The organism is Pseudonocardia sp. TRM90224 (assembly GCF_021245725.1).
GTDB lineage: Bacteria > Actinomycetota > Actinomycetes > Mycobacteriales > Pseudonocardiaceae > Pseudonocardia.
In genome coordinates, this window is record NZ_JAJGSX010000031.1 from 1 (window position 1) to 57,076 (window position 57,076).

At 71.0% G+C, this 57,076-nt stretch carries 54 protein-coding genes and 3 pseudogenes (1 of these 57 cut by a window edge); 33 read left to right on the top strand and 24 right to left on the bottom strand.

Features of this window, described 5'->3' with window-relative positions; genetic code table 11:
- Positions 1-130: 130 nt before the first annotated feature.
- Positions 131-475: an oxidoreductase gene (locus LL648_RS31305; RefSeq protein ID WP_232666390.1), complete on the bottom strand. Its 345-nt coding sequence runs from the start codon at positions 473-475 to the stop codon at positions 131-133.
- A 156-nt stretch (positions 476-631) separates the two neighbouring features.
- Between LL648_RS31305 and lpdA the strand changes: the two genes are divergently transcribed.
- The 7 genes from lpdA (at position 632) to LL648_RS31340 (ending at position 9,360) form a co-directional block, all read left to right on the top strand.
- Positions 632-2,014 (top strand): dihydrolipoyl dehydrogenase, encoded by a 1,383-nt coding sequence (gene lpdA / locus LL648_RS31310; RefSeq protein WP_232666391.1) that lies wholly within the window; start codon positions 632-634, stop codon positions 2,012-2,014.
- Between the two features lie 51 nt (positions 2,015-2,065).
- Positions 2,066-3,907 (top strand): 2-oxoglutarate dehydrogenase, E2 component, dihydrolipoamide succinyltransferase, encoded by a 1,842-nt coding sequence (gene sucB, locus LL648_RS31315; RefSeq protein ID WP_232666392.1) that lies wholly within the window; start codon positions 2,066-2,068, stop codon positions 3,905-3,907.
- Positions 3,908-3,939: 32 nt separating this feature from the next.
- Complete coding sequence (locus tag LL648_RS31320; protein WP_232666393.1) at positions 3,940-5,421, top strand: hypothetical protein; 1,482 nt, start codon at positions 3,940-3,942, stop codon at positions 5,419-5,421.
- 82 nt (positions 5,422-5,503) lie between these two features.
- The gene (locus tag LL648_RS31325) at positions 5,504-6,394 is read left to right on the top strand and encodes a TIGR01777 family oxidoreductase (protein ID WP_232666394.1); all 891 of its coding nucleotides are present in this window, start codon (positions 5,504-5,506) and stop codon (positions 6,392-6,394) included.
- Between the two features lie 125 nt (positions 6,395-6,519).
- The gene (locus LL648_RS31330; protein ID WP_232666395.1) at positions 6,520-7,191 is read left to right on the top strand and encodes a phosphatase PAP2 family protein; all 672 of its coding nucleotides are present in this window, start codon (positions 6,520-6,522) and stop codon (positions 7,189-7,191) included.
- Positions 7,188-8,702: a sensor histidine kinase gene (locus tag LL648_RS31335; protein ID WP_232666396.1), complete on the top strand. Its 1,515-nt coding sequence runs from the start codon at positions 7,188-7,190 to the stop codon at positions 8,700-8,702. The genes LL648_RS31330 and LL648_RS31335 overlap by 4 nt, the downstream gene beginning before the upstream one ends.
- Before the next feature lie 7 nt (positions 8,703-8,709).
- Positions 8,710-9,360: a response regulator gene (locus LL648_RS31340; RefSeq protein WP_232666397.1), complete on the top strand. Its 651-nt coding sequence runs from the start codon at positions 8,710-8,712 to the stop codon at positions 9,358-9,360.
- A 7-nt stretch (positions 9,361-9,367) separates the two neighbouring features.
- On the opposite strand, the gene lipB is transcribed toward LL648_RS31340, so the two are convergent.
- Entirely contained in the window at positions 9,368-10,117 is a 750-nt protein-coding gene (gene lipB, locus LL648_RS31345; protein ID WP_232666398.1) for a lipoyl(octanoyl) transferase LipB, read from the bottom strand.
- 97 nt (positions 10,118-10,214) lie between these two features.
- On the bottom strand, positions 10,215-11,144 hold the full coding sequence (locus tag LL648_RS31350) for an LLM class F420-dependent oxidoreductase (RefSeq protein ID WP_232666399.1): 930 nt from the start codon (positions 11,142-11,144) through the stop codon (positions 10,215-10,217).
- Positions 11,145-11,214: 70 nt separating this feature from the next.
- On the opposite strand from LL648_RS31350, the gene lipA reads away from it, so the two are divergent.
- Together lipA and LL648_RS31360 are read left to right on the top strand one after the other, a co-directional pair.
- Positions 11,215-12,216: a lipoyl synthase gene (lipA, locus tag LL648_RS31355; protein WP_232666400.1), complete on the top strand. Its 1,002-nt coding sequence runs from the start codon at positions 11,215-11,217 to the stop codon at positions 12,214-12,216.
- 28 nt (positions 12,217-12,244) lie between these two features.
- Positions 12,245-12,982, top strand: a complete 738-nt coding sequence (locus LL648_RS31360) for a DUF4191 domain-containing protein (RefSeq protein ID WP_232666401.1) — start codon at positions 12,245-12,247, stop codon at positions 12,980-12,982.
- 677 nt (positions 12,983-13,659) lie between these two features.
- Here the strand turns inward: LL648_RS31360 and LL648_RS31365 are convergent.
- A complete protein-coding gene (locus tag LL648_RS31365; protein ID WP_232666402.1) occupies positions 13,660-14,124 on the bottom strand; it encodes an RDD family protein in 465 nt (154 codons plus the stop codon).
- A gap of 178 nt (positions 14,125-14,302) precedes the next feature.
- Here LL648_RS31365 and glnA point away from each other — a divergent pair, with 178 nt between their 5' ends.
- The gene (gene glnA, locus LL648_RS31370) at positions 14,303-15,727 is read left to right on the top strand and encodes a type I glutamate--ammonia ligase (RefSeq protein WP_232666490.1); all 1,425 of its coding nucleotides are present in this window, start codon (positions 14,303-14,305) and stop codon (positions 15,725-15,727) included.
- 719 nt (positions 15,728-16,446) lie between these two features.
- Here the strand turns inward: glnA and LL648_RS31375 are convergent.
- The 4 genes from LL648_RS31375 to LL648_RS31385 form a co-directional block, all read right to left on the bottom strand.
- Positions 16,447-17,586, bottom strand: a complete 1,140-nt coding sequence (locus tag LL648_RS31375; RefSeq protein WP_232666403.1) for a quinone-dependent dihydroorotate dehydrogenase — start codon at positions 17,584-17,586, stop codon at positions 16,447-16,449.
- Positions 17,587-18,002: 416 nt separating this feature from the next.
- The gene (locus LL648_RS45855) at positions 18,003-18,254 is read right to left on the bottom strand and encodes a GntR family transcriptional regulator (protein ID WP_374112137.1); all 252 of its coding nucleotides are present in this window, start codon (positions 18,252-18,254) and stop codon (positions 18,003-18,005) included.
- 37 nt (positions 18,255-18,291) lie between these two features.
- Entirely contained in the window at positions 18,292-18,660 is a 369-nt protein-coding gene (locus tag LL648_RS31380) for a DUF3611 family protein (protein ID WP_232666404.1), read from the bottom strand.
- A 158-nt stretch (positions 18,661-18,818) separates the two neighbouring features.
- Positions 18,819-19,940 (bottom strand): FAD-dependent monooxygenase, encoded by a 1,122-nt coding sequence (locus LL648_RS31385; RefSeq protein ID WP_232666405.1) that lies wholly within the window; start codon positions 19,938-19,940, stop codon positions 18,819-18,821.
- A gap of 278 nt (positions 19,941-20,218) precedes the next feature.
- Between LL648_RS31385 and LL648_RS31390 the strand changes: the two genes are divergently transcribed.
- Positions 20,219-20,722: a hypothetical protein gene (locus tag LL648_RS31390; RefSeq protein WP_232666406.1), complete on the top strand. Its 504-nt coding sequence runs from the start codon at positions 20,219-20,221 to the stop codon at positions 20,720-20,722.
- Between the two features lie 452 nt (positions 20,723-21,174).
- Here the strand turns inward: LL648_RS31390 and LL648_RS45860 are convergent, their stop codons facing one another.
- On the bottom strand, positions 21,175-21,489 hold the full coding sequence (locus LL648_RS45860) for a restriction endonuclease (protein ID WP_374112139.1): 315 nt from the start codon (positions 21,487-21,489) through the stop codon (positions 21,175-21,177).
- A gap of 1,148 nt (positions 21,490-22,637) precedes the next feature.
- Positions 22,638-23,318: pseudogene (locus LL648_RS45865) on the bottom strand (TerD family protein); the annotation flags it as partial.
- Positions 23,319-23,353: 35 nt separating this feature from the next.
- Between LL648_RS45865 and LL648_RS31400 the strand changes: the two are divergent.
- Positions 23,354-24,397 (top strand): M20/M25/M40 family metallo-hydrolase, encoded by a 1,044-nt coding sequence (locus LL648_RS31400; protein ID WP_232666408.1) that lies wholly within the window; start codon positions 23,354-23,356, stop codon positions 24,395-24,397.
- Positions 24,398-24,445: 48 nt separating this feature from the next.
- Here the strand turns inward: LL648_RS31400 and LL648_RS31405 are convergent, their stop codons facing one another.
- The 5 genes from LL648_RS31405 to LL648_RS31425 all read right to left on the bottom strand — a co-directional run bounded on the left by LL648_RS31405 (position 24,446) and on the right by LL648_RS31425 (position 27,888).
- A complete protein-coding gene (locus tag LL648_RS31405; RefSeq protein WP_232666409.1) occupies positions 24,446-24,883 on the bottom strand; it encodes a hypothetical protein in 438 nt (145 codons plus the stop codon).
- A 186-nt stretch (positions 24,884-25,069) separates the two neighbouring features.
- The gene (locus LL648_RS31410) at positions 25,070-26,221 is read right to left on the bottom strand and encodes an AI-2E family transporter (RefSeq protein WP_232666410.1); all 1,152 of its coding nucleotides are present in this window, start codon (positions 26,219-26,221) and stop codon (positions 25,070-25,072) included.
- 116 nt (positions 26,222-26,337) lie between these two features.
- Complete coding sequence (locus tag LL648_RS31415; RefSeq protein ID WP_232666411.1) at positions 26,338-26,691, bottom strand: hypothetical protein; 354 nt, start codon at positions 26,689-26,691, stop codon at positions 26,338-26,340.
- 61 nt (positions 26,692-26,752) lie between these two features.
- Positions 26,753-27,193: an Rrf2 family transcriptional regulator gene (locus tag LL648_RS31420; protein ID WP_232666412.1), complete on the bottom strand. Its 441-nt coding sequence runs from the start codon at positions 27,191-27,193 to the stop codon at positions 26,753-26,755.
- Between the two features lie 8 nt (positions 27,194-27,201).
- Positions 27,202-27,888 (bottom strand): putative quinol monooxygenase, encoded by a 687-nt coding sequence (locus tag LL648_RS31425; RefSeq protein WP_232666413.1) that lies wholly within the window; start codon positions 27,886-27,888, stop codon positions 27,202-27,204.
- A 52-nt stretch (positions 27,889-27,940) separates the two neighbouring features.
- Between LL648_RS31425 and LL648_RS31430 the strand changes: the two genes are divergently transcribed.
- Positions 27,941-28,489, top strand: coding sequence for a YciI family protein (locus LL648_RS31430; protein WP_232666414.1), 549 nt, complete (start codon positions 27,941-27,943; stop codon positions 28,487-28,489).
- A 122-nt stretch (positions 28,490-28,611) separates the two neighbouring features.
- Here LL648_RS31430 and msrA read toward each other — a convergent pair whose 3' ends face one another.
- On the bottom strand, positions 28,612-29,133 hold the full coding sequence (msrA, locus tag LL648_RS31435; protein WP_232666415.1) for a peptide-methionine (S)-S-oxide reductase MsrA: 522 nt from the start codon (positions 29,131-29,133) through the stop codon (positions 28,612-28,614).
- Between the two features lie 178 nt (positions 29,134-29,311).
- On the opposite strand from msrA, the gene LL648_RS31440 reads away from it, so the two are divergent.
- Positions 29,312-29,980, top strand: coding sequence for a DNA alkylation repair protein (locus LL648_RS31440; RefSeq protein WP_232666416.1), 669 nt, complete (start codon positions 29,312-29,314; stop codon positions 29,978-29,980).
- Between the two features lie 138 nt (positions 29,981-30,118).
- Here the strand turns inward: LL648_RS31440 and LL648_RS31445 are convergent, their stop codons facing one another.
- From LL648_RS31445 to LL648_RS31465, 5 genes are all read right to left on the bottom strand, one after another.
- Positions 30,119-30,703 carry an FMN reductase gene (locus LL648_RS31445; protein WP_232666417.1) on the bottom strand — a complete coding sequence of 195 codons (585 nt, stop codon included), beginning with the start codon at positions 30,701-30,703 and terminating at the stop codon, positions 30,119-30,121.
- Positions 30,700-31,791: an LLM class flavin-dependent oxidoreductase gene (locus LL648_RS31450; protein ID WP_232666418.1), complete on the bottom strand. Its 1,092-nt coding sequence runs from the start codon at positions 31,789-31,791 to the stop codon at positions 30,700-30,702. Before LL648_RS31450 ends, LL648_RS31445 begins: the two co-directional genes overlap by 4 nt.
- 77 nt (positions 31,792-31,868) lie before the next feature.
- Positions 31,869-32,864 carry a terpene synthase family protein gene (locus LL648_RS31455; RefSeq protein WP_232666419.1) on the bottom strand — a complete coding sequence of 332 codons (996 nt, stop codon included), beginning with the start codon at positions 32,862-32,864 and terminating at the stop codon, positions 31,869-31,871.
- Between the two features lie 76 nt (positions 32,865-32,940).
- Complete coding sequence (locus tag LL648_RS31460; RefSeq protein ID WP_232666420.1) at positions 32,941-33,744, bottom strand: class I SAM-dependent methyltransferase; 804 nt, start codon at positions 33,742-33,744, stop codon at positions 32,941-32,943.
- Positions 33,741-35,174, bottom strand: coding sequence for a cytochrome P450 (locus LL648_RS31465; protein ID WP_232666421.1), 1,434 nt, complete (start codon positions 35,172-35,174; stop codon positions 33,741-33,743). The genes LL648_RS31460 and LL648_RS31465 overlap by 4 nt, the downstream gene beginning before the upstream one ends.
- A gap of 289 nt (positions 35,175-35,463) precedes the next feature.
- Between LL648_RS31465 and LL648_RS31470 the strand changes: the two genes are divergently transcribed.
- Complete coding sequence (locus tag LL648_RS31470; protein ID WP_232666422.1) at positions 35,464-36,828, top strand: hypothetical protein; 1,365 nt, start codon at positions 35,464-35,466, stop codon at positions 36,826-36,828.
- Positions 36,829-36,831: 3 nt separating this feature from the next.
- Here LL648_RS31470 and LL648_RS31475 read toward each other — a convergent pair whose 3' ends face one another.
- Positions 36,832-37,938 carry a polyprenyl synthetase family protein gene (locus tag LL648_RS31475; protein ID WP_232666423.1) on the bottom strand — a complete coding sequence of 369 codons (1,107 nt, stop codon included), beginning with the start codon at positions 37,936-37,938 and terminating at the stop codon, positions 36,832-36,834.
- A 233-nt stretch (positions 37,939-38,171) separates the two neighbouring features.
- Between LL648_RS31475 and ispH the strand changes: the two genes are divergently transcribed.
- The 3 genes from ispH to ispG are packed head-to-tail and all read left to right on the top strand — an operon-like array spanning position 38,172 to position 42,426.
- Positions 38,172-39,416 carry a 4-hydroxy-3-methylbut-2-enyl diphosphate reductase gene (gene ispH / locus LL648_RS31480; protein WP_232666424.1) on the top strand — a complete coding sequence of 415 codons (1,245 nt, stop codon included), beginning with the start codon at positions 38,172-38,174 and terminating at the stop codon, positions 39,414-39,416.
- Positions 39,413-41,272: a 1-deoxy-D-xylulose-5-phosphate synthase gene (locus LL648_RS31485; protein ID WP_232666425.1), complete on the top strand. Its 1,860-nt coding sequence runs from the start codon at positions 39,413-39,415 to the stop codon at positions 41,270-41,272. Before ispH ends, LL648_RS31485 begins: the two co-directional genes overlap by 4 nt.
- Positions 41,269-42,426 (top strand): flavodoxin-dependent (E)-4-hydroxy-3-methylbut-2-enyl-diphosphate synthase, encoded by a 1,158-nt coding sequence (gene ispG, locus LL648_RS31490; protein WP_232666426.1) that lies wholly within the window; start codon positions 41,269-41,271, stop codon positions 42,424-42,426. The genes LL648_RS31485 and ispG overlap by 4 nt, the downstream gene beginning before the upstream one ends.
- A 6-nt stretch (positions 42,427-42,432) precedes the next feature.
- Here the strand turns inward: ispG and LL648_RS31495 are convergent, their stop codons facing one another.
- On the bottom strand, positions 42,433-43,596 hold the full coding sequence (locus LL648_RS31495) for a hypothetical protein (protein WP_232666427.1): 1,164 nt from the start codon (positions 43,594-43,596) through the stop codon (positions 42,433-42,435).
- A gap of 868 nt (positions 43,597-44,464) precedes the next feature.
- Here LL648_RS31495 and LL648_RS31500 point away from each other — a divergent pair.
- The 9 genes and pseudogenes from LL648_RS31500 to LL648_RS31535 all read left to right on the top strand — a co-directional run bounded on the left by LL648_RS31500 (position 44,465) and on the right by LL648_RS31535 (position 50,650).
- The gene (locus tag LL648_RS31500) at positions 44,465-45,268 is read left to right on the top strand and encodes a hypothetical protein (protein WP_232666428.1); all 804 of its coding nucleotides are present in this window, start codon (positions 44,465-44,467) and stop codon (positions 45,266-45,268) included.
- 150 nt (positions 45,269-45,418) lie between these two features.
- Positions 45,419-46,663 carry a sensor histidine kinase gene (locus tag LL648_RS31505; RefSeq protein WP_232666429.1) on the top strand — a complete coding sequence of 415 codons (1,245 nt, stop codon included), beginning with the start codon at positions 45,419-45,421 and terminating at the stop codon, positions 46,661-46,663.
- Positions 46,663-47,348 (top strand): annotated as a pseudogene (locus LL648_RS31510) (response regulator transcription factor). The gene LL648_RS31505 and the pseudogene LL648_RS31510 overlap by 1 nt, the downstream one beginning before the upstream one ends.
- 71 nt (positions 47,349-47,419) lie before the next feature.
- A complete protein-coding gene (locus LL648_RS31515) occupies positions 47,420-47,854 on the top strand; it encodes an SRPBCC domain-containing protein (RefSeq protein ID WP_232666430.1) in 435 nt (144 codons plus the stop codon).
- 14 nt (positions 47,855-47,868) lie between these two features.
- Positions 47,869-48,228, top strand: a complete 360-nt coding sequence (locus tag LL648_RS31520; RefSeq protein WP_232666431.1) for an ArsR/SmtB family transcription factor — start codon at positions 47,869-47,871, stop codon at positions 48,226-48,228.
- A gap of 61 nt (positions 48,229-48,289) precedes the next feature.
- Positions 48,290-48,418, top strand: a complete 129-nt coding sequence (locus tag LL648_RS44450; RefSeq protein WP_255686923.1) for a hypothetical protein — start codon at positions 48,290-48,292, stop codon at positions 48,416-48,418.
- Between the two features lie 110 nt (positions 48,419-48,528).
- Positions 48,529-48,726: a hypothetical protein gene (locus tag LL648_RS31525; RefSeq protein ID WP_232666432.1), complete on the top strand. Its 198-nt coding sequence runs from the start codon at positions 48,529-48,531 to the stop codon at positions 48,724-48,726.
- 290 nt (positions 48,727-49,016) lie between these two features.
- Positions 49,017-49,157 (top strand): annotated as a pseudogene (locus LL648_RS31530) (ArsR/SmtB family transcription factor); the annotation flags it as partial.
- A gap of 314 nt (positions 49,158-49,471) precedes the next feature.
- Positions 49,472-50,650, top strand: coding sequence for a Cmx/CmrA family chloramphenicol efflux MFS transporter (locus tag LL648_RS31535; RefSeq protein ID WP_232666433.1), 1,179 nt, complete (start codon positions 49,472-49,474; stop codon positions 50,648-50,650).
- On the opposite strand, the gene LL648_RS31540 is transcribed toward LL648_RS31535, so the two are convergent.
- Positions 50,586-51,563, bottom strand: a complete 978-nt coding sequence (locus LL648_RS31540) for an RNA polymerase subunit sigma-70 (protein ID WP_232666434.1) — start codon at positions 51,561-51,563, stop codon at positions 50,586-50,588. The two genes, LL648_RS31535 and LL648_RS31540, sit on opposite strands and share 65 nt — an antisense overlap.
- Positions 51,564-51,745: 182 nt before the next feature.
- On the opposite strand from LL648_RS31540, the gene LL648_RS31545 reads away from it, so the two are divergent.
- The 6 genes from LL648_RS31545 to manD form a co-directional block, all read left to right on the top strand.
- Positions 51,746-52,120 carry a nuclear transport factor 2 family protein gene (locus LL648_RS31545; protein ID WP_232666435.1) on the top strand — a complete coding sequence of 125 codons (375 nt, stop codon included), beginning with the start codon at positions 51,746-51,748 and terminating at the stop codon, positions 52,118-52,120.
- 94 nt (positions 52,121-52,214) lie between these two features.
- A complete protein-coding gene (locus tag LL648_RS31550) occupies positions 52,215-52,976 on the top strand; it encodes a FadR/GntR family transcriptional regulator (protein ID WP_232666436.1) in 762 nt (253 codons plus the stop codon).
- An 87-nt stretch (positions 52,977-53,063) separates the two neighbouring features.
- Positions 53,064-54,353, top strand: coding sequence for an ABC transporter substrate-binding protein (locus tag LL648_RS31555; protein ID WP_232666437.1), 1,290 nt, complete (start codon positions 53,064-53,066; stop codon positions 54,351-54,353).
- Positions 54,353-55,246: a carbohydrate ABC transporter permease gene (locus LL648_RS31560; RefSeq protein ID WP_232666438.1), complete on the top strand. Its 894-nt coding sequence runs from the start codon at positions 54,353-54,355 to the stop codon at positions 55,244-55,246. Before LL648_RS31555 ends, LL648_RS31560 begins: the two co-directional genes overlap by 1 nt.
- Entirely contained in the window at positions 55,243-56,100 is an 858-nt protein-coding gene (locus LL648_RS31565) for a carbohydrate ABC transporter permease (RefSeq protein ID WP_232666439.1), read from the top strand. Before LL648_RS31560 ends, LL648_RS31565 begins: the two co-directional genes overlap by 4 nt.
- A 16-nt stretch (positions 56,101-56,116) precedes the next feature.
- Positions 56,117-57,076, top strand: the 5' portion of a protein-coding gene (manD, locus tag LL648_RS31570) for a D-mannonate dehydratase ManD (protein ID WP_232666440.1). It continues 237 nt past the right edge of the window; the window shows 960 of its 1,197 coding nt (coding positions 1-960); the start codon lies at positions 56,117-56,119; its stop codon lies off the right edge, out of view.

Here is a 57,076-nt window from a genome sequence, read left to right on the forward strand (position 1 = left end):
TGGTCGTGCACAGGTTCACCTCCCCGTGCACAGGTTCGAACCTGTGCACGGCGGCACCAACCTGTGCACGAGCGCCCGCCGCGCCCTGTTCGGGCCTTCCACGCGCCCCAGCCCTTGTGGACGGTGACCCTTACCCCTCCTGCGCCCTCCGCGCCCGCTCGCGCAGCGCCTTCTGCCGGGCGTCGTGGTCGCGCATGCGTTGCGGGTAGCCGACGAGCTGCACGTCGTAGACCGGGATCTTGAGCGAGCGGGCGAGCTTGCGCGCGCCGTCGGGGCCGGAGATGCGGCGCCGGGTCCACTCGCCGTCGTTCGCCACCAGCAGCATCGTGGTCTCGGTGACGGCGGTGCGCGGCTCGACGAACGCCTCGACACCCTGGTGGGAGGCGGCCCATTCGCGCAGGTGCGACTCGTCCTCGCGACCGGACCCGCGCAGCCTCCCCGCCTTGGCCTTGCCCAGCTTGCCCAGCAGCCCCATGACTCCTCCGTCTCCGCCCCACCCCTCCGGGCAACGAGCGAGGCGCATGATTCTCTCCCGGGTGGACCAGCTCCCGCGCCCGGGTGGAGCGGATGACAAGATGGCTGCAGCGGCGTGACATGCCGCGACACGGCGATCTGTTAGAGGAGTTGCGACGTGCCCGAGCACAACGCGGACCTGGTCGTTCTCGGCGGCGGATCGGGCGGTTACGCCTGCGCGCTGAGGGCCGCCGAACTGGGCATGTCGGTCGTGCTCGTGGAGCGCGACAAGGTCGGTGGCACGTGCCTGCACTACGGGTGCATCCCCACCAAGGCGCTGCTGCACGCCGCCGAGGTGGCCGACTCCGCCCGCGAGGGCGCGAAGGTCGGGGTCAAGAGCTCGCTCGAGGGCATCGACATGGTCGGCGTCAACTCCTACAAGGACGGCGTGATCGCGCGGCTCTACAAGGGCCTGCAGGGCCTGGTGAAGTCCCGCAAGATCACCGTGGTGGAGGGCGACGGCCGCTTCGAGGGCCCCAACGCCGTCACCGTCGGCGACGACCGGTACGTCGGCAAGCACGTCGTGCTGGCCACCGGCAGCTACGCCCGCACGCTCCCCGGCCTCGACATCGGCGGCCGGATCATCACCAGCTACGAGGCGCTGCGGCTGGAGCACGTGCCCAGCAAGGTCGTGATCCTCGGCGGCGGCGTGATCGGCGTCGAGTTCGCGAGCGTCTACTCGAGCTTCGGCGCCGACGTCACGATCGTCGAGGCGCTGCCGCGGCTCGTCCCCAACGAGGACGAGTTCGCGTCGAAGCTGCTGGAGCGCGCGTTCCGCCGCCGCAAGATCGCCTTCAAGACCGGGGTCAAGTTCACCGGCGCCAAGCAGACCGACGAGTCGGTCACCGTCTCGCTGGAGACGGGCGAGGAGATCGAGGCCGACCTGCTGCTGGTCGCCGTCGGCCGCGGCCCCAACACCGCGAGCGCGGGCTTCGAGGAGGCCGGCGTGAAGATGGAGCGCGGGTTCGTCCTCACCGATGAGCGGTTGCGCACCAACCTCCCCAACGTCTACGCGGTCGGCGACATCGTGCCCGGCCTGCAGCTGGCGCACCGCGGCTTCGCGCAGGGCATCTTCCTCGCCGAGGACCTGGCCGGCGTCAAGCCGCCGGTCATCGACGAAGCCGGCATCCCGCGGGTCACGTACTGCGAGCCGGAGGTCGCGTCCGTCGGGCTCACCGAGGCGCAGGCCCGCGAGCGGCACGGCGAGATCCAGACGCTCACCTACGACCTCGGGGGCAACGGCAAGAGCCAGATCCTCCAGACCCAGGGTGCGATCAAGCTGGTCAAGGCCGGCGCGGAGGGCACACCGGGGCCGGTCGTCGGCATCCACATGGTCGGCGCGCGTGTCGGCGAGCTGATCGGCGAGGCACAGCTGGTCTACAACTGGGATGCTCAGGCGGAAGACGTCGCCGCGTTGATCCACGCCCACCCGACACAGAACGAAGCGTTCGGCGAAGCGCACCTCGCGCTCGCCGGCAAGCCGCTGCACAGCCACAGCTGAGACCGGTTCACCGGCCCGAACCCCGCGTAGCTAGAGGAGCTCCGACCCATCATGGCCTTCTCCGTCCAGATGCCCGCGCTCGGTGAGAGCGTCACTGAGGGAACCGTCACCCGCTGGCTCAAGCAGGAGGGTGATCGGGTCGAGGTCGACGAGCCGCTGCTCGAGGTCTCGACCGACAAGGTCGACACCGAGATCCCTTCGCCCGCCGCGGGGGTGCTGCAGCGGATCGTGGCCGGCGAGGACGAGACGGTCGAGGTCGGCGGCGAGCTCGCCGTGATCGGCGAGGCCGATTCCGACGACGCCGGCGACTCGGGCGACGCAGGCGATTCAGCCGATTCAGGCGACTCCGGGGAGGGCCAGCAGGAGGCCGCCCAGGAGGAAGCGCCCGCGCAGGAGGAGCCGAAGCAGCAGGAGCCGAAGCAGGAGGAGCCCGCCGAGGAGCCCGCGGCCGCTTCCGCGCCGAGCTCCGCCGACGAGCCCGCAGAGGCGCCGGCCGCGTCGACGAAGTCGACCGGGTCGGGCACCGCGATCACGATGCCCGAGCTGGGCGAGAGCGTCACCGAGGGCACGGTCACCCGCTGGTTGAAGGCCGTGGGTGACGAGGTCGCGGTCGACGAGCCGCTGCTGGAGGTGTCCACCGACAAGGTCGACACCGAGATCCCCTCCCCCGTGGCCGGCACCCTCCTGGAGATCACCGCGGAGGAGGACGCCACCGTCGAGGTCGGCGGCCAGCTCGCCGTGATCGGCGACGCGTCCGGCGCGCAGGCCGAGGCTCCCCAACAGGACGAGCCGCAGGACAAGCAGGAAGCGCCCGAGCAGCAGGAGAAGGCGCCGGAGCCCGCACCCCAGCAGGAGCGTCAGCCCGAGCCCGCCCAGCAGCAGAGCAACGGCAAGGCCGAGGCCGCGCCGGCCGCCGACGAGGGCTCGTCCGACGGCGGCGCCCCGTACGTCACGCCGCTGGTGCGCAAGCTCGCCGCCGAGCACGACGTCGACCTCTCGACGATCACCGGCTCCGGTGTCGGTGGCCGCATCCGCAAGCAGGACGTGCTCGCGGCCGCCGAGGCGAAGGCACCGGCCGCGGAGGAGCCCGCTCCCGCCGCTGCCCCGGCAGCGGCCTCGTCGGCCCCGTCGAAGCCCTCGGCGCCGGCCAGGCCCGCCGCCGACGGCCCGCAGCCGGGCACCACCGTCAAGCTCCCGCGCTTGCGCCAGGTGATCGCGCAGCGGATGGTCGAGTCGCTGGAGATCTCGGCGCAGCTGACCACGGTGCAGCAGGTCGACATGACCCGCGTCGCCAAGCTGCGGGCCCGCGCGAAGGCCGACTTCGAGCGGCGCGAGGGCGTCAAGCTGACCTACCTGCCGTTCATCGCCAAGGCCACCGTCGAGGCGCTGAAGCAGTTCCCGCAGGTCAACTCGTCGCTGAACATCGAGGAGAAGCAGGTCACCTACCACGGTGCCGTGCACCTCGCGGTGGCCGTCGACACCCCGCGCGGGCTGATCGTGCCGGTCATCCACGACGCCGACGAGCTCAACATCGCCGGCATCGCGAAGCGCATCGCCGACCTCGCCGCACGCACGCGCGACAACAAGGTCGCGCCGAACGAGCTGTCCGGTGGCACGTTCACGATCACCAACATCGGCAGCGCCGGTGCGCTCTTCGACACCCCGATCATCAACCAGCCGCAGGTCGCGATCCTCGGCACCGGGGTGATCACGAAGCAGCCGGTGGTCGTGACGGGTCCCGACGGCGACGACACGATCGCGATCCGCTCGATGTGCTACCTGCCGCTGACCTACGACCACCGCATCGTCGACGGCGCCGACGCCGGCCGGTTCCTGAGCGCGGTCAAGCAGCGCCTGGAAGAGGGCGCGTTCGAAGCCGACCTCGGTCTGTAACCATGGAAGCGGCGTCCAGGGCCATCCTGTGGATGACCGTCTGGGCACTGCTCGCCGTCGGGGCGGCCGCACTGTTCGTGTGGGTCGCCCCGTACTACAGCACCGCCCTGTGGTGGGAGCTGCGCAGGAGCCTGTTCTGGCTGCTGCCACTGTTGGGGCTGCTCGTCGTCATGATCGGGTGGGCGGTCGCCATCGAGGAGAGCGCCTGGCCGTCATGGCCGGCGTGGCTCTTCGGCATCGTCGGCGTCTCAGCGTTCCTGTTCTGGGCCGGCTGGGGGCACTCCTACCAGCAGGATCAGGTGTACGTGGCGTCGGTGGCGGTCACCGACGCCGCGGCGCCGATGATGGAGCAACGGGCGCCGTACGTCGTGGCGGAGGCGCAGGCGCGGCCCACCCTGGGCGACAGCCCCGGTGACATCGCGGCGACGAAGTACCTCCCGGCGACGAAGACGTTCGACACGCTCGTCGAGGCCCGCGGTTGGCTCGCCGGCTACCAGACGGTGCTGGAGCAGTCGATCCCGCTGACCGGGCGCGGCACCGGGAAGCGCTGCGAGTTCACGGAAGAGGCGGGCGCGCGGTCGGGCGGCTGGTTCGGGCACAACCTCGCGCGGATCGTCGCGGGCGAGCAACGGTGGGTCCAGTTCGACGGTGAGGACGTCTACGGCTTCTGCGACGGTGACGTCCCGAAGGTCGTGATGCCGCTCAAGGAGCTCGACGGCTGGATGGTCGTCACCGAGCGACCCGCCGGTGTCGCCGTCTACGACGGGCACACCGGTGAGGTGACCATCCGGCCCGACGGCGCGGGCCTGCTCGGCCCCACCTACCCGATCACGCTCGCCGCCACGCAGCGCGGCTCGACGCACGCGTTGAGCGACCTGTGGGACTACGTGTTCGGCCGGGCGGGCTGGGAGGAGACCGACGAGGAAGGCGACGTCAACGCCGCCAACAACAGCGAGTTCACGCTGCCCGTCGGCGAACGCGGCGGCGCGTACGTCACACCGCTGACCGGGCGCGGCTCTGCGACGTCGATCTCGGCCATCTCCACGATCGACGCGACGGTGACCGGTGATGCGCTCGCGACGCTGACGGTGCACCGGCTCGACCCGCCGTGGGTCTCGACCAGCGCCGTGGCGCAGCGCATCCAGGCCGACTACCAGGACATCCCGAACTGGCAGAACCTGAAGATCCTGGAGATCGCGCCCACCGACGGCACGCACTGGGTCGCGACGATCGGCAACGACCAGAACGTCCTGTACCGCGTGTCGGGCACCGGCACCCTGCAGGGCGACGACGCGACCTGCCTGCACCGCGGCGACGGCACCCGGATCCGCTGCGGCACCGCCGCCGACCAGCAGGGCGCCGGGATCGGGACGCAGTACGGGCCGGGTTCACCCGCCGGGCCGGCCCCCGCGCCGCCCGACGCCGACCTGGGCGCGCTCACCAACGAGCAGCTCGTCGACCTCATCCGGCGCGCCCAGGAGGAAGCGGCGCGGCGCCTCACCGGGCCGCGCTGACAGACAGAGCCGACGGGTAGGGCCGGAGCCGAGCGGCGGACCCGATTCGCGCCCGTCGTCCGCTTCGGCGAGGATCTCGGGCGTGCGCGTTGTCGTCGCCGGCTCGTCCGGCCTGCTCGGAACCGCCCTCGTCGCCCACCTGCGAGAGGCGGAACACGAGGTGCTGCGCCTGGTCAGGAGGCCACCCGCGGCACCGGACGAGCGTGGGTGGGACCCACCGGCCGGCCGGGTCGACGAAGGCACGTTCGATGGCGTCGATGCCGTCGTCGGGCTCGGCGGGGTCGGCATCGGCGACCGGCCGTGGAGCGGCGCACGCCGCCAGGCCATCCGGGACAGCCGCAACGGGCCGACCGAGGTGCTGGCCACCGCAGCCGCCGAGCACGGCGTCGCGACCCTGCTCTCGGCGTCGGCCGTCGGCTTCTACGGCAACACCGGCGGGGAGGCCGTGGACGAGTCGACACCGTCGGGCGGCGGCTTCCTCGCCGAGGTGTGCCGCGACTGGGAGGCCTCCACGGCGAAGGCCCGCGACGCCGGCGTGCGGGTCGTGACGTCCCGCACCGGGCTCGTGCTCTCCCCCGCCGGCGGGCTGCTCGGCCGGCTGCGGCCGCTGTTCAAGAGCTTCGCAGGGGCCCGGCTCGGCTCAGGGCAGCAGTACATGCCGTGGGTCTCGCTCGACGACGCCGTCGGCGCGATGCGGTTCCTCATCGAGCACCCGGAGATCTCCGGGCCGGTGAACGTCACCGGCCCGACGCCCGTCACGAACGCCGAGTTCACGAAGGCGCTGGCCGCCGCGGTGCGCCGGCCAGCCGTCCTCGCCGTGCCCGAGTTCGCGATCACGACGGCGCTCGGCGCGATGGGCGAGGAGATGCTGCTGTACGGGCAGCGGGCCGTCCCGGCGAAGCTGCTCGCCGCCGGCTACCAGTACCGGCACAACACCGTCGCCGAGGCGCTCTCTGCCGCGATCGACCGCTGACCCCTGCCACCCGCGACTTCCGGGGCGCCTCCGGCCTCCGGCCGGGGAGGGCCTGACTTTCGGCAGGCCCGGTTCTGGTCTCTCGACGGGTGGTCGGCCGCCGAGGCGGGCCTACCGTCGTCGTGGTGCCGAGAACGGATATCCCTGACGTCCCCGATGTTTCCGCTGGTTGGTACCTGGACGTAGTCGCGGCCGCCGCCCGGCTGCCCGGCTGGGTGCAGCTGGCGTTCGAGTTCGCGACCGACGGCGTGGTCGTCGGGTTCGCGCTGGCGCTCGTGTTGCTCGCCGTGCGGGCGCGCCACCGGCCTGGCATCGCGATGGCGACGGCGCTCGTCGGGCCCGTCTGCGTCCTGCTCGCGTACGTCATCAGCGAGGCGATCAAAGGCGTCTTCCGGGTCGACCGGCCCTGCCGCACCCTCGACGTCGCCACGATCGCGCCCACGATCGCGCACTGCCCCGAGCTGGGCGACTGGTCCTTCCCCAGCAACCACGCGACGATCGCCGGTGCGGCGGCCGTGGCGATCTGGTGGTCGAGCAGCCGGTGGGGATCGGTCGCGGCGGCGGCCGCGCTGCTCGCGGCGGCCTCCCGGGTGATCGTCGGGGTGCACTACCCGCATGATGTCCTCGTGGGTCTGACGATCGGGGCGGTGACGGCGAGCGCGCTGGTTCCGCTGCTCGCGCCGATGGCCTCCCCGCTCGTGCAGCGGCTGCGCGGCGCGCCGGGCGGCGGTGTGCTCGGTCGCGGGCCCGCCACCGGCGTCGACGCGCCCACGGTCCGGCTGCCGCGGCACCGATGACGGAGCCGCCCGCGTTGACCGTCCGATCCGCCGCGTGCGCGGTGGTGGCGCTGCCCGTCCTGTGGGCCGCTGTTGCCGCACGGCCCGGTCGCTTCGCGCCCTGGGAGGCGGTGGGCGCGCTGGCTGTGCTGGCGCTGGCGCTGTGGCTGGCGAGCCGGCTACCGATCGTTGCGCTCGTCGTCGCGATGGGCGCATGGTTGCTCGGCTACCTCCCGCGGGCGCAGGTGGACAGCACGATGGGCATCGGGGTGCTCGCCGCGGGCCTCGCCACGGTCGCGTTCCTCGCCGGCCGCCACGCCGTGGACAGCCGCCACGGTGCGGCGGCGATCGCTGCCGGCAGCACGGTGTCGGGCGCCGCGGCGGTCGCCGTCACCAGCGGTGCCGACGCCGCGCTGCTCGCAGGTGCGACGACGCTGCTGCTGACGGCCGTGCCGTGGTCGGTCGGCCGCTACCGCCGCCGGTTCGCCGAGCTCGTCGCAGCGGGCTGGGAGCGCGCCGAGCAGCTCGAGACCGCCGCCGAGCAGGCCCGGGCCCGGGAGCGTGCGCTGCTCGCCGGCGAGATGCACGACCTCATCGGGCACGAGCTGGCCACGGCGGCGCTGCAGGTGGGCGCGCTGGAGCTGGACCCGGCGCTGGCCGAGCGGCAGCGCGCCGCGGCCGCCGGTGCCCGCCGCTCGGTCACCGCGGCGGCCGAACGGCTCGCCGACGCCGTCCGCGTGTTGCGCAGCGCGCCCGCCGACCCGGCCGGGTCCCTCGCCGACCTGGTGGAACGCAGCCGCACGGCCGGTCTCGACGTCGAGCTGGACGGCGTCGAGACCGGCCTCGGTCCGCTGGTGGCCAGCACGGTCCGCAGGGTGGTCGCGGAGTCGCTCACCAACGCGATCAAGCACGCGCCCGGCGCCGCCGTCACCGTCTCGGTCGGGATCGCCGACTCCGTGCACGTCCGCGTCGAGAACTCACCGCCCGAACGACCCGTCACGACGGTGATGCGCGGCGGGCACGGGCTGGTGGGGCTGTCGGAACGCCTCCGACTCGTCGGCGGGACGTTCGGTGCCGGGCCGCGCCCGGACGGCGGGTTCGTCGTGGTCGCCGAACTGCCGAGCACGCCGGCCGTCCCGGAGGGGCCGCCGGCGGTGGCGCACCGCGAGCTGGCCGAGGCGCGTGTGCAGCGCAGCGCCCGCACGGCGGTGCTGGTCGCCGTTTGCGCAACCGCGGCGATCGGTGCGGGGGTGCTGGGGTGGATGGTGTTCGACGCCGCCACTTCGGTGCTGCACCCAGCCGACTTCGCGCGCGTCACCGTCGGGCAGAGCGAGGCGAGCCTCGCCGGCGTGCTGCCGTGGCGCACGCGGGTGGACGACCCGGCCGGGGTGCCGCCCGGTCCGCCCGGGTCGGTCTGCCGGCACTACAGCACCCACACGAACCCGTTCGACCCGCAGCGGCACGAGCTCTATCGGCTGTGCTTCCGCGGTGGCCGGGTGGTCTCGGCGGAGCTGCTGGAACGCGGTGGATGATGCTGCGGTGATCCGGGTGTTGATCGCCGACGACGAGCCGCTGGTCAGGGCGGGTGTGCGCGCGGTGCTGACCACAGCGCCCGACGTCGAGGTGGTCGCGGAGGCCGGCGACGGCCGGGCGGCCGTCGACCTCGTGCTCGCGCACCGGCCCGACGTCGCGGTGCTCGACGTCCGGATGCCGGTGCTCGACGGGCTCGACGCCGCCGCCGAGATCCACTCCGCGGTGCCGGGGACCGGCGTGCTGGTGCTCACGACGTTCGCCGACGATGACGCCATCAGCAGGGCGCTCGGCGAGGGCGCAGGCGGGTTCGTGCTGAAGACCGGCGACCCGCTGGAGATCGTCTTCGGGGTGCGTGCAGTGGCCGGTGGCGCGGCCTACCTCTCCCCCGTGGTGGCGCGGCGGGTGCTCGACCGGCTCGCGGCCACCGCCCCCCGCGCCGCCGGGCACGCCGGTCTCGGCCGCCTGACCGACCGCGAGCGGGAGGTGCTCGGGCTGATCGGCGCGGGCCTGTCGAACGCCGAGATCGCCCGCCGGCTGCACGTCGTCGAGGGCACGGTGAAGTTCTACGTCAGCGCGATCCTGCGCGGCCTGGACGTGCGCAACCGCGTGCAGGCGGCGATCGTGGCCCACGAGGCGGGCCTCATCCCGCGCCCGTAGGACCCTCCTAGCGCATCGCCGGATGCAGCTGCAGGTCCAGTCCCGCGGGCGCGGCCGGCCTGCGCACGTCGTGGCGGGCGACGGGCAGCGTGCCGTCGAGCGCGGCGAGGGTGGCGGTGGCCATCGCGTCGAGCACCTCGGCGACCGGGACGACGCGGCCCAGCTCCGCCGCCAGCGACGTGACGCCGACATCGGTGAGCCCGCATGGGACGATCCGGTCGAAGGAGCTCATGTCCGGGGTGCAGTTGATCGCGTAGCCGTGGAGCGTGACACCGCCCTGGACGCGCACGCCGATCGCGGCGATCTTGCGCTCGGCGCGGAACTCGTCGGCGGGCAGCCAGACGCCGCTGCGGCCCTCGACCCGGCCGGCCTCGGTGAGCCCGAACGCGTGCACGACGGAGATCAGCGCCTCCTCGAGCCGCCGCACGAAATCGACGACGTCGAGCGGCTCGGCCAGCCCGATGATCGGGTAGCCGACCAGCTGGCCGGGACCGTGCCAGGTGATCCGGCCGCCGCGGTCGACGTCGACGACGGGGGCGCCGTCGGTGGGCCGGTCCTCCGGCTGGGTGCGCTTGCCCGCGGTGTAGACCGACGGGTGCTCCAGCAGCATGAGGACGTCCGGGCCGGCGCCCTCGCGGCGGGCCGCGGCGTTGGCGCGCTGGACGTCCCACGCGTCGATGTAGTCGATGGTGCCGAGCGTGTCGACGCGGACCGGTTCGCCGCTGCGGCGGCACGACCGGATGTCACCCGTAGCCATGCCGGCCACGCTACGCCCCGGCGAACTTCCCCACCGTTTTGCCTACTTGCAGACCCTGGTGGGTGTGCAGGTCGGCAAAACGGTGGGGAACTTCCGCTCAGACGTGGGGAGCGACGTCGGAGGCGATCAGCTCGACGTGGTCGAGGTCGGCGAGGTCGAGCACCTGGAGGTAGATGCGGGTGATGCCGGTCAGGTCCTTCCAGGTGCCGAGCTTGTCGACGATCTCGGCGGTGGTGCCGGCGAGACCGTTGGTGCGCAGCTCGTCCACCTCCCGGCCGATCGCGGCGGCGCGGCGGGCCACCTCGGCGTCGTCGCGCCCGACCGCGACGCACTGCGCGACCGACCGCACCAGCGTCTTCGGGTCGCGGCCGATCTCGGCGCACGCGGCGTCGGTGCGCTCGAACTGCGCGGCGACGACGTCGGGCGGCGAGAACCCGACGTTCATCTCGGCGGCGAAGCGGGCGGCCAGCTGCGGGGTGCGCTTCTTCCCGTGCCCGCCGACGATCACCGGGAGGGGCTGCTGGACGGGCTTGGGCAGCGCCGGGGAGTCGGCGACGGTGTAGTGCTTGCCGTCGAAGGAATAGCGCTCGCCCTCCGGCGTGCCCCAGAGGCCGGTGACGATCTCCAGCTGCTCCTCGAGCCGGTCGAACCGCTCGCCCAGCCCAGGGAACGGGATGGCGTACGCGGCGTGCTCGGCCTCGAACCAGCCCGCGCCGAGCCCGAGCTCGACACGCCCGCCCGACATCTCGTCCACCTGCGCGACGGAGATCGCGAGCGGGCCGGGGAAGCGGAAGGTCGCGGAGTTGACGAGGGTGCCGAGGCGGATCCGGGACGTCTCGCGGGCCAGGCCGGCGAGCGTGATCCAGGAGTCGGTGGGCCCGGGCAGCCCGGGGCGGTCGCCCATGGCGAGGTAGTGGTCGGAGCGGAAGTAGGCGTCGTAGCCCGCGTCCTCTGATGCGCGCGCGAGCCGGAGCTGGTCGGCGTAGCTCGCACCCTGCTGGGGTTCGGTGAAGATCCGGAGGTCCACGTTCGTGACGGTAGTCTCGCCTGCTCCCGGGGTTGCGGTGGGACGCCGGGGCGCGGCGTAGCCTGAGGCCGTGACGATCGCACCCGAAGGTCGCAAGCTCCTGCGCCTCGAGGTCCGCAACAGCGAGACCCCGATCGAGCGCAAGCCGCCGTGGATCCGCACGAAGGCGCGCACCGGCCCGCAGTACACCGAGCTGAAGTCGCTGGTCCGCACCGGCGGGCTGCACACGGTGTGCGAGGAAGCCGGCTGCCCCAACATCTACGAGTGCTGGGAGGACCGCGAGGCCACCTTCCTCATCGGCGGCGAGCAGTGCACGCGGCGGTGCGACTTCTGCCAGATCGACACCGGCAAGCCCGCGGAGCTCGACCGTGACGAGCCGCGCCGGGTCGCGGAGTCGGTGCAGCAGATGGGCCTGCGCTACTCGACCGTCACGGGCGTCGCGCGCGACGACCTGCCCGACGGCGGCGCGTGGCTCTACGCCGAGACGGTGCGCCAGATCCACGCGCTCAACCCCGGCACCGGCGTCGAGCTGCTGATCCCCGACTTCAACTCGATCGACGAGCAGCTCGACGAGGTGTTCGGGGCGCGGCCGGAGGTGCTCGCGCACAACCTGGAGACGGTGCCGCGGATCTTCAAGCGCATCCGGCCCGCGTTCCGCTACGAGCGCTCGCTCGAGGTGATCACGAAGGCCCGCGCGGCCGGCCTCGTCACCAAGTCGAACCTGATCCTCGGCATGGGCGAGACCCCCGACGAGGTCACGGCAGCGCTGCGCGACCTGCACGACGCCGGCTGCGAGATCATCACGATCACCCAGTACCTGCGGCCCTCCGCGCGCCACCACCCCGTCGAGCGGTGGGTGAAGCCGGAGGAGTTCGTCGAGCACTCCGAGACGGCCGAGCGCATCGGGTTCGCCGGTGTGATGGCCGGGCCGCTGGTGCGTTCGTCGTACCGGGCCGGGCGGCTCTACGCGCAGACGGTGCGGTCGCGCGGCGAGCAGCTGCCGGCCGAGCTCGAGCACCTCGCGACCGAAGGCGCGGCCGCGCAGGAAGCCCGCTCCCTGCTGGCGCGCTGACCCGGCTCCGACCGGTATCCTCACTCGCATGGCCGGTGGTAAGCCCGACAAAGCTGCTCAGAAGGAAGCCAAGCGCCTCAAGCGTGCGGCCTCCAAGGAGCGGCGCTCACAGATCTGGAAGGCGTTCCAGCAGCAGCGCAAGGAGGACAAGGCGCTGCTGCCGCTGATGATCGGCGCGCTCCTGCTGTGCACTGCCGTGGTCTTCGGCATCGGGCTGATCTTCGACATGCACTGGATCATGCTGCCGGTCGGCGTCGCGATCGGGGTGCTGGCCGCGGTCAGCATCTTCGGCAGGCGCGTGCAGAGCTCCGTCTACTCGAAGGCCGAGGGCCAGCCCGGCGCGGCCGGGTGGGCGCTCGACACCATGCGCGGCCAGTGGCGCGTCACCCCCGGCGTCGCCGGCACCACCCACCTCGACGCCGTGCACCGGGTGATCGGCCGGCCCGGGATCATCCTGGTCGCCGAGGGGGTGCCGCACCGCGTGAAGAGCCTGCTCGCGCAGGAGAAGAAGCGCGTCGCGCGCGTCGCCGGCTCGATGCCGATCTACGACGTCATCGTCGGCAACGACGAGGGTCAGGTCCCGCTGAAGGGCCTGCAGCGCCACCTCACCAAGCTGCCCCGCAACATCACCCCGGCCCAGATGGACACCATCGAGGCGAAGCTCGCCGCGCTCGGCTCCCGCGCCGCCGCGCTGCCGAAGGGCCCGATGCCCGCCGGCGCCAAGATGCGCAGCGTGCAGCGCACCGCCCGCCGCAAGGGCGCTTGATCCTTCCCGCATGTAGCCGAGCGGCTGCGCCCGCCGTGGCAGGTGCCAGGTCCCGGTGGATGCACGAACAGCGCGCGCTGGGCGCTTGCCGGTGCGGCGTTGCCCGCCGAGGGTCAGGAAAGTCCGCCATGGCCCTCCGGGTCGCCACGAGGGATGAGAATCCGTGCCGGGGTGCGGCTCCGGGTACGGGTACACGACCGCAGACCGGGGTGGGTGCCCGAACCGGGCGTGCAGGGCACGACCAACCCCGCGGCCAGGGCCGGGGCTGTGGTGGCCGGCCGGGGTGTGTGCGTTGCGCACGCGAGGGCAGGAAAGCCACTTTCCTGCCCTGTGAGGGCCGGAAAGTGGCTTTCCTGCCCTCCCCACCCGGGGGGTGAGCTGCGCGAACGGCTGTTTCGAACGATAGGTTGGCCTGAAAGTGCCGTTCGCGCACATCCCGGCGGTCGCCGAGTGGGTGGGATCGTGAGTTTGAGTGTGCTCAGGGCTGCCGCGACAGCCCTCAGCGCACCCTCGATCAGCCAGTGCCTGGATCCCGGGGGGTGCCGGTCCACCGCGGTGGCTGCGGCGATCCACCTGACAGCCACTTTCCTGCAACCACGTTGCATGACAGTGGCTTTCCTGACCTTCCGCAGCTCCGTCTCGACGCGTGGACGAGTGGGCGAGCGCTCGCGCTCGAGTCAGCCGCGGGTCCTGACGACGATCGTGCGGGTCGCGCGGTCGTGCCAGCCGCGGCCGTCGGAGTCGCGGGCGAGTGGTGGCAGCACCAGCGCCGTCAGGGCCGTGCGCAGCAGCGCGCGCGGCACGCCGATGACAGCGGAGTTGTCGAGCGACGCCACCCGGATGCCGAGTGCCGTCATGCCGGCGCTCGCACCGAAGATCGCGACGGGAACCGCGGTGAGCAGGAACCAGATGCCCAGCACCGTCCACGAGAACGACGGGTTGGTGAGCGGGTCGGGGCCGGAGACCAGCGCGGCGATGAGGTAGCCGATGAGCCAGTCGAGCGCGAGCGCGACGAACCGGCGCCCGAGCCCCGCGACGCTCGACACCCCGTGTTCGGGCAGGCCGTACTTCTCCCCCGGATAGCCGGCCGAAGGCCCGGCCGGGACGGATCCTGGCAACCACGACTCGCTCCAACGGGCCACGTCACCAGCTTACGGACGGCGCGTCGAGCGGGCCCGGCCACTGCACCGGAGGTGTGACGGGGGTGGCATCGCGGCAGCACCCCGTTAACCTCTGTGAAACCACCGAGTGACCGACGGGCAACAACGCCGCCATAGCGTCGCCTCCGACCGACGTGCCGAGAAGAAGGAGCCCGTGAGCGTGTTCAGCAACTCCGAAGAGGTACTCAAGTACATCTCGGACGAGAAGGTCGAGTACGTCGACATCAGGTTCTGCGACCTGCCCGGCGTCATGCAGCACCTCACCGTCCCCGCCAGCACGTTCGACCAAGACCTGATCGACAACGGCGTCGCGTTCGACGGCTCGTCCGTCCGCGGCTTCCAGGCGATCAACGAGTCGGACATGGCGCTGTTCCCCGACCCGGCGACGGCGCGCGTCGACCCGTTCCGCAAGCACAAGACGATCAACCTGAACTTCTTCGTGCACGACCCGATCACGGGTGAGCCCTATAGCCGCGACCCGCGCAACGTCGCCCGCAAGGCCGAGGAGTACCTGTCGGCCTCGGGTGTCGCCGACACCGCGTACTTCGGCGCCGAGGCGGAATTCTACATCTTCGACTCCGTGCGCTTCGGGTCCGACCCGCACCAGCAGTACCACCACATCGACTCCGTCGAGGGCTGGTGGAACACCGGCCGCGAGGAGCAGGGCGGCAACCTCGGTTACAAGGTCAACTACAAGGGCGGGTACTTCCCCGTCCCACCGGTCGACCACTACGCCGACCTGCGCGACGACATCGTCAGCAACATGATCGACAGCGGTTTCGTCGTCGAGCGCGGCCACCACGAGGTGGGCACCGCCGGCCAGGCCGAGATCAACTACAAGTTCAACACGCTCCTGCACGCCGCCGACGACGTGATGCTGTTCAAGTACCTCGTCAAGAACACCGCGTGGCACGCCGGCAAGACCGCGACCTTCATGCCGAAGCCGCTCTTCGGCGACAACGGCTCGGGCATGCACGCCCACCAGTCGCTCTGGAAGGACGGGCAGCCGCTCTTCCACGACGAGACCGGCTACGGCGGCCTGTCCGACCTCGCCCGCTACTACATCGGCGGGCTGCTGCACCACGCGCCGAGCCTGCTGGCGTTCACCAACCCGACGGTGAATTCCTACCACCGGCTCGTCCCCGGCTTCGAGGCGCCGGTCAACCTGGTCTACTCCGCGCGCAACCGGTCGGCCTGCATCCGGATCCCGCTGACGGGCAACAACCCCAAGGCCAAGCGCCTGGAGTTCCGCTGCCCCGACTCGTCCGGCAACCCGTACCTGGCGTTCGCGGCCATGACGATGGCAGGGCTCGACGGCATCAAGAACAAGATCGAGCCGCCGGCCCCCATCGACAAGGACCTCTACGAGCTGCCCCCGGAGGAGGCCAAGGACATCCCGCAGGTCCCCGGCAGCCTCTCCGCGGTCATCGACCGCCTGGAGTCCGACCACGAGTACCTGCTCGAGGGCGGCGTCTTCACGTCCGACCTGATCGAGACGTGGATCTCCTACAAGCGGGAGAACGAGATCGACCCGCTGCGCCTGCGCCCGCACCCGTACGAGTTCGCGCTCTACTACGACGTCTGATCCGCAGGTCGTGATGACCTGCTAGAAGACCGCGAATACGGCGGTTGACCTGCAGAGATGCCTTCCAGTGTCTCTCGGCGTCAACCGCCGTTTTCGTGCTCATGTGCCCCAGTGTGCCCCGAGAGATCTACATTGGACGCCGAGCCCGTAGAACAACAGACCCGGATGATCTAGATGTTCGGCGACCGCCTCCCACGGCAGCTCGGCAGCGTGCGGTGTCGCGCTCTCTGCCGCGCCGCTCGCCAATCATCCCCCTTCGGAACGCACGTCACGACTGGCGCCCGGCGCGGGGAGGGCGGAGTGATGGCGCCACCATTCGTCGAGTTGCCCATGTTCTGTGACGCTAGCCTGGCGCCTTCACGGGCAGTTGATCCTTAGGCGGCATTGAGCGCTACAGATACTCCTGAGCAGGCGAGATCATGGCTTGCGACGGTCATATCTGCGCCCGAGAAGGGCGCACATTTCAGGTGGGTGAGCGTAGCGGCTTCTGTCCGTGCCCGAGCACCGACACGGCGGTCGGACAGGTGGTCTCCCAGGCCGGCAGTGCTGTTGACCGAGACGATCCGCACGGTCGATTGGATTAGACGTTGTCGGCCGTGCTCGCGGAAAGCCGGGCCATGCTCCAATAAATCGCCTTTTCCGGAATGAGCGTCTCCGCACCCGGCTGGCGACTTTGGGCCACAGAGTCGAACGGCGGACACCAAATCTCCGCTCAGGGGTTATCCGTCGACGATTCCATCGACAAACCCGCAAAGTTCTTTCCTGCCGCGGGCCTGCGAAATGCTGGATAGCCCGGCGACCTCCAGGCGCCGCAGCAGCCCCTTCTGGATACCTCTCGGCCACAACGGTCCGCCGTATATGAGTCCGGTGTAGGCCTGGACAAGGGTGGCTCCGCAGCAGATGCGCGCGAAGACGTCATCGGCGTTCTCGACGCCGCCCACCGATATCAAGGTCAGCCGGTCGCCCACTACAGCGCGAAGCCGTTGCAGCACTTCGAGCGAACGGTCTCGCAGCGGCGCACCAGAGAGGCCCCCGGCGCCTATGTCCGCCACCGCGTCGGCCGGGGTAGCCAAGCCAGCGCGGGCGATGGTGGTGTTGGTGGCGATGATTCCATCGAGGTCAAGTTCGAGGGCGAGCTCGGCTACCGCATCGATGTCCTCGTCCGCGAGATCGGGAGCTATCTTCACCAGCAACGGCACCCTAGGCGCGTCCCGCTGCGCGGCGATCTCGCTGTTCACTCCGTCGATCGCCGAGAGCAGCGGTCGAAGCACTGAGGTTGCCTGTAAGTTTCGCAGCCCCGGGGTGTTGGGCGAGCTCACGTTCACCACGAGGTAGTCGGCCAACGGCAGCAGTCGCCGGGCACTGGTGACGTAGTCGCTCACAGTCGCAGATTCCTCGACGACCTTGGTCTTGCCGATGTTCACGCCGAGGGTGGTCACCTCTGGGCGAGGATGGCGATGCAGCCGGTCAGCGACCGCCAAGGAGCCCGAATTATTGAAGCCCATCCGATTGACCAGTGCGCGATCCGCAGGTAGCCGAAATATCCGTGGACGTGGATTGCCGGTCTGAGGCTGCGCCGTGACCGTGCCGACCTCCACGAAGCCGAAGCCGAGCGCCGCTAGACCCGCGACGCCGTAAGCGTCCTTATCGAAACCAGCGGCCAGCCCCAGCGGGTTGCTGAACCTGCGTCCGAGTGCGTCTACGCCGAGGCGCTCGTCGCTCACGTGACAAAGCCTTCGCAGGAGTCGACCGGCCCCGGGGATCGCCATGGCCGTCCGCAGCGCAGCGAAACCGATACGGTGCGCCGTCTCGGCCGGGACCCGAACCAGGACGAGCCAGAACAAACCTCGATAGATCACTCGCGTACTCCCGCGCTTGGAGACCAGTCGGGAGTGGATCCTAAACCCGGATCTTTCGCCGGTCGGAGTTGATTGGTGATCTTCGCCGGGTCTGCTCCGGTCCTGAGGCGAGATTGTGCCGTGCGGCACGGCAGTTTGACCGGGGTCGCTCGGTACGCCGGATCCGCAGGCCGGCCGGCTGCAGGGATCGCCGGGACCGTCGAAGTGATCCCCGGCCCGGGTCGGCGAGCGAAGCCGAGCGCGCGTGTCAGGCATGTACTCCTGCAACGCCGCGGTCGGAACCCCGAGTCGCCGCGCAACACTCCGCATCTAGAGCGCCCCGACACCATCCCGGTCAGCGATCAAGACCGCCGTCGCGGCGATCCGCGCCCGCGCCCCGCCACCGGCAGCACACGGCAACCCCCGGCCGGACCGAACTAGGTGACGATCCTCCCGACCCGCGGCACAGCTCGAACCAGTCCGTCATCACTGAGAACGTCCAACGCCTTTGCCGCCGTCGCGAGCGTGACGCCGAACTCCCGGGTCACCGCCCGCGTCGAAGGGAGCCGATCACCCACCTGCAACTCGCCCGCGACGATGCGCCGGCGCACCTCACCGGCGATGCGCACGTAAGGCGGTCGAAGTTCGGCGCTCCGAGCTGTGCTGATCAAACCGTTCCCCGGGCGCACGGATCCTCCTGCTCACCGTCCAGGACAACCCGATCCGTCATGTTGTTCGCCGAACGCGGCAGCTTCCCCGGGTCCACGGTGCAGCCTCGAAGATGAGGTCCCAGCACTCGGTCCCCTCGGGCTGATCGTAGAACCGGACGGTCTGCCCGGTGCCGTTCGTGTACGACGAGATCCAGTTCAACCGGCCGTCGAGCCCGGTGTCGACCACATAGCCGGGCTCGCCCTGTTGGATCATGAGGCTCGCAGACCACGGGCCGCCGTCCCTGTCGAAGAGGCACAGGTAGTCGCCTTCGTCGAAACACTCGTAGTTGTTCGGATCCACCGCTGCCGCTCCAGGGGGCTCGGGCTCCGCAGCCGCCACTGCCGTGCTCAGCAGAGCCTGGGCCCCGACGATCGCCAGCAACACCAGCCATTTGCAACGTCCCACTGCGATTCCCCCGCCCCCGTGCGCCTGCGTTCCGACGACGAACTGAAACGGATGCCCCCAACAACCCGCTTGCCTCCCGCTTTCAGGAGCAGCCCGCCCTCCGCGGGCGTGACGGCGTTGACGGTGTCGCCGTCGGCTCAGGTACTGGGCTGCCAGGCGACGATTTCGTCGACCGACCGCGTCAGCAGGTCGCGACCCAGGCGCGTCACCCCGGCCAGCGCGGCGTTGCGCAGCCCGACCGCGAGTGGATTCGTCACCATGATCGCCTGGCAGAGGGTGCGGGCGCGGTGCTGGACCAGGCTGGTCCGCGGCAGCCGCGCCGCCGTGTATCCGGGGAGCCCGCCCCCGGCATCGCTCATGTGGAACGCCAGCTCCACAGCGTCCTCCAGGGCCTGGCACGCGCCTTGGCCGAGGTTCGGGGTCATGGCGTGTGCCGCGTCGCCGACCAGCGCGACCCGCCCGGAGTGGAACGCCGGCAACGGTGTGCCGAGCTCGAAGACGTCGTGCCGGTGCACCGTCGCCGGGTCGAGCGTCCGCACCAGCTCCGCAACCGGCTCGCACCACCGACCGAACCGGGTGACCAGCTCGGCGGCCTCGCCGTGCACGCCGCGACGTGCGGGCTCCTCGACAGCGAGTGCGTAGCAGTGCACGACACCGTCGACCCCGGGCGCCACCCCGAACGCGCACCCCGCACCCCAGAACTCCGTCGGCCCGGCGGGTGCGCCGGACTCGGGCACGTCGAAGTCCCAGCAGGTCACGCCGACGTAGGCGACACCAGCATGCTGCGGGAAGAGGGCGGAACGCACCCGCGACCAGATCCCGTCGGCAGCGACCACGAGGTCGGCTCGCAGACCACCGTCGCTGGTCACCACCCACCCGGTCGCCGGGTCGACGGACCGCACGGCGCACCCCAGCCGCACGGTCGCGCGAGCGAGCCGATCGGCAAGCTGTTCGATGAGCCGGGCTCGCGGGATCAGCACGATGCTGCGGCTGCGGGCCTGCGGCGGCTTCGCCAGCCACCGGCCGCTCCGGCTGCGGACCCCGACCTCGGCCGCCGCCGCAGGATGCTCCCGAACGGCCGCACCGATCCCCAGCCGGTCCAGCGCGGTCAACGCGTTGGCCGCCAGCACGAGCCGACCGCCCGGCCCGACGAGCTGGGGACTCCGCTCACACACCGTCGTCGTCCACCCGAGGTCTTCCAGTGCCACGGCAGCGGCAAGGCCACCGATGCCACCTCCGATGATCACAGCTGAAGACACGAAACACCTCCGGGAATGAGCGAGCACGTCCGGCCCAGGAGGGTGGTGGACAACGCTGGACGCCGACTTTCAGCCGGCTGACGGTTCGCTGCGCGGTTCGACCGCTACCGGCTGGGTCCTACCGCACGCTGCGGCAGGCCGTGTTGGCCGCGTGAAAGGCCGAAGTTGTCGGTGCCCGATCGGTAGCTCCCGACAGACGCACTCTTCAGCGACCTGGACGGCGCCAGCCGGACGACGTAGCCGTCACGCAGCGCGCGTTCTTCCTGTCCACGCCACTGATGAAGCTGCCCGACTGCAAGGATCATGCTGTCCGGGTGATCCACCCCAGGCCGGGTGGCGACCGCACGCCTTCCACGACGAGGCCGGAGTACGTGATTCACGACAGCACGCGTGAGTTCACCATCAAGCAGCAGAAGGCGGGCGTCGGCTATTTCGGCCAGGTCCGCGTCCGGCTGGTCGACGGACCGGGTCTCGTCACGTGGCAAGCGGATCCGCTCGACCACTCGTCGCTCCAACCAGGATCGTCCGACGATGACGAGTTCATCGCGGCCGCACTCGCCGGTGCAGCTGATGGGCAACGGCTCGCAGGCGAGGCGGGGGCCGACAACGCCGGATGGTCGATCGAGGTCGTGCACGTGCAGGTGAACCACACCGACATCGAGCAGTCCGCGGTTCGCGCGGCGGCAGCGCTGGCTGTCGCGAGTGCGTTCGGCGTGGGAGAGCGGACGGAGTTGAGCTTCGATGGCGGCTGGATCGCTCGCTGCAAGATCACAGAGCCGTAACGGACAGGCAACAGATCGATCTCGAGCAACTGATCTTGCCGCTCGGCGCCCTCCCGACGGCCGGTCGACGTTGTCGCACATCCGTTGCCGGCGATCCAGGATCCCGCACCGACCGTCGGGATGACCGTGCCCGCCGTCCCGATTCGACGAGCCATCGAGCCGGGCCGTGGTTGATACCCGGTCCACCATGCTGGCGAGATCCGCGGGTGTTCCGCGGCGGATCGGGGGGTTTGTCATGATTACATCTGTGCAGCGGCTAGCCGACCGGATGCTGGAGGCGGCTGCCCCGCGGAGTGCGGCGGCCGCGCAGTACTGCCTTCCCACAGGAGAGACCTGCGCGTTCTGCGGCTGCTACGGCAGCAGAGCGTCCTACAAGCAGAAGTGGCTCTGCGCCGACGGCAAGACCTTTTGCAGCAACGCGTGCGAGATCACCAGGGTTTGCTGACCGGGAATCAGCGGCCCGTGACTCCGAGGTACTGGTGCAACCACTGGCGTAGCTGCTGCCCGTCGACGAGGTCGAGCGGTTTGTCCCGGGCGATCCGGTACGACTCGGGCCCGAACCCGGAGGTCGTGACGAGGATTCCTTTGATTGCACCCTGATCGCCCACGACGCTGTCGAGAGCACGGACGTGGTCGGGACCGACGGTGCTGCGGTAGCGCTTGGCGGAAATGACGATCCGACCCCCGGCGAGGGTGTCGCGGGATTCGACGTAGACGTCCACGCCGTGGTCGTGACTTCGGGGTGTGCGGTAGGCGGTGTAGCCCATCGCTTGGGCGAGCTCGGTGATGAGTCCTTCGAACTCGTACGGGTCGATCGTAGCCAGATCGATCCCACGCCCGGCAGGTGTGGCGCCGGTGGACGTGGCGATGGGTGATACGCGGCCGGCCTCGTCGACAGTCCCGCGAAGCTGCGCAGGCACGCGGGCGGATCAACGGCGCGCAGGTCGACCTGGGCGAGGTGCTCGGCGCTGGTGACGAGCGTGGCCCGGCAGATCCGGTCGGGACGACCGGTGGCCGGGTCGATGACGGACTCCCATCCGTTGACGACCAGGGGAAGCGTCGGGGGGAGCCCCGCTGCCGAGGTTGCCGTGGCGGCGGCATGGGCGTGGGCCAGCAGTGCCGCGCTGAACAGGATGTTCGCCAGGCGAGACTGCTCCTTCGGCTTCGCGGGGTGGAAGCGGATGGTGTCGTCGCCGGGCGTGTAGACAGCGCGGGAGTGCGAGGGGACGACCGTCGTGCGGTTGGGGAACCGCACGTCGACGACGACATTGCCCGCATCCGGGGCGACGCTGATGTCCTCCGGGTGCCCGAAGCTCGGCTGCAGGTCCATGGCATGCAGGCCGAGCCACAGCCAGGCGTGCAGGGCGTCACGATCGGCGCGTGCGGATGCCGCGCGGTGCAGCTGCTGCAGCGCGCCGGCGAGATGACTGGACGGCGGCGCGGGCGGGCCGGCCGGCTGAGCGCGGCGGAAGAGCCGGACACGTGGCTGACGGAACGGCGCAGCGGATGCGTCGATCAGGTCGAGCAGCGCCGGGATGCTGAGATCGGGGTAGGGCAACACGTACAGGAGCTGCTCCACGCGCTGGGTCTGCATGGCGATGTCGACGGCGACCTGAGCCGCCTCGGCGCGTCGCCTGGCGCGGTAGGCGCTCAGCTGCTGCGGCGGAGGCGTCGCTCGACGTGCGTTGAGGTTGGCGAGCCAGGTCTGGAGCCGCGGCGGTGGTGTGGCGCCGGCCCGCCGGGCGGCTGCGCCCGCGCGCACACGATCGACGATCTCGCGGGTCTGCGGGGGCGCGCCGCTCGCCGCCGCTGCGCCGTCCGCGGGCCGGGCAGGCGGCGCAGGAGGGGGCGGCGCAGGAGGGGGCGGGGCCGGCGCGTCGTCCTCGGTCTCGACGCCGAAGACGGCGATGAGTCCCGCCAGGTCGTCGAAGCCTTGGGAGATCGCCCGGACCTTCCAGTTGCCGTTGCGGCGGTATATCTCGGCGGCGATCACGCATCTCTCGGTGGTCAGTCCGGTGAAGGTATGAGTGACGGCCGGATCGGCGGCGACCGTGATGTGCCCGGCGCCGTGATCGGCGACCGAGCCGGGAACGCCGTCGTCCAGCGAGGCCGCGATGACGATCGCGTCGACCGCCGCCGGAACCTCGTCGAGGTTGACCTCGATCTCGACGGCCGAGAGGCGGCGGGTGCTGCCGCAACGGGAACGTTCCTGGTTGAAGAAGACGAAGTCCTCGTCCGAGCGGGTTCTGCGTTGATCGTCGACGAGAAGAGCGCAGATGTCGATCTGGCCGGGCGCCAAGTGCGTGCGCAGGGTCGATCGGACGAGCGGGCCGACGATCGTTGCGTTCCCGCCCTTGGGTAGCTCGACCACGATGCCCCTTCGCCCGCTGCCGACCGTGCAACGGGTGTTTCGTCGAGACCCCGGCCGCCGTTTCACTTCTGGGCGTCGATCCCCGATGCACACCTTCACCGCCTGCACAATCCCTGCGTGGACACAACACACGGTGGGATGTCGCAGCCCTTCACAGCCGCGCGGATGGGACGAACAGTGCATCCTTGCCAGGAACCTTGGGAAGAGGACTGCTCGTGAAGACATCCATCGCCGGACCGGACAGGTCACGGATCAGGCCTGTGTCGCCGGTGGTCGCGGCATTGCTCGCCGTCGTGCTCACGACGGCCTGCGGCACCCCGCTACTGCCATCACCTGTCTCCACCGGCGGGACGCAGGCGCGGTCGGAGAATCTGGAAGGGCTGGCCGCCGACGTGACTCTCGACGGCGCGATGGCCCACCTGCAGGCCCTGCAGAAGATCGCCGACGCCAACGGCGGCAACCGCGCTGCCGGCACCCGCGGCTACGACGCCAGCGTCGAGTACGTCCTCGGCACCCTGCGCGGCGCCGGCTTCGATGCCGGCACCTCCACGTACGAGCCACGGGGCGGGCACGGCAACCGCAACGACGACGATGACGAGGCACCCGAGGTCGGCACGAACGTGATCGCCGAGACCCGCACCGGCGACGCGGGCAGCGTCATCATGATCGGCGCTCACCTGGACTCCGTCCCCGAAGGCCCTGGCATCGTCGACGACGGCTCCGGCGTGGCCGCCCTCCTGGAGATCGCGGCCCGCCTCGGCAACAGCCCGGACATCCGCAACAAGGTCCGCTTCGCCTTCTTCGGCCACGAGGAAGCCGGCGCGCGAGGCTCACGCGGCTACGTCGACGGCCTCCCCGGCGACGAGGTCAAGAAGATCAAGATGTACCTCAACGTCGACATGATCGCCTCCCCCAACGGCGGCTACATCGTCCAAGGCGGAAAAGGCGGCGACGAAGAGGAAACCGGTCCACCCGGATCCGCCACCATTGCGCAGGTCCTCGTCAACCAGCTCATCGCAACCGGAGTGAGCAACCCCGAGATCACCGAATTCGTCGGCGACGACGAAACCGCGTTCATCGAAGCCGGCATCCCCGTCGGCGGTGCCGAGAACGGCGACGCCAAGAAGAAGACCGCACAACAAGCCGCCGCTTGGGGCGGCCAGGCCGGGGAGGTCTACGACCCCTGCTACCACCAGGCCTGCGACAACATCACCAACGTCAACCAGGAAGTGCTCAACCACTACCTGCCCGCACTCGCCGGCACCTTGCACCACTTCGCCACAACCACCGACGCACTGCGCTGATCACCGGCGCGCTGGGCTGATCACCGGCGCGCTGGGCTGATCACCAGCTCACTGCGCTCCGTCGAGATCAGGGTCGAATTCGGGGTCGACGACCACGATCCCGACCGGGTTCGTCGGCGGATCCATCTCGCTGAGATCGTCGAGGTCGACGATGTCCGCGTGGAAGCGGCGGTGGATGTAGATCTTCTGATCCTCGACGATCGAGCGCCCCCACCTGCCCGACAGCGGCCCGAACCGGACCGATCGCGGCAACGTACCGGCAATTCCGAGCGCCGTCGGCGGCCGCGACCGCGACGCGAAGAGCAATACGTGCGCGTGGGCCGTGGATACGACGATGTACTGCCGAACCCCCGCCCAACCGATCCACCGGACAATCGGGTACAGAAATGGCGGAAGTCCGGCCCGCGCAATGAAGACACCTTGGATGTCGTGGCCGCCCGGGACGAAGTCCCCCGCCTCCGTGCGAAGCCGGTCCCGAAGATCCACAGCGTCTCCCTTCCCGATCCGGACGCACGGTAAGGCAGACTGTCGATCTCCCGTGACGGCGCACGCACAGTACATCTGCGACGCCGCGATATGAAGGTCCCGAGTGGCAGGTCAGCGCCACGTCGAACCGCATTCACCACGAACCGGACATAACTCCTCGATCAAAGGATCATGAATCGGTACCGGTCATGTCGAATCGAGTCTCGGCACGACGACCTCTTTGACGACCAGCAGGATCGCCGCGGCGACGGGCACGGCGACGATGGCGCCGATGATGCCGAGCAGCACACCGCCCAGCAGGAGCGCGACGATCGTGAGCAGCGCCGGCACCTTGACGGCCCGGCCCACGATCCGCGGGACGAGCACGTAGTCCTCGATGATCCGGTAGACCACGAAGAAGACCGCCGTCGCCAGCCCCGCCGCGGTCGACTCGGCCAGCGCGACGAAGGTGACGACGATCCCCGCGAGCGAGGTGCCGACCACCGGGACGACGTCGAGCAACGTGACCATGATCGCCAGCAGCAGTGAGTACGGAATCCCCCACGCCAGCATCCAGACCAGCGACGACGCACCGGCGATCAACGCACAAACCATTATGCCCAGCACATAGGCGCCGACCTTCGCGAACACCTCGTCGGAGATCAGGATGAAGCGGGGCCGCCGGGAGTTCGGGACGGCCCGGTGCAGCCCGCGGCGGATGCGCGGGAAGTCGCCGAGGAAGTAGGCGAACAGCACGATCACGATCAGCATGCTGGAGAGCACGTCGAGCACGATCGCGCCGGCGCCGAGGAGCCCGTTGAACACCTCCAGCGCCCCGCCCCCGGCGAGCTGGGTGAGGCTCTCGGTGATGTGGAAGCGGGCGTCGAGGTCGGTGTAGACCGTGTTGGACGCCTGGAGGTCCTGCAGGTAGGCCGGCACCTGCGTGACGAACGTCGTCGCCTGGGTCACCAGCTGCGGGATGGCGACGGCGAGGAACCCGCCGAACGCCCCCAGCAGCGCCAGCACCACGACCGAAACCGCGGCCCAGCGCGGCAGCCGTCGTCGCACGAGCCACTCGACGGCGGGTTCGAGCCCGATCGCGATGAACAGGGCCAGCCCGATCAGGACCAGGACGTCGCGCGCGACGATGATCAACTCGACCATCAGCGCGGTGACGGCGACGCCCGCGGCGCCCGCCATCCCGATGACGAACGGGGAGCGCCGGTTGAGCGGCCGACCCGGCGTGCCCAGCGGTGCGGAGTCCGAGCGCAGCGCGGCGGCCCGCTCCTCGGCGTCGTCGACGTCTTCGACACGGTCGGGCCGGGTGAGCGGGGCCGGCTCTTCGGACGGAACAGGCAATGCGGACCTCGTAGCTGCGAAAAGCGGGAGTGGACGTTGCCGTCCATGCTCGTCCATGTGTTGCGCCGGACGCGATCCGGCGCCGGGTCCGCTCCTCTCCGCTGCGCCGCCCGCGCTCAGGTGGCGAGCTCGCCTGCCCTGAGTTCACCTGCGCTGAGTTCACCTGCGCCGAGTTCACCTGCGCCGAGTTCACCTGCGCCGAGTTCGCCCAGATCGAGTCCGCCCAGGTCGTCCGTAGCGAGCTCGGCGATGTCCTGGCCGGTGACCCACTGCTCGTGCTCCACGGAATCGCACTGCGGTCCGAGGTAGGCGGGGCAGGGGCTGGTCGGGGGGAGCTGGTCGACGACGGCGACGCCGTCGATCTCCGGTGGGTCGACCTCGGGTGAAAGTGCGTCCGAGCCGGCCGCGCCTGCCGGTGCCGAGACGAGCAGCGCGGCGAGGACCACCGGTGGGGTCAGGGGGAGCTGCATGATTCGGCGTACCCGGTGCACCGATCCGTACACGCGGTCGGCCGGATTTCGTCCGTCCGGGCTACCCGACCGGATAGGTGCGCAGCAGGTGGTCGAGCAACCCGGCGATGGTGTGCCGCGCGAGCTCGCGGGCCATCACGGCCTCCAGGTCGGCGAAGACCTCGGTCAGCGCCGGCCGGATGCCGTGGCCGACCGGGCAGTCCGGCTTCGGATCGTGGGCGTGGAGGGCGAAGGGCCCACCTGGCGCAAGCGCGGTGTACACCTCGCGCAGGGTGATCCGCTCGGCCGACCGCCCCAGCCGCCAGCCCGAACCCGGGCCGCGGCCGACTGCGACCAGCCCGGCCTCACGCAGCGGGGCGAGCACCCGCCGGACGAGCACGGGGTGGCTGGCGAGGCTCTCGGCGATCCGCTCGGACGTGATCGGCGACTCCCCCTGGCGGGCGGCCAGCTCGATCCAGCAGAGCGCGTGGACGGCCGTCGTGAACTGGCTGTTCGCGGACATGGCGGAGCTCAGTCCCCCGACGTCACCGGACGCAGCCGCATGAGCTCGACATGGCCGGCGTGCGTGCGGAGGCGGCTCGTCCAGTCGGGATCGGCGCTCAACCGGTCCACAGCGGCGTCCAGCTGGGCGTGGCTGTCGAAGCCCGCGGTCCAGACGAACACCGTGCCCGCACGCACCGGCAGCCGTGGGAAGGTGTTGACGGACGGTTCGGTGCGCCAGGTCGAAACCGGCACCTCCAGGAGTTGTTCGAGGAGTCCAGGCAGCACGCCGTCGTGCCACTCCTCGACGAACGACCGGCCGGCATCCTCGATGATCATCGTTGCGGTCGCGGCGGCCGAGGCGACGGCGCGCGTGCGCGGCGGGTCGGTGTGGCGCAGCAGCCGCACGTCGTCGCTGTCGATCATCGCGCTGTTGGCCTCGGTGCGGTGTGCCGCCCAGACCGGGCCACCGTAGAACGCCTCCAGCGCGCGCTGCCGGTCCGGCATGTCGGTGAAGGCCCGCCACCACACGAACCGATCGGGATCGGCGAGGTCTTCGTAGACAGTGCCGATGAGCATCCCCGCATCGTGCTGGCCGGCGATCAGGTGGTCGTCGAACAGCCGCGTGAGCTTCTCGAACCCGCCGGGATGCACGGTGTAGCGGCGCAGCTCGACGACATCCGCCGCGGCGAAGGAGACCGGCCGATCGTTGCCCATATCCACCCCTCGAATGTGTAACTCTTTCAGTTGCACACCATAGTGGCAGATCATGGAGTTCTTCTGCTACCACCGCGACCGCCCGCAGTCGCTGCCGCTGCGTGCGGAGATGTGGGAGGAGCACCGGTCGTACATGGACCGGTTCGCGGCCGGGATGATCGCCCGCGGCCCGACGATGGACGGCGAGGTACCCACCGGCAGCGTGCACGTCCTCGCCCTGCCCGACCCGGCGGCCGCCCGGGCGTTCGTCTTCGACGAACCCACCTACCAGGCCGGGGTCTACCGCGACGTGATGCTGCGGCGGTGGCGGAACACCCTGGGCCGCACCATGTGGGACTTCCCCGGCGGACCGGAGGACGGCGCCCGGTTCCTGGTGCTCGGCCTCGGTTCGGGGCCGGCGGCGGACATCGCGCTGCCGCCCGACACCGACGAGCTGATCGCGTACGGGCCGCTGCTCTCCGACGACGGCGAGCACTGGCTGGGGACGGCGGCGCTGCTCAGGGCGTCCGACCCGGGGGCGGCACGGGCCGTGCTGGCGTCGCCGGAGCGGTACGCCGACATCGAGGTGCACCGCTGGCGGTTCGGCGGGCGCCCGACGTAAGAGGCACACGGACATCCGCCCGGCTGGCGGCCGTGAGGGCAGGAAAGCCACTTTCAGGCCCTGTGAGGGCAGGAAAGTGGCTTTCCTGCCCTCCTCCGGCGCCGCGGTGTACTGGCCGAGGGTCAGCGCGCGACCGTGTCCGCCCGCCGCGGCAGCACCCAGTTGGGGCGCGGGAAGTGGCAGGTGTAGCCGGCGGGGAAGCGCTCGAGGTAGTCCTGGTGCTCCGGCTCCGCCTCCCAGAAGTCGCCGACGGGGACGACCTCGGTGACGACCTTGCCCGGCCACAGGCCCGATGCCTCGACGTCGGCGATGGTGTCCTCGGCGACCTTGCGCTGCTCGTCGTCGACGTAGAAGATCGCTGACCGGTACGAGGCGCCGATGTCGTTGCCCTGGCGGTTGCGCGTGGTCGGGTCGTGGATCTGGAAGAAGAACTCCAGCATGTCGCGGTACGACGCGGCCGACGGGTCGAAGAGGATCTCGATCGCCTCGGCGTGCGAACCGTGGTTGCGGTAGGTGGCGTTGGGGGTCTCACCGCCGGTGTAGCCGACGCGGGTGGCCAGCACGCCCGGGCGCTTGCGGATCAGGTCCTGCATGCCCCAGAAGCAGCCGCCGGCAAGTACTGCACGCTCCGTACGCTCGCTCATCACAAACCTTCCTGGTCCGGCGCTCGAACCCTCCGCCACATCCAACGTCGGCGGCGCCCGGGCACATCCCCGCAACCGGAGGACGTCACAGAACGGTAAGCCCCGACGGTCCGCCCGGGCCAGACCGAGCCCACCGCCCTCGTAAGCTGTCCCGCCACGGGACGGACGGGAGACGCACGTGGCCGGAACGACGGTGGCCGAGATCCTGGCCGAGCTGGCGGCACTCGAGGATCCGCGGACCCGCGAGATCAACGAACGCCACGGTGACGACCACGGCGTCAACCTCGGCAAGTTGCGTGCGGTCGCGAAGCGGTTGAAGACCCAGCAGGAGCTCGCCCGGCAGCTCTGGGACACCGGGGACACCGCGGCGCGGCTGCTCGCGCTGCTGATCTGCCGCCCGAAGGCGTTCGACCACGACGAACTCGACACCATGCTGCGCGGTTCGTGCACCCCGAAGGTGCACGACTGGCTCGTCAACTACGTGGTGAAGAAGAGCGCGCACGCGGAAGACCTGCGCCTTGCCTGGTCGGTAGATCCCGACCCGGTGGTCGCGAGCGCCGGCTGGGCGCTGACCACCGAGCGGGTGGCGAAGCGGCCCGCGGGCCTCGACCTCGCCGGGCTGCTCGACCTCATCGAGGGAACGATGCGCGACGCCCCGGACCGCCTGCAATGGGCGATGAACCACTGCCTGGCCCAGATCGGGATCGAGCACCCCGAGCACCGCGCCCGCGCGATCGCCATCGGCGAGCGCCTGGAGGTGCTCAAGGACTACCCGACGCCCCCGAACTGCACGTCCCCGTTCGCGCCCACCTGGATCGCGGAGATGGTGCGCCGGCAGGAGGCGTAGGCGGGGATGTGTGCGTTCCAGGCACTACCCCGGCCCGCGCGCCGCACACGAGGGCAGGAAAGCCACTTTCCTGCCCTGTGAGGGCCGGAAAGTGGCTTTCCTGCCCTCCCCCGGAACCACTCGGGATCCCGAGCGCCGCTAGCCGAGCAGCTGCTCGAACGGCGTCGGCTCGTCCAGCGGGTCCAGGACGACGCGCGGTGGGCGGGCGGCGATCTGCGCCGCGAGCTCCCGCCCGGCCCTCTCGATCCGCGCCGCGAGGCCGCTCTCCGCGCCCCAGTCCTGCGTCGCCGCGTAGACGCCGGTCGGCACGACCACCGCCCGCAAGTAGCTGAAGAGCGGCCGCAGCGCGTGCTCCAGCACCAGCGAGTGCCGTGCGGTGCCGCCGGTCGCACCGATCAGCACCGGCACGTCCACCAGCGCATCGTCGCCGAGCACGTCGAAGAACGACTTGAACAGCCCGCTGTAGGAGCCGTTCATCGTGGGCGACACGGCGACCAGCCCGTCGGCGGCCGCGACGGCGTCGAGCACCTCCTGCAGCGCGGGTGCGGCGAAGCCCGTGACCGTCGCGTTGACGATGTCGTGCCCGAGCTCGCGAAGCTCGATCGTGCGCACCTCCAGTTCGGCGCCGGTCGCCGCGGTGGTCGCCGCTGCCAGCCGGTCGGCCAGCAGGCGCGTCGAGGACGGCTGCCGCATCCCCGCCGAGAGCACCACGAGCCTGCTCATGAGGTTGCCGCACTCGTCTGCAGCGCCGCCTTGAGCGACGCGTGCGTCGGCGCCTCCGGGACGTGCGCGGGGCGCAGCGCCGCGAACTCCTTGCGCAGCACCGGCACGACCTCGGAGCCGAGGATCTCGATCTGCTCCAGGGCGGTCTCCAGCGGGATGCCCATGCCGTCGACGTTGATCAGCTGGCGCTGGTAGTCGCCGAAGTCCTCGCGGAACTGCAGCGTCCGGTCGATCACCTGCTGTGGGCTGCCCACGACCAGCGGCGTCTGCCGCATGGTCTCCTCCAGCGATGGTCCACCGCCGTAGATCGGGGACCGGGCGAAGTACGGGCGGAACTCGCGGACGGCGTCCTGGGAGTTCTTGCGCATGTACACCTGCCCGCCCAGCCCCACGATCGCCTGGTCGGCGCTGCCGTGCCCGTAGTGCTCGAAGCGCTTGCGGTAGAGCCCGATCAGCCGTGCGGTGTGCGACGCCGGCCAGAAGATGTTGTTGGCGAAGAATCCGTCGCCGTAGTACGCGGCCTGCTCGGCGATCTCCGGGCTGCGGATGGAGCCGTGCCAGACGAACGGCGGGATGCCGTCTAGCGGGCGTGGGGTCGCGGTGAACGACTGCAGCGGTGTGCGGTGCTTCCCGGCCCAGTCGACGACGTCCTCGCGCCACAGCCGCCGCAGGAGCGCGTAGTTCTCGACGGCGAGGTCGATGCCGTCGCGGATGTCCTTGCCGAACCACGGGTAGACGGGCCCGGTGTTGCCGCGCCCCATCATCAGGTCGACGCGGCCGTCGGCCAGGTGCTGCAGCACGGCGTAGTCCTCGGCGATCTTCACCGGGTCGTTGGTCGTGATCAGCGTGGTCGCCGTCGAGAGCAGCAGGGTCTGCGTCCGTGCCGCGATGTAGCCCAGGATCGTGGTCGGCGACGACGGGATGAACGGCGGGTTGTGGTGCTCGCCCATCGCGAAGACGTCGAGGCCGACCTCCTCGGTCTTGCGCGCGATCGCCACCATCGCCTTGATGCGCTCGTGCTCGGAGGGGGTGCGCCCCGTTGCGGGGTCGGTGGCGACGTCGCCGACCGTGAAGATTCCGAACTGCATGGCTGCGTCCCCTCGAGCGATCCCGTTAGTAGAACGCTCAAGTAAACACGGCGCGTCGGTATTCCCGGGCAGGCGGGTCAGGCGGAGTACCTGCTCGACGTGCGGCACCACTCGTCGGTCGCCCGGATCTGCAGCCGCATCGTGGTGACGTAGGTGCGGAGGTGCTCGGCGAGCTCCTCGGCGAGCTCCAGCTCGGCCAGGAGGGCCGGAACGCGCGCCTCCGCGGCGAGGAACTGCTGCACGTGCTCGTCGATCATGTTGCGGATCTCGTCGATGGCGCGCTGCCGGCCGTAGCCGAACTGCTGCTCCACGACCAGCACCAAGTTGTGCAGGTCCCCGTTCGCCTGCTCGCGCTCGAACGACAGGACGTCCTGGATGATGTTGCACAGCCAGACGCACGCCGCTCGCATCTGCCGCACCGGCTCAGCGGCCAGCACGGTGTCGGGGAGCTCGCAGCCCTCGATCCGCTCGATGGCGTCCAGCAGCGGATACATGATCCCCGACTTGTCGCGCAGGACGAGGTACTCCTCGATGTCCAGCTCGGCCGAGGTGAACCGGTTGGTCGTCTCGGCGACGAAGCAGACGAAGTACTCCTCCCAGTTCACCACCGCCCGCCGGCGCCACTGCGGCGACATCGACACGCACTCGCGGTCCCACAGGTCGGCGAACGCGGTCACCACGGCAGGCCCGTCGGGCGGCGTGACGCCAGGAGGTCGGTGCACGACCGCCTCCAGCTGCGCGACGGTCCGCCGGGCGTCGTCCGGCGTGAGGTCCAGCGAGTCGAACGAGTCGTCGAGCACCATCAGCCAGCCGAACACGTCCATGCCCAGCTGCAGGTCGGGACGACGCGCCGAGGGGAACCAGCGCGCGCCCAGCTCGGGCCCCCGCCAGCTGCAGTACTCCCGCACCCCGTCGGGCCACGACAGCAGCCCACGTCCGGACATCCAGTTCAGGTGGCCCGGCGTCGCCGCCGGGAGCTCGTCGTTGACGTAGGACCGGAACGGGATGTCCATGAGCGTGTTGTAGCTGGCCGGGAACGTCCGCTCCGTTTCCGGGAATTCGATGGTCGCCATTTGCGATTGCACTCCGTTGTCGGCGATGGCCGGTCGCGGGCCCGTCGAGCGCGCGACCACGGGCAGCGGGACGGGATCAGTCGGGCCCGTCCGGACGGCGGGCGAGCACGCTGCACAGGTGCGAGTAGACGTCGAGGTTCCCGGGGGTGCCCACCCACTCGGTGAACGCGCCGAGCTCCGCCGGCCCCAGCAGCTCCGACTCCAGCAGCGCCGGCAGCACCTGGCGGATCGAGGTGAGCAGCATCGCCTCACCCGGTCCCCCGTCGCCGATCGTGAACGGGTGGCGGCTCACGTCCACGGTGACGAACCCGCTGTCGGTGACCGCGAGCGGCAGCCGGCGGGCGAACGTCAGGTCGGTGCCGATCTGCTGGGCCATCAACCTGCTCAGCGCGTCGACCATCGCACGCAGCGGGTACGGCGTGACGGCTGCGGCCGCGGTGTCGTAGCACTCCAGCAGGATGTGGCCGCCTGGGCGAACCCAGGACCGCAGCGAGTGGACGAGCTCCCGCCGCTGCGGCAGGTGCTCCAGCACGGCCCGGCAGTGGACCAGGTCGAACGGCTCGCCGGGGCAGGGGTCGCGGCGCAGGTCGTGCTGCACGATGCGCAGGTTGGGGAACCGCTGCTCGAGGAAGCTGGTGTCGACGTCGGTCACCACCACCTCACCGTCGGGGACGAGCTCGGCGAGGTGGTAGGCGATGGACCCGGAGCCGCCGCCCAGCTCGAGGCACCGCGCGGTGGGCTCGAGCGCGACCGGCGCCAGCGCGGCGAGCGTGATGGGATCGAGCAGCCTCTCGACGGTGCCGAGCCGTTCCCGTTCGGAGGGCACACCATGGCCGAGGACGCCCGAGTTGTACCCGGTCTCCAGAGGGGTGTTGCTCATCGCCACTCCCCCCGTCCCGGCGCCGGCGCAGAGCCCGCGGTCGCTTCGGCACATGCCACCTCGCTGGGCACCCCTCCCGGCGCAGCCCGGGGCACAGGCGGCGCCGGCGTCCGCTCTGTGAAGCGCAGGAAGAGGTGACGTGGGCGGAGCGAGATCGCGTGTGCGGGCACGACCTCCTCGCCGGGCACGGTCTCGACCTGTCCTCGCGAGAGGATCGCCGCCAGCGCGATCGTGGCCTCGGCCATCGCGTAGTTGTCCCCGATGCACTTGCGTGCGCCGGCGGCGAAGGGGACGAAACCCTGCCGCGGATAGGTGCGGTCCAGGTCGAACCGGTGCGGATCCGGGTAGAGGTCGGCCCGGTGGTGGATCAGGTAGGAGCTGTAGGCGACCGTCGCACCCGCGGGCAGGTCGTGCTCCCCCAACCGGACGGGGGCGGTGACCTCCCGGGTGAAGAAGAGCGCTGCCGGCGGGTACATCCGCAGCGACTCCGTGATCGTCCGGCCGATGAGGCCGAGCCGCGGCACGTCGTCGGTGGTCGGGTTCCGGCCGCCGAGCACGGCGTCGACCTCTGCCTGCAGCTGCTCCTGCACCTCGGGGTGGCGCGCCAGCAGGTACAGAGACCACGACAACGCGCTCGCGGTGGTCTCCGAACCGGCGACGAAGAAGGTGACGAACTGATCGACGATCTCCTCGTCGGCGAAGTGGCTGAGCGCGTCGCGGCTCTCCTCGTCGTTCGCCTCGATCAAGGCGGAGAGCAGATCCCCGACGTCGTTCTGCTCACGGCGCCGCTCGGCGATGACCCCGACCGTGCGGGTCCGCAGCTCTCGACAGGCCCGCGCGAAGCGGAGGTTGCCCGGCGTCGGCACCTTGTTCAGCGCTGCCGGGGACACCGTCCGCCGCAGGAGCGACCGCATGATCTCCGTGAGGTTGCCCGCGACCTGGCCACGGGTCTCCGGCGTCAACGAGCTGGAGAAGACCGTCTCGACGACGGTGTTCGAGGTCAGCGCGACCATCTCGGTGGGCACGTCGACGATCTGGCCGTCCTGCCACGAACCGACCATCTGCTCGACCTGCGTCGCCATCATCGCGCCGTAGGCGGCGATCCGTTTCGCGTGGAAGGCCGGCTGGGCCAGTCGCCGCTGGCGGCGGTGGTCGCGGTGCATGCAGGTGATCAACCCGTTGCCGGCGATCTGGCGGATCTGCCCGAAGAGCGTGCCCCCCTTGTCGAAGACCCGGTCGTTGGTCAGCACCTGCCAGGTGAGCTCCGGGCTGCACGCCATGTACATCCGCATCGGGCCGAGCCGGACCTCCACCAGGTCGCCGACGTCCGGCAGCGATTCCAGGAACGGCAGCGGCCGGCGCAGGAACTGGGCGACGTGCCCGAGAACCGGACGGCAGCCCGGCGCGAGCGGAACACCGGTCGCGGTCATCGGCGCACCTCCCGCCCGGACGTCGGGGTGGCCGGGAGCCGGACCGTCGACGCAGGACACGTTGGAAAATTGCGCATGCACACGATTCTGCGGGAGTGCGGTACGCCGATCGACCGGTCGTCGCCGCGGCGATGTTTCGTTCTCGGCCCTGTTTCGCGGCGAACCGCGGGTAACGCCCGATCGATTCACCACCGATCGTGCCCCTATCGGCCGATGACGGCGAGGGGGCGAAGCAGCCAAGATCGAAGGAAAGAGCGCTCCCCGAACGGTCGAGAACCGAGGAGAAAAAGTGGGCGAGACCCGCTCATACGCGCTCAACCACCAGCTCCGCCAGCTGCTCGACGAATCGGGCCTGACGGGTGAGGCACTCGCCGGCGAGGTCAACGCGGCCGGCGCCGGACGGGGCCTCGAACTGCGGTATTCGCGGTCCTCCGTCGCGCACTGGCTCTCCGGTGTGCATCCGCGCCAGCCGGTGCCCGCGCTCGTCGCGGAGGTGTTCAGCGCGGTGCTCGGCAGGTCGGTCACCGTCGCGCAGACCGGGCTCGCCGATGATGCCGCCCTTCCGTCCGGCGCTGCCACCACGGGCAGCGGGCTATCGACCGACAACCTGTCCACCGAGATGGCGGAGCTGGCCGGTCCGACCCGCGACCGGGGCCGGCGCCGCGAGGTCCGCGTATCACGTTTTGCACCACCGGAGTGGCCTGTCGCGGGCACGACCGTGCACCGAAGGCGCCGATCCGATCCCGACGCGCCGCGGATCGGCCAGTCGGAGGTCGCCTCGGCCCACCTGATGCGCGACCTGTTCTCGACGGCCGACGCCGAACGCGGCGGGCGCGCCACGCGTCCGGCGCTGGGCCTGTACGCCGGGACGACGCTGGCCACGTGGTTGCGGGCCGACGCGAGCCCCGCCGTGCGCCGCAAGCTGCTCGCGGTGGCCGCTGAGCTCTGCTACCTGTACGCCTTCATGTGCTTCGACGATGAGGATCAGGGTCCCGCGCAGCGCTACTTCCTGATCAGCGCGCAGCTCGCGGCGGAGGCCGGGGACCGCGCCGTCTACGCGATCGCACTGCGTGGCATGAGCGTGCAGTGCCATCACCTCGGGCACCGGAAGCAATCGCTCGCTCTCGCCGAGAGTGCCGTCGGCTCCATCGCGGGGACCGCGGTGCGACCGCGGACCCGGGCGTTCCTGCACGGCCAGGTCGCCGTCGCGCTGGCCGGCGTCGGCGACGGCGACCGGGCCCCTGCCGAGCTGCGCACCGCCGAACGCCACCTGAGCCGGGCCGAAGAGCACGTCCCTGCGATCGGCGCCTACAACACCGCGTCGCTCGCCCACCAGCACGCCGAGGTGGCCGAGCTCTCCGGCGACAGCACCGAGGCGATCCGGCTGTTCAAGGCGTCGTCGGCGCAGCGACCCGCGATCGAGCGCCGCTCGCTCGCCGTCGTGCTCGGCCGGCTCGCGCAACTCCAGTTCGCCGCGGGGCACCTCGACGCCGCGTGCGACACCTGGCTGCAGCTGCTCGACGTCCGGCGAATGGTCGGGTCGGCTCGCGTCGACGCCGCCGTGACCGAGATGCGCAGGCTCGTCGAGCCGCACCGCGACACCACGTCGGTACGAGCGCTGCTGGACCGGGCTGACGCACTCCAGCCCGGGTGATGGTCACCAGTTCCGGCGGGTGATCAGGTCGGCCAGGTCGTGCAGCTCCCGCAGGTCGGCCGTGGCCGGCGCCGCGGCGGCCAAGCCGGCCCGCGCGCGTTCGATGTGGGCGTCCGCACCCGCGCGCGCCCATGCCCGCCCGCCGCCCCGTTCGACCAGCTCGGTGGCGCGCTCGACCTCGTCGGCCCGCAGGTCGCGGTCGGTGTCGAGCAGGTCGCGCAGCTCGGCGCTCGCGACGGTGCCGGAGTCGAGCGCGGCAACGACGGGCAGCGACTTCTTGCGGACGATCAGGTCGGCGCCCGCCGGCTTGCCGGTGACCCGCGGGTCACCCGAGATCCCCAGCAGGTCGTCGATCAGCTGGAAGGCGAGGCCGAGCTCGCGGCCGAACCGGTCGAGCGCGGCCACGGCGAGCGGCGGGGCGCCCGCGTAACGGCCGCCGATCGCGGCTGCGCAGCCCAGCAGCGCACCGATCTTGCGCTCGGTCATCGTGAGGCATTCCGAGGGCGTGACGTCGAGCCGGCGCGCGAATGCGCAGTCGTCGACCTGGCCTGCGCACATTTCCACGACCGTGTTCGCCATCCGCAGCGCCGCGTCCGCCGAGGCCGGGTGGGCATCGACGAGCACCGTGCTCGTGGCGAGCGACTGCAGGGCGTCGCCGGCGAGGATGGCGTCGTCGATCCCGTAGACCGTCCACGCCGTAGGCCGGTGGCGGCGCACGGTGTCACGATCCATCACATCGTCGTGCAGCATCGTGAAGTTGTGGACCAGCTCGATGGCCACCGCCGGCGCACGGGCGGCGGCGACGTCCCCACCGAGCGCCCGGCAGACCGCGAGCAGCAGCGCCGAGCGGAGCACCTTCCCGGCGCCCCCGCTGCAGCCCTCGCCGTGCTGATCCCACCACCCGAGGTGGTAGCCCGCGATGAGCCGCAGCCTCGGCGGCAGCCGGTCGATCGCGGCGCGCAGCGCGGTCACGACGTCCGCGTCGGCGCAGCTGCCGTCCCGGCCGCGCGGTCGGGTCGGGATCCGGGTCGACGGTGCCGTCGGGATCACCCCATTCGTCGGGTCGGTGCGATCGGTCCGCCGCGACCACGGACGATCCTCGACTTCCACCACAGCACCTGATCGGCGAAGCCATCCGACAATTGTTCGGGGCATGCGTTTCATTTCCGGACGCGTTTCACGGAATCGTGGCCGCATGGTGAAACGGTCGGATGGATGAAACCTCTGCCGGGCGCCGTCGTGCGGGATGGCGTGAGACCGTGGATTGAGCGTCCATATCGAGGTTCGCGCGACCGCGGGAGCAACCCGCCGCCCCTCGATTCCCGAACCTGGTGGAGCACATTGTGACTGATCTGGTGAGATTCACCCCGTCGTCGGTGTTCGACGACGTCGGACCCGACACCGCTGTCGCGGCGGTGGAGCTGCGCGACCGCGGCGACGAACCCGGCACGGCGTGCCGTGGCGCGCCCCTGCTGGCAGGCGAGCTGCGACGCGCGGGGCTGCCGACCGTCGAGGGCCGGGTGCGACTCGGAGAAGGGCCGTTCACCGCGCTGGTGGCCGGCGATCCGGGCTCGGCGTTCGGCATCGCCGTCCCCGCGGACGACGGTGCGGCGATGCAGCTCACCACCGACGTGATGTCGCGCTGGCTCGCGGTCCGCGCCCCCCGCACGATCCTGCTGGCCAGCCCGCGCTCGTTCTGCGCCGGCGTCGACCGCGCGATCGAGGTCGTGCGGCACGCGGTGGACCAGCTGCCGGGACCGGTGTACGTGCGCAAGCAGATCGTGCACAACACCAGCGTCGTCGAGGAGCTCGAAGGCCTCGGGGTGACGTTCGTCGACGAGCTCGACGCCGTACCCGACGGCGCGACCGTCATCTTCTCGGCACACGGCGTCTCACCTGCGGTGCGCACCGAGGCCCGACGACGCGACCTGGACGTGATCGATGCGACCTGCCCGCTCGTGTCGAAGGTCCACGCCGAGGCGCGGCGCTTCGCCGCCCGGGGCGACACGGTCGTGCTGGTGGGCCACGACGGGCACGAGGAGGTCGAGGGCACGCTCGGCGAGGCCCCGGAGTCGACGGTGCTGGTCGAGACCGTCGACGACGTGGCACGGGTCGAGGTGGCCGATCCGAGCCGGGTGTCCTACCTGACCCAGACGACGCTCGCGATCGACGAGACCACCGCGGTGATCGCCGCGCTGCGCGACCGCTTCCCGCAGCTGCGGGAGCCACCGTCGGACGACATCTGCTACGCCACCACCAACCGGCAGGAGTCGCTCGCCGCGGTTGCGGCCGACGCCGACCTGGCGCTGGTCGTCGGCTCGCCCAACTCGTCGAACTCGGTGCGGCTCGTCGAGGTCTGCCGCCGCAACGGCCCCCCCGCGCACCTCATCGACTCCGCGTCGGACATCCGGTCCGAGTGGCTGCGCGGGGTGCGGACCGTCGGGCTGACCGCGGGCGCCTCGGCGCCGCCCGAGCTGGTGGACGGCGTGGTGAGCGCGTTGAGCGGCCTCGGCCCGATCACCGTCGAGGAGCGCACGACGGCCGAGGAACTCGTCCGATTCGACATGCCGAAGGGAATGAGGTCATGACGTCCGCCGTTGCTCCCCCACTGCTGCGAACCGTCCGCGGGCCGGCGGACGTGCGCCGGCTGCCGGCAGCGATGCTGCCGGAGCTGGCCGCCAGGATCCGCGCGTTCCTCATCGAGAACGTGTCACGCACCGGCGGCCATCTCGGCCCCAATCTCGGGGTCGTCGAGCTGACCATCGCGCTGCACCGTGTGTTCGCGTCGCCGCGGGACAAGATCGTCTTCGATACCGGCCACCAGTCCTACGTGCACAAGGTGCTGACCGGGCGGTGGAACCAGTTCCCGTCGCTGCGCCAGCCCGGTGGCCTGTCGGGCTACCCCGCTCAGGCCGAGTCGGTGCACGACGTCATGGAGAACTCGCACGCCTCGACCGCGCTGTCCTACGCCGACGGGCTGGCCAAGGCGCTGGACCTGTGCGGGGCGACCGACCGGCGGGTGGTCGCCGTCGTCGGCGACGGCGCGCTGACCGGCGGGCTGAGCTGGGAAGGGCTCAACAACATCAGCGGCGCCGACCGCCCGGTGGTGATCGTCCTGAACGACAACGGGCGGTCCTACGCGCCGACCGTCGGCGGGCTCGGCCGTCACCTCGCCGACCTGCGGGCCAGGACGGGTACGCCCACCCTCTTCGAGAACCTGGGCCTCGCCTACATCGGCCCGGTGCCCGGCCACGACGTCGAGGCGCTAGAACGGGCCCTGCGCAAGGCCGCGGACCTCCACCGACCTGTCGTCGTGCACGCGGTGACGGTGAAGGGCAAGGGGTTCGCGCCCGCGGAGCAGGACGTGGGTGACTGCCTCCACGCCGTCGGCGTCATCGACCCCGCGACCGGGGAGTCGACGGCGCCCTCCGCGGTGTCGTGGACGTCGGTGTTCGGGCGGGAGATCGTCGCGCTGGGCGAGGAGCGCCCCGACATCGTGTGCCTGACGGCGGCCATGCTGCTGCCGGTGGGGCTGGGCCCGTTCGCCGAACGGTTCCCCGACCGGGTCTTCGACGTCGGCATCGCCGAGCAGCACGCGGTCACCAGCGCGGCAGGGCTCGCGATGGGCGGGATGCACCCCGTCGTCCCGATCTACTCGACGTTCCTCAACCGGGCCTTCGACCAGCTGGTCACCGACGTCGCCATGCACCGCCTCCCGGTCACGTTCGTGCTGGACCGGGCCGGCATCACCGGCCCCGACGGGGCGAGCCACCACGGCATGTGGGACGCGTCGGTGCTGCCGGTCGTGCCCGGGCTGCGCCTCGCGGCGCCACGGGACCCGACCCGGCTGGCGGAGCTCCTGCGGGAAGCGGTGACCGTCACGGACGCGCCGACCGTCCTGCGCTACCCGAAGGCCACGGCGGGATCCGACGTCACCGCGCAGCGCCGGGTGTCCGGCATGGACGTCCTGTACAGCCCGGCTGATCAGACCGATCAGATCCATCAGACCGGTCAGACCGATCAGAGCGATACCGATGGCAGGCCGACGGTGCTGCTGGTGGCGGTCGGTCCGCTCGCCGGCGAGTGCGTCACGGCCGCGGAGGAGCTCGAACGGCACGACGTGGCCGTCACCGTCGTCGACCCGCGCTGGATCGCACCCATCGACCACGCGCTCGTGGAGCTCGCGGCGGCGCACGACCTCGCGCTCGCCGTCGAGGACACCGTGGCGACGGGCTCGACCGGTGCCCGGCTCGCGCACGCGCTGGCCACGGTCGGCGCCGGCACGAGGGCGCTGCCGCTGGCCCTGCCCCGCCGGTTCCTCACCCACGGCTCGCGCGGCGGCATGCTCGCCGCGCACGGGCTCGACTCCGTCGGGATCGCGGCGGCCGTCCTGAAGCAGCTCGAACACCCGGTCCGGTCCGAACCGGCGAAGGAGACGTCATGACCACCGTCGAGCTCGGCATGCCCGAACCCGCGTCGCAGGTCGCGCCACGGCGCGGCAGCCGCCGCATCCAGCTCGGATCGGTGCCCGTCGGCGGCGACGCCCCCGTCTCCGTGCAGTCGATGACCACCACGCTGACAGCCGACATCGACGCCACCCTGCAGCAGATCGCCGAGCTGACCGCGGCCGGCTGCCAGATCGTGCGGGTCGCGGTGCCGTCGCAGGACGACGCCGCGGCGCTGCCGGCCATCGCGGCGAAGTCGCCGATCCCGGTGGTCGCCGACATCCACTTCCAGCCGAAGTACGTCTTCGCGGCGATCGACGCGGGGTGCGCCGGCGTGCGCGTGAACCCCGGCAACATCAAGCGGTTCGACGACCGGGTCGGGGAGATCGCACAAGCCGCCGCCGCGGCGTCGATCCCGATCCGGATCGGGGTCAACGCCGGATCGCTCGACGCGCGGTTGCTGAAGAAGCACGGCAAGGCGACGCCGGCGGCGCTGGTGGAGTCGGCGCTGTGGGAAGCGTCGCTCTTCGAGGAACACGGCTTCACCGATCTGAAGATCTCGGTGAAGCACCACGACCCCATGGTGATGGTCGACGCCTACCGGCAGCTCGCCGCGGCGTGCGACTACCCGCTGCACCTCGGCGTCACCGAGGCCGGTCCGGCGTTCCAGGGGACGATCAAGTCGTCGGTCGCGTTCGGGGTGCTGCTCGCCGACGGGATCGGCGACACGATCAGGGTGTCGCTGTCGGCCCCTCCGGTCGAGGAGGTGAAGGTCGGCAGCCAGATCCTCGAGTCGCTCGGGTTGCGACCGCGCCGGCTCGAGATCGTGTCCTGCCCGTCGTGCGGGCGGGCCCAGGTCGACGTGTACCGGCTCACCGATCAGGTGACCGCGGCGCTGGACGGGTTCCCGGTGCCGCTTCGGGTGGCTGTCATGGGATGTGTGGTGAACGGCCCCGGCGAGGCCCGTGAGGCGGATCTGGGCGTTGCGTCCGGCAACGGGAAGGGCACGATCTTCGTCAAGGGCGAAGTGGTGCGCACCGTGCCCGAGTCGCAGATCGTCGAAGCGCTGATCGACGAGGCCAACACGATCGCCGCGGCCATGCAATCGGCCGGGGAATCGGACGAGGACGGGGACGGGGACACCGGCGGCTGAGACCCGTCAGGCGCTGCGGCGGATCGAGACGCTCGCCGCGGTGTGGCGCAGTCGCTTGACCGGGGGGTGGTGCTGGTGCGGGAGCACCAGCGCGTGCATGGTCGCGAGCGCGGAGTCGGCCCGCTTCGAACTGATGTGCTGGTAGTCGTCGAGGAACAGCATCCACGTATCGCACGCGGCGTCGAGGTTGCCGCCGGCCAGCTGCAGCTCGGCGAGCCTGGCCCGCAGGATGGCGCGGGAGCGGCGCTCGGTGGTCGGCCGGTGCCGCAACGAGACCTGCAGCGCGCTGACCGCCGCCTGCCGATCGCCGAGGAACGCCGCGACCGCGGCGTGCTGGTGTGCGAGCGAACCAGCGTGGTAAGCGCCGATCGGCGCGTTCTCGGCGCCGGTCTGATCCAGCTGACGTTCGGCCATGGCGAGGTCGCCCAGCGCGCGGCGCCCGTCGCCGACGGCCGCATGAGCTACGGCCAGCTGCCCGTAGAGGAACGCCTGTACCCGCGGCTCGTCCGGCGGCGAGGCCACCGACCGGACGGAGCGCTCGGCCAGGTCGACGGCTTCGGTGAGGTGGCCGAGGTAGCGGGCCTGGACGCTGAGCGCCCGCAGCGCGATGGCGTACCCCTTCCGGTCGCCGCTCGCGGTCGACAGGTTCGCACTGGTCAGGTAGAAGCGCTGGGCAAGCCCGTGCAGTCCCTCGTCGAAGCACATGAAGGCGTACAGGTAGGTGAGCTTCGCCGCGGCGGCGAGCATCCGGCGGCGCACCGTGCCGGGGGCATCGCCGGGCCGCCAGCGGGATATCGACGTGCCGAGGTACGCACCGAGAGCGGCCCGCGCGTGCCGTCCGCCGCGCATCGCGTCCGCCGCGGAGAACACCTCGCACAGCATGAGGGCGGCGTCGAGCTCGGACGCCGATCCAGGCGACGCCGCCCCGGTCTGCAGCGGGTCGCGCGGCGACTGCATCCAGTCCGGCACGCACAGCGCGTCGAGATGGTAGATGCTGCCGGCGAGCAGATCCGGCTCGGCGCCGGCCGGCGCCAGCACGTCCAGCCTGGCCAGCCCGCCGTCGGCTGGTTGGCCGTGCTCATCGGGCTGCGCCCCGCCGAGGCCGGTCTCCTCGACCGTCACGGGCCTGGAGAGTTGCCGCGTGAAGGTCTCCGCGACGAGTGCCGGCACGGGCGCACGGGGATGCATACCGGACAACCAGTGGGTAATGGACGAACGCGAGTACGAGAGCGACAACCCCGCCTCTCGGCCGGCGTTGTTGATCTCACGGGCCAATGCGCCATTCGTGAGCCTGCTTTCCGCGAGCAGCGAACGGAGCTTGTGGTTCGGTACATGCGGACGAGCTGCGCCCATGACTCCCTCTCGGACGACCAGTCAGCGGATGCGGTATTCATCGTCCCGACTCGACAACTGCGACGGAAGCGGCCGATCGAGTCGCTGAATTAGGTCGCGTACAGCACTGAGTAGTCGTCCGAGTGCGTCGGTACACCACTCGCCGCGGCTGATCAAGTGGCCCGTGCCGCGAGACCGTTTCGTCCGTCACCGTGTTGCACACACCCATCCCCCGATCACACTGAGCGACTGTCCGCAATGCACTCCGGCCGCCGGCGACGCCTTTTGTCGTCCGTTCGAGCAATGCCGGGACCAACCCCGTCCGAGGGCGTCACGGAACGAAGTAGATCTGCCCACTTGCAATCATGAGTGGTAGCGTCTCGACGAAAGCGTCCCGAGATTCTCCCTGCTCGGATGCGCGCAGGGCACCCACCGTGGATCTGGGGGTTCGGTGAACCGGACAGTGGAATGCAGGCGATTCGCGACGAGCGGCGTCGCCCCCGGCGTCTTGGTGGTGGCGCCGTTCCGTCACCCGGACCGCGGAACGGTGCGATTCCCCACGGCCTCGGCAGTGGCCGCTGACCTGCGGCGACGCGGCCGGCGCGAGGTACGGGAGCAGTGCGCGGCGATGCTCTGCGGGCCCCGGCAGTCCAGCGGATGGGTCTTCACAGCGTCCTATCTGGACCGGACCGGACAGGCTGTCGGCATGGGCATCGGCGTCCACCGGGCCGACACCGCCGGCGTCGCCATGGCGCAGCAGGTGATCGAATCCTGGCGGTCGGCGTGGCGCACCCGCAGGGCCGTGGTCGCCCCCGACGGCGCCTGCTCGGGAAGCGGGTCGTGCCCGCACGTCGAGATGGCGCAGGCACAGCTCGACGTCTTCACGCAGCGTGGTGATCATGCGGTGGTGATCGGCGGACAGGGACCGGACCGGGTCGGGACGACGTCGGTCGGCTCCGTGCGCGCGGTCGCCGAGCTCACGGCCGACCCCGATCGGCTGGCCTATCTGGTGCAACCCGGATTCGTCGCGGAGGACGCCGCTCCCATCGTCGCGGCCCTGCGATCGCGCTTTCCCCACATCCGTGGCGCCCATCCCGACAACATCTGCTACGGGCCGTCCGATCGGCGGCTTTCGTTGCGAATTCTGGCCTCGACCTGCGACATCGTTCTCGTTGTCGGCACCGGCCGGCGCGCCGGCCCACCCGACCCGGACGTCACGGCGATGCCGGGATGGGCGGTGATCCACGAGATCACCGACGCGAGCGAACTGCAACCCGAATGGCTCAAACCCGCCGAAAGCGTCGGAGTCGTCGCCAGGGCGGGGTCGGACGCCGGCGTGATCCAGCAGGTCGTCGACTCCCTTTCCGGTCTCGGCCCGCTTTCCGTGGCGCGCCGTGGCGTCGTCACCGAACTGGTGGCCGGACCACTCAGCCGTCATCATCTGCACATCGGGGCAGTGCCGGCGCCCACTTCGGAGACTCTCCTGGAATTTGCAACAGCACCTAGTTGAACAATTCGTTGCTTTTAACCCTTTTTCGGGGTACCGGCAACCACCAGCGGGATGCGCGACACGCAGACCTCCGCGGAGGTCGACCAAAGTCGGCGCGGGATCCGTCATCGGTCGGATGCGCGGCACGCGACGATCCCGGAAGATGGCGCGGTGAGCGCACGGGCGGGCAGCGCAGGGGCGGGCAGCGCAGGGGCCGGCGCAGAGCGGCTCGGTCCGTGGCAGCAGGGCTGGCGGCTGCTGGCGGCCGCCGCGATCGGCGCCGTGAGCTGGCTGTCGACCGCGGCGCAGCTGCCGGAGGGCACAACGGGGGACGCCGTCGACTGGCTGATCACCGGCGACCCGATCGTGGGCGTCGTCTGCCTCGTCGTGGTTGCGTGGCGTCGGCGCTATCCGATCAGCATCGCGGTCGTGGTGGTGGTCATCTCCACGTTCTCGACGCTGGGCAGTGGGGCGGCGCTGCTGGCCATCTGCTCGCTCGCCACCCGCCGGCGCCCGGTCGAGACCGGCGTCGTCGCGCTGGCCTGCCTGGTATCCGCCGTGACCGCCTCCGGCTTCTACCCCCAGCGGGACGGGCCGGCCCCGCTGTGGCTGACAATCGCGATCGCCACGCTCGTGATCGGAATCGCCGTCGCGGTCGGGTTCGCGGTCGGGGCCCGGAGGCAGGAGCTGCGGTCGCTGCGCCAGCGTGCCGAGATCGCGGAACGGGAGCAGGCGGCGCGCGCGACCGAGGCCCGGATCACCGAGCGGCACCGGATCGCGCGCGAGATGCACGACGTGCTCGCGCACCGGGTCTCGCTGGTCGCCATGCAGGCCGGGGTGCTCGGCTATCGCCACGACCTCCCGGCAGAGCAGGTCTCGGCGCTCGCCCGTGGGGTTGCCGACGGCGCCCACCAGGCCCTCGAGGAGCTCCGTGACGTGCTCGGGGTGCTGCGGGCCAACCCCGAGGATCCCGAACCGCCGCAGCCGTCGCTCGCCGGTGTCCCCGCGCTCGTCGCCGACGCGAGGGCGATCGGGTTGGACGTGACACTGGAAGGGTCCGCAGTGCACGGATTTGCACTGGACGGATCTGCGGGCGAGCCGCCCGATCTCATGGCGCGCACGGCCTACCGGATCGTCCAGGAGGGCCTGACCAACGCGGGCAAGCACGCCCCCGGAGCGCGGGTGCGGGTCACGGTCGACGGCGCGGCCGGGACGGGGTTGCACGTCGCGGTGCGCGACTCCGGCGGGTCGCAGGCGTTCCGCCCACCGCCGGAATCCGGGTTCGGGCTGGTCGGACTCGCCGAGCGGGTCGCACTGACCGGCGGCGAGCTGCTGCACGGGCCTGCGGCGGGCGGCGGCTTCGCGCTCACCGCGCGGCTGCCATGGCCCGCGCGTCCCGCCGGGGCGGACACCTGATGTCGACCCCCACCCCCGCTTGCGCCCCGGTGCGGATCGTGATCGTCGACGACGACCAGCTGGTCCGGTTCGCGCTGCGGCTCGTCGTCGAGGGCGAGCGCGACATGGTCGTCGTCGGCGAGGCCGGCGACGGCGATGCCGCGATCGCCGTCGTGCGCGAGACGCGGCCCGACATCGTGCTGATGGACGTCCGGATGCCCAGCCGCGACGGGCTCAGCGCCACCGAGACGATCCTGGGCGAGCCGAACCCGCCACGGGTGCTGGTGCTGACGACGTTCGACTCCGACGAGACCGTGCTGCGCGCGCTGCGCGTCGGCGCGCTCGGGTTCGTGCTGAAGGACACGCCGCCGCCGCAGTTGCTGACCGCCGTGCGCTCGGTGGCCGCCGGCACGCCGTCGCTCTCGCCGTCGGCCGTGTCGCGGGTGGTCGCCGCGGCCTCGGGGCGAACGTCAGCGAGGCGCGTCGGAAGTCGCGCGACGCCGCTCGCCACCGGCTCTCGCCGCTGACCGAACGTGAGCTGGACACCGCGCGGGCGATCGCGGAAGGCTTGTCCAACGCCGAGATCGCCGGCAAGCTGCACGTCAGCGTCGCGACCGTGAAGGCGCACACGAGCAGCCTGTTCATGAAGCTCGCGGTCGGCAACCGGGTGCAGATCGCACTGCTCGTCCGGGAGGCCGAAGGCTGAGTTTGACGCAACTCGCTGGTTGCCTTATGGTCGCAACCTCATAGTTGCTACTACTTCGTGCAGAGGTCGCCATGGCATTCCCCGACCGCATCGAGCGGACCGTCGAGATCGAGAACACGCCGGACAAGGTGTGGAGCGCGCTCACCACGGCGGACGGGCTGGCCAGCTGGTTCGGCCACACCGCGACGATCGACCTGCGGCCCGGCGGGGCAGCCAGCATGTCGTGGCCGGACGGCGCCACCGTCAGCATGCGCGTGGAACGCGTCGAGGAGCCGACCGTCTTCGGGTTCACCTGGAACATCTACGGGCTGCCCGACGACGACCCGCGACGCACCTACGTCGAGTTCACGCTCGAACCCGCCGGCGCCGGCACGCGGCTGAGCGTCGTCGAGACCGGGTTCGCCCAGCTCCCCGCCGACGCGCACGACAAGGCGTTCGGCGGCAACGTCGACGGGTGGCAGAGGGAGCTGGACGAGCTCGTCGCGTACGTCAACGCCGTTGCCTGACGATGCCCGAGCCGATGCCCGAGCCGATGCAGGAGCCGAGGACCCAGCCGGAGATCGAGTGCGTCGCGGAGCAGGTCTTCGTCGCGCTCGCCGATCCCAGCCGGCGGACGCTGCTGGCCACCCTCGCGTCCGGCGGCCCCGCGACGGCGACCGACCTCGCCGATCGGCTGCCGATCACCCGGCAGGCGATCGCGAAGCACCTCGCGCTGCTGTCCGAGGCAGGGCTGGTGACCGCCGAGCCGGGTGAGCGGCGCCGCATCCGCTACCGGCTGCGGTCGGCCCCCATGCAGGTCGCCCAGCAGTTCCTCGCCGCGCTGGCCCGCGACTGGGACGGCCCGCTCGACGCGCTCAAGGAACGCCTGGGCCGCGCCTGACCCCGAAGTTCCCCACCGTTTTGGGCACTTGCGCGCGGATTCGGCGCGCAAGGGTCCCGCCGTGGAGTTCACCCACAAGACACCGGCGGTCAAGCGCCGCTCCTGGCTCAACCTGGTCGAACGCCGGTTCGGTGAGTTGACGACCAAGGAGATCCAAGGCAGCACGTACCGCGGCGCCCGGGCGATCTGACGACCTCACCGGAAGCGCGCACCGACCCCGTTCACCTGCTCCTTGTTAAGCAGTTCCCACAAATGCTAGCGTCGCTGACGATAAGCTGACTGATCCTCCGGGGAGGAATCTTGATCCGCGTCGTCGAGAAGGCATCTGATCACATTCTGGCACTGTTCATTCCGCGCGCCACGGCGTCCGCCGCGGCACCCATGGGCGGCTGGTGGCGCTACTGCGATTGCATCCTCACCGAGCGGCTCGAGCAGTGGTGCGAGAACCTCGGCGGCCAGGTGTACTGCGGCAACTGCACCGTCGTCGGGCGCTGCTGAGCAGGACGTTCACCACCCGCGGTGGGATCGGATGATCATCCGATCCCACTGGCGTCCCTTCTCGCGCAGCGATCCCGATTGGTTGCGCACACACATTTCTTCGTTCGAATTGTCGGTCCGGCACCATCTGCAGCGCAGAAGCCAGCCGCCGCGGACCCGTTCCCACAGCGCATTCATCGCGGACGTGCCGGAGCGGCTCCCGTTCCACCCGGTCGAGCAGGTCCAGAACTGCCTCGCCGCAGTCGGCGCGCCGGCCCCGCAGAAGAAGATCTTGTGGAGCCGGTCCTCCCCAGCAGGCGATCGCGAAGCACCTGGTGACGGCCGAGCCGGGTGAGCGGCGCCGCATCCGTTACCGGCTGCGGTCGGCCCCCATGCAGGTCGCCCAGCAGTTCCTCGCCGCACTGGCCCGCGACTGGGACGGCCCGCTCGACGGAACGTCAAGGCGGCGCCTGACCCAACTTCCCCACCGTTTTGCCAACTTGCACGCCCTCCAGGGTCTGCAGGTTGGCAAAACGGTGGGGAACTTCGGGGTGCAGTGTTAGGTTCGCGATCATGTCCAGCCCCGAGGCTTCCAGAGGTTAGCCACCGGTCGTCCGGTGGCCAGCCCTAGCGGCGTTCTTCCGCCGCGCCACCGGATCACCGATGCACGGGCTCGGCCCGGACCACCTACGTCCGGGCTGTCTTCGCGCGGCCTTCTTGTGTGCCGCGTCCTCGTCGATCCTCGATGTGGCTCTGGAGCCTTGTCATGCCTTTTGTCATCTACGTCCTCGGGCTGGCCGTCTTCGCCCAAGGGACGTCGGAGTTCATGCTGTCCGGACTCGTGCCGGACATCGCCACCGACATGCACGTGTCCATCCCCACCGCCGGGCTTCTCACCTCGGCGTTCGCCATCGGAATGGTCGTCGGCGCACCGCTCGTCGCGATGCTCAGCTTGCGCTGGCCGCGCCGGACGGCGTTGCTGACCTTCCTCGCTGCGTTCGTGCTCGCGCACGTGGTGGGCGCGATCACGGGCAGTTTCGCGGTGCTGCTCGCGACCCGCGTCGTCGCCGCGGTGAGCTACGCGGGGTTCCTCGCGATCGGGCTGGCCACGGCGACCGCAATGGTCGCGCCGCACGTCAAGGGGCGCGTGGCCTCGGTGATGCTGAGCGGGGTTACGCTCGCCTGCATCGCGGGCGTGCCCGCCGGCGCTGCGCTCGGTCAGCTGTGGGGGTGGCGGGCCGTCTTCTGGGCGGTCGCGATCGTCTCTTTGCCGGCGCTCGCCGCGATCGTCATGTCGGTGCCCGGCGGCGCCCGACCGGCCGGTCCCGGCATCCGCGACGAGCTGCGGGCACTGCTCGACGGCCGCCTCGCCGTCTTGCTGGTGCTCGGCGCGCTGGTCAACGGCGCGACCTTCAGCGGTTACACCTACCTGGCTCCGCTGATCACCGACGTCAGCGGACTCGGCCCCGGTTGGGTGCCGATCGCGCTTGGCCTGTTCGGGGTCGGCTCGTTCGTCGGCGTCACTCTCGGCGGGCGACTCGCCGACAGCCGTGCCATGACCACGGTCGCGCTCGGCGCGGTGGCGCTGGTCGCGGGGTGGCTCGTGCTGGCGCTGACCGCCGGCAGCCCGGCCGCCGCGCTCGTGCTGATGATCGTGCTGGGGACGCTCGCGTTCGGTGTCGGCTCGACGCTGATCGGGCAGATCCTCTACGCGGGGTCCGCGGCGCCGACGCTGGCCGGTGCCGCGGCGACGGCGTCGTTCAACGTCGGGGCGACGCTCGGGCCGACCGCCGGCGGCCTCGCCATCGCGGCCGGGTTCGGTTACCGCTCGCCGGCGGTGGTGGGCGCCGGCCTCATGGCCACGGCCCTCCTGGCGGGGATCACGGCGCACCTGGTGTCGCGGGCAGCCCGAGACGCGGGAAGTCCGCTTCGAGGAAACGGGTGATCGTCGCGATCCGGTCGCCGCGCAGGGTCAGGACGATCAACCCCGCCGGCCGGCCACCGAGGTAGCAGCCGAACGCCGGCTGCGTGTTGGCGCGGGTGGGGAGCAGCGTGGTCGCTCCCCGCCCGCTCCACCCCATGCTGACGGTGAGGAACGCCGCGACGGCCGCTCGGCCGTGGTACTCGTGCGGTGCGGGCGGCATCGCGAGCCAGCCGTCGTCGGTGAGCAGCTCGACAACACCGTCCACGTCGTCGGCGGTGAAGGCCTCGGCGAACCGGCGGACCAGCGCCTTCTCCTCCGGAGAGCTCGGCGCAGGCGGTTCGCCGTGCCGCGCGGCCGTGCCGGCGCGGGCCCGTTGCAGCGCACCCTTCACCGCGGTCGGGCCGCCGCCGAGCATGTCGGCGGCCTCCGCCAGCGAGAAGCCCAGCACGTCGCAGAGCACGAGCGCAGCGGCCTGGCGGGGCGGGAGGCGTTGCAGCCCGGCGACGAACGCCAGCTCCACGCTCTCGCGGCTGCCGTACCGGGCCTCCGGGCCCGGCGCGGGCTCGGCGACATCGGTGAGCAGGTGGTCCGGGATGGGCTGCAGCCAGGTCACGTCGCTGCGGCGGCTCGGGGGCGGCGGTTCGAACGGCGGCCGCGGTTCGGGCGGGCGGCGGCGGCCCGCGTCACGCAGCGCGTTGAGACAGCGGTTGGTGGCGATGCGGTAGAGCCAGGTGCGCACCGACGAGCGGCCCTCGAAACCGTCGAGGCCGCGCCACGCGGCGAGCATCGTCTCCTGCAGGACGTCCTCGGCATCGGTCAGCGAGCCGAGCATCCGGTAGCAGTGCACCAGCAGCCCCCGCCGGTGCGGCTCGGTGAGCTCGCGGAACGCCCGCTCGTCGGCGGCGCGGGCTCGGCCGGGTGCGCCCTGCGTCACCGCCGCATCCTCGCACGCCACCCCACCCGAACTTCCCTACCGTTTTGGGTGGATGCGCGCCGTTTTCGCGCGCAAGTGCCCAAAACGGTGGGGAACTTGGCCGGGACCGTTCCGTCGAGCGGTGCGGTGGTGTCTGCACCGACGTCCGCATCGACGTGGACGTCACCGACCGAGGAGTCCCCATGACCACGACGAGCCCCGCGCTCGACACCGCGCTCGCCTACCACCGCGCCTGGACGGGCGCCGACTTCGAGAAGGCGATGACCTACATCGCGCCGGACATCGTGTGCGACGCCCCGGCGGGCCGCATCGAGGGGGCAGCCGCGTTCCGCTCGTTCATGGGCCCGTTCTCGCAGATCGTCCGGTCCGCGACCATGCTGGCCGCGTTCGGCGACGAGCAGACCGCGCTCGTCATGTACGACACGGCAACCGTGCCCGTGGCCAGCGCGCCGGGCTGCGAGCACGTGACCGTCGTCGACGGCACGATCACACATATGCGGATCGTGTTCGACCGCGCGCCGTTCGACGCGGCACGCGCCGCGCGCGAGTCGGGCTGATCCGGCGGGCGAGTCGGGCCCGGCCGGTGCGCGAGTCGGGCCCGACTCGCCGACCTGAGTCGCGAGGAGTTTCCTCTCAGGTACCGTCCGGCGCGTGTCCGACCCGCTTCCGCCGCCCCAGCGCGGGCTGCTGACCGAGAGCATCTCGCGGCAGCTGCGCAGCGACATCCTCTCCGGGAAGCTCCCGGTGGGCTCGAAGCTGCCCTCGGAACGGGAGCTCGCCGCCCAGTTCGGCGCGAGCCGAAACGTGCTGCGGGAGGCGCTGCGCCGACTGGAGGCCCAGCACCTGATCGAGGTGGCACCCGGCCGCGGTTCGTTCGTCACCGACAGCTCGACGACGGACGCTCGCGGCTACGACGCGCTCTACCGCGCGAGCCGGCCCAGCGTTCGCCAGGTCATGGAGGCGCGGATCGCGATCGAGGTGGAGACGGTCGGGCTGGCGTCGGAGCGCGCCACCCACGCGGAGCTGGCCACGATCCGGGCGGCGAACGACCGGATGCTCCACGCCACCGACTTCGTCGCGAAGGCGCAGGCCGACCTCGACTTCCACGAGGCCATCGCGGTGGCCAGCGGCAACCCGGTGCTGCGGGTGATGCTCTCCTCGATCAGCGGGATGATGTTCGAGGTCATGCTGCGCTCCAACTCCGACCCGTCCATCGCTGAGCCCGGCGTGCCGCACCACCCCGAGATCCTCGAGGCGATCGAGGCCCGCGACGTCCATCGGGCCCGGCACTGCATGTACGAGCACCTCGCGCTCGCGCGCCGCACCTACGGCCCCGACCTGGACATCAGCGTCGACGTCATGGCGGCCCGCCACATCGAGTCCCTCCTGCACAGGACCGACCCCCAGCCCTAGGCGCTGCCCGCAACGCCGTGTTAGCGTTCCGCCGCTAACTGGTACTACCAGTTGGGCCAGTCCTCACCGACGATGAGAGGTACCGGCATGAGGTTCAGCCGTCGCAGGTTCGGCACGCTCGTCGCCGCGACCGCCGGCACCGCCGCGCTCGGCTCGGCGCTCGGCGCGTGCTCGACGCCGCCGGTCACGCGGGACACGCCGCTGCGGATGCTGGCGGTCAACCACGTCTGGACGCAGGCGATCCGCAAGCTCCTCCCCGAGTTCGAAGAGCGGATCGGGAGGAAGGTCTCGGTGTCCATGCTCACCGCCGACCAGCTGGCCAGCTCGTACAACGTCAAGCTCAACGCCTCGGCGACCGACATCGACGTGATGATGGTCAGGGCGCTGCAGGAGCAGGGGCTGTTCGCGCACAACGGCTGGCTCGCCGACCTCACCCCGCGCATCCAGGGCGACCCGGACTTCGCGTGGGACGACGTCCAGCCGGCGCCGCGTGAGGCGTCGACCGTCGCCGGAAAGGTGCTCAGCGTCCCGGTGGTGACCGAGCGGTCGGTCCTCTACTACCGCAAGGACCTCGGGCCGCCGCCGTCGACGCTCGACGAGCTGCGCGAGCGGGCACTGCAGCTCACCGATCGCCAAAAGGGCTTCTTCGGGTTCGTCGGGCGCGGCCAGCGCAGCGGCGCGGTGACGCAGTGGTCGAGCTTCCTGTACTCGCTCGGCGGCGACTTCGTCACCGACGGCCGCTCCCGGATCGGCTCCCCGGAGGCGATCGCCGCATACCAGTACTACGGCGAGCTGCTGGGGAAGGCCGGCCCGCCCGGCGCGACCAACATGAGCCTCGAGCAGGCGATGCCGATCTTCGCGCAGGCCAAGGCCGCGTTCTACGTCGACGCCGACGCGATCTACTCGAACTTCCTCGACCCGAAGGTCTCGATCGTGCAGGACACCGTCGGATTTGCGCCGTTCCCCGCCGGGCCGGCCGGGTCGCGCCCGTACAACATCCCGTCGTGGAGCGTGGGGATCAACCGCTTCTCCCGACTGCAGGACGACGCCTGGCAGTTCGTGCGCTGGGCGTCGAGCCGCGAGACCGTCGAGAAGATCCAGGCGGCCGGCATCCCCGGCGCGCGCACGTCGGTCTGGGCCGACGACAAGTCGCTCGCGACGTTCCCCGCGGAGCTCGCGGCGTCGATGCGGGTCAACGCCGAGAACGGGGTGGGGCACGACCGGCCGAAGGTCCTGCAAGTCGGACGGGCGCGCGACATCATCGGCCGCCCGCTCGTCGCAGGGATCCTCGGCCAGGACGTGCCGCCGGTCGCCCGCGATGCCGACGCCGAACTGACCGACTTCCTCGTCCGCGACAACCGCCACCAGGGGATCTGATGCAGTCGCATTCCGTCGACCGGTCGCACCGGCGGCTGCGCTGGATGATGCTGGCCCCCGCGCTGGCCTTCGTCGGCCTGATGATCGTCTTCCCGCTGCTGTTCACGATCGACCTGAGCCTCACCGACGCGTTCGGCGCGGTCAACGCCGGCGCGGAGCACGTCGGACTGCAGAACTACGGCGACGCGCTCTCCGACGGCCGCCGGTTCTGGCCGGCGGTGTGGCGCACCGTCTACTTCACCGTCGGCGCAGTGGTGCTGGAGACCGTGCTGGGGCTCGCGCTCGCGATGCTCATGCGCAGGGCGTTCCGCGGGATCCGCTGGGTCCGCACGGTGCTGATCGTGCCGCTGCTCGCGACGCCGGTGGCGATCGGCATCCTGTGGCTGCTGATCCTCGACCCCACGAACGGCATCGCGAACCAGCTGCTCAAGAGCGTCGGGATCGCACCGCTGGAGTTCCTCGGCTCGGTGTCGCAGTCGCTGCCGACCCTGATGGTGATCGACGTCTGGCAGTGGACGCCGATGATGACGCTCCTGCTCCTCGCCGGACTCTCGACGCTCCCGGAGGAGCCGGAGGAGGCCGCGACGGTCGACGGCGCCAACGCATGGCAGCGCTTCCGCCACGTCGTGCTGCCGATGCTCGGCCCGACGATCGCGACCGCACTTGTGCTGCGCTCGGTCGACGCGTTGAAGACGTTCGACATCCTCTACGCGACGAAGGGCCCCGGCGGCGGCTCGGCCTTCGAGGCCGAGACGCTCAACGTGCTCGCCTACGGCCTCACGTTCGACTACCAGGAGTACGCGCTGGCCTCGGCCGTGCTGGTGCTCTTCACGCTCTTCATCATCGGGGTGGTGCTGGTGCTGCGCCGCTACGCCGGAAGGGGCGCCGCATGAGTACGGCCGCTGTGCTCGACCGAGCCGTTCCCGTCACACGCAGGCGGCGCGGCGGCTGGTCGTGGCTGCGCGGCGTCGCCATCACGGTGGTGACGCTGGTGTTCGCGCTGCCGGTCGTCTGGATGTTCGCCGCAGCGTTCAAGACGAACGTGCAGGTCACCGACCCGACGGTCGGGCTCGTCTTCCCGCCGACGCTGGAGAACTTCGCGAACGTGCTCGCCGACGGCGCGATCCTGCCGGCGATGGGCAACTCACTGCTCGTCGGCGTGGTCTCCACCGTGCTCTCGGCCGTGCTCGCGGTGCCGGCGGCGTGGGCCGTCGGACGGTTCGGGATGCGCAGCACCGGCTCGCTCGTGCTGGTCGCCCGGATCGTGCCGGCGATCTCGCTGCTCGTGCCGTGGTACTACCTGTTCGCGCAGGCCGGGCTGGTCGGCAGCTACACGGTGCTGGTGCTCAGCCACATGTTCGTCTCGGTCCCGCTGATCCTCTGGATCATGATCAGCTTCTTCGAGGGGCTGCCGGTCGAGCTGGAGGAGGCGGCGCGCGTCGACGGGCTCTCCGCGTTCGGCGCGTTCCTGCGCATCGCGCTGCCGCTGGCCGCCCCGGGCACCGCGACGGCGGCGGTGCTGGCGTTCGTCGCCAGCTGGAACAACTTCATGTTCGCACTGGTGCTCGCCGACGAGAACACCGAGACCGTGCCCGTCGCGCTGTTCTCCTTCATCTCCTACGCGAGCACCGACTGGGGCGGCCTGATGGCGGCCTCCGCGCTCATGACGGTGCCCGTCGTCGTCGTGGCGCTCCTCGCGCAGAAGCACATCGTGGCCGGCCTGACCGCCGGCGCCACAAAAGGCTGAAAGGACCGCACCCGCAATGAAGATCGTCGACGCGACGGTCGTCGTGACGAGCCCGGGACGCAACTTCGTCACGCTGAAGATCGAGACCGACGACGGGGTGAGCGGCCTCGGCGATGCCACGCTGAACGGCCGCGAGCTGGCCGTCGCCTCCTACCTGCGCGACCACGTCGTTCCGCTGCTGATCGGGACCGACCCGCACCGCATCGAGGACACCTGGCAGTCGCTGTACCGGGGTGCGTACTGGCGGCGAGGGCCGGTGACGATGGCCGCGATCGCGGCGGTCGACGTCGCGCTGTGGGACATCAAGGCCAAGGTCGCGAGTCTGCCGCTCTACCAGCTGCTCGGTGGCGCGAGCCGCGAGCGCGTCCGCACCTACGGGCACGCGAGCGGCGGCTCGCTCCCGGAGCTGTTCGACGCCGTCCGCGCGCGGATCGAGCAGGGCTACCCCGCCATCCGCGTGCAGACCGGGGTGCCGGGGCTGCGCCGGGTGTACGGGGTCAGCGGTAGCCCGGCGGTCGATCCCGGCCTGCCCGCCGTCGAGGACTGGGACACGGCGGCGTACCTGCGGCACCTGCCGCGGGTGTTCGAGGCGGTGCGCGCCGAGTTCGGCCCGGACCTGCCGCTGCTGCACGACGCGCACCACCGCCTCACCCCGCAGCAGGCCGCCCGCCTGGGCAAGGAACTGGAGCCCTACGACCTGTTCTGGCTGGAGGACTGCACGCCGGCGGAGAACCAGGAGGGTCTGCGGCTGGTCCGCCGCCACACGACGACACCGCTCGCGATCGGCGAGGTGTTCAACACCGTCTTCGACTACCAGACGCTCGTCACCGAGCAGCTGATCGACTTCGTCCGCTCGGCGGTGACGCACTTCGGCGGGGTCACACCCCTGAAGAAGCTCTTCGACCTCGCCGCGCCGTACCAGATCCGCAGCGCGATCCACGGACCGGAGGACATCTCCCCCGTCGGCATGGCCGCG

Coding starts and splice junctions, on each gene's coding strand:
- LL648_RS31460 (WP_232666420.1), bottom strand. CDS start 33,744: ATGAGCAACACCCCTCTGGAGACCGGGTACAACTCGGGCGTCCTCGGC.
- LL648_RS31485 (WP_232666425.1), top strand. CDS start 39,413: ATGACGTCCGCCGTTGCTCCCCCACTGCTGCGAACCGTCCGCGGGCCG.
- LL648_RS31565 (WP_232666439.1), top strand. CDS start 55,243: ATGAGTACGGCCGCTGTGCTCGACCGAGCCGTTCCCGTCACACGCAGG.
- LL648_RS31335 (WP_232666396.1), top strand. CDS start 7,188: ATGACGGAGCCGCCCGCGTTGACCGTCCGATCCGCCGCGTGCGCGGTG.
- LL648_RS31320 (WP_232666393.1), top strand. CDS start 3,940: ATGACCGTCTGGGCACTGCTCGCCGTCGGGGCGGCCGCACTGTTCGTG.
- LL648_RS31360 (WP_232666401.1), top strand. CDS start 12,245: ATGGCCGGTGGTAAGCCCGACAAAGCTGCTCAGAAGGAAGCCAAGCGC.
- LL648_RS31545 (WP_232666435.1), top strand. CDS start 51,746: ATGACCACGACGAGCCCCGCGCTCGACACCGCGCTCGCCTACCACCGC.
- sucB (WP_232666392.1), top strand. CDS start 2,066: ATGGCCTTCTCCGTCCAGATGCCCGCGCTCGGTGAGAGCGTCACTGAG.
- LL648_RS31430 (WP_232666414.1), top strand. CDS start 27,941: ATGGAGTTCTTCTGCTACCACCGCGACCGCCCGCAGTCGCTGCCGCTG.
- LL648_RS31305 (WP_232666390.1), bottom strand. CDS start 475: ATGGGGCTGCTGGGCAAGCTGGGCAAGGCCAAGGCGGGGAGGCTGCGC.
- lipB (WP_232666398.1), bottom strand. CDS start 10,117: ATGGCTACGGGTGACATCCGGTCGTGCCGCCGCAGCGGCGAACCGGTC.
- LL648_RS31420 (WP_232666412.1), bottom strand. CDS start 27,193: ATGTCCGCGAACAGCCAGTTCACGACGGCCGTCCACGCGCTCTGCTGG.
- LL648_RS31445 (WP_232666417.1), bottom strand. CDS start 30,703: ATGAGCAGGCTCGTGGTGCTCTCGGCGGGGATGCGGCAGCCGTCCTCG.
- LL648_RS31455 (WP_232666419.1), bottom strand. CDS start 32,864: ATGGCGACCATCGAATTCCCGGAAACGGAGCGGACGTTCCCGGCCAGC.
- msrA (WP_232666415.1), bottom strand. CDS start 29,133: ATGAGCGAGCGTACGGAGCGTGCAGTACTTGCCGGCGGCTGCTTCTGG.
- LL648_RS31560 (WP_232666438.1), top strand. CDS start 54,353: ATGCAGTCGCATTCCGTCGACCGGTCGCACCGGCGGCTGCGCTGGATG.
- LL648_RS31450 (WP_232666418.1), bottom strand. CDS start 31,791: ATGCAGTTCGGAATCTTCACGGTCGGCGACGTCGCCACCGACCCCGCA.
- LL648_RS31425 (WP_232666413.1), bottom strand. CDS start 27,888: ATGGGCAACGATCGGCCGGTCTCCTTCGCCGCGGCGGATGTCGTCGAG.
- LL648_RS31555 (WP_232666437.1), top strand. CDS start 53,064: ATGAGGTTCAGCCGTCGCAGGTTCGGCACGCTCGTCGCCGCGACCGCC.
- LL648_RS31465 (WP_232666421.1), bottom strand. CDS start 35,174: ATGACCGCGACCGGTGTTCCGCTCGCGCCGGGCTGCCGTCCGGTTCTC.
- ispG (WP_232666426.1), top strand. CDS start 41,269: ATGACCACCGTCGAGCTCGGCATGCCCGAACCCGCGTCGCAGGTCGCG.
- LL648_RS31535 (WP_232666433.1), top strand. CDS start 49,472: ATGCCTTTTGTCATCTACGTCCTCGGGCTGGCCGTCTTCGCCCAAGGG.
- LL648_RS31500 (WP_232666428.1), top strand. CDS start 44,465: ATGGGCATCGGCGTCCACCGGGCCGACACCGCCGGCGTCGCCATGGCG.
- LL648_RS45860 (WP_374112139.1), bottom strand. CDS start 21,489: ATGGGCTACACCGCCTACCGCACACCCCGAAGTCACGACCACGGCGTG.
- LL648_RS31520 (WP_232666431.1), top strand. CDS start 47,869: ATGCCCGAGCCGATGCAGGAGCCGAGGACCCAGCCGGAGATCGAGTGC.
- LL648_RS31390 (WP_232666406.1), top strand. CDS start 20,219: ATGAAGCTGCCCGACTGCAAGGATCATGCTGTCCGGGTGATCCACCCC.
- LL648_RS31515 (WP_232666430.1), top strand. CDS start 47,420: ATGGCATTCCCCGACCGCATCGAGCGGACCGTCGAGATCGAGAACACG.
- LL648_RS31415 (WP_232666411.1), bottom strand. CDS start 26,691: ATGCAGCTCCCCCTGACCCCACCGGTGGTCCTCGCCGCGCTGCTCGTC.